Origin of the sequence: Streptomyces sp. NPDC051940, assembly GCF_040680895.1 — a bacterium.
Taxonomy (GTDB): Bacteria; Actinomycetota; Actinomycetes; order Streptomycetales; family Streptomycetaceae; genus Streptomyces.
Map to the genome: position 1 here is coordinate 1 of NZ_JBFAXR010000024.1, position 56,981 is coordinate 56,981.

Consider the following 56,981-nt stretch of genomic DNA (forward strand, 5'->3'; position numbering starts at 1 on the left):
CGAGGGCGATGATCGTGGAGGCGCCGGGGGAGAGGCTGAGCGGAACGCTCACCCGGCCGGAGCCCCCGCCGCCCCGCCCGCCCCCTCGGCGCCCGCGGCCCCCGCGCCGGCCGCCCCGGCCACCGGCAAGATCAACCTCGACAAGGGCCGCGTCAGCCTCCAGAAGAACCAGACCGTCTCCCTCGTCAAGGGCGGCCGCCCGCTGCTCTCCTCGGTGAAGATGGGCCTCGGCTGGGAGCCCGCCTTCGGCTCCGGCCGCCGGGCGAAGTCCATCGACCTCGACGCCTCGGTCATCGCGTACGGCCCGCAGCGCAACCACGTCGACTCGTGCTTCTTCGGCAAGCTGCAGATCCTGAACGGCGCGGTCCAGCACTCCGGCGACAACCTCACCGGCGAGGGCGCCGGCGACGACGAGGTCATCACCGTCCATCTCGGCGGCCTCCCGCCGGAGGTCACGGGCCTGGTCTTCACCGTGAACTCCTTCTCCGGCCAGAAGTTCACCGACGTGGCCAAGGCGTACTGCCGACTGCTGGACGCCCAGACCGGCGAGGAGCTGGTCCGCTTCGACCTGACGTCCTCCGAGCCGCGCACGGGCGTGATGATGGCGAAGCTGATCCGCCAGTACAGCGGCGAGTGGGAGATGACCGCCATGGGCGACTACGTCGACTCCCGCACCGTCCGCGGCATGATCAAGCCCGCCGGCTCCGCCCTCTGACGCGCCCGGGCGTGGCGGCTCCCCCCTGCCGCCACGCCCGCGGGCCCGGGCTCCTACACCTCCTCCCGAACCGCCTCCCGCCCCGGTTCGCCGACGGGCGACGGCGCCACGGCGCCCCGCCGCGGGAAGCCCACCGCCGCTGTCACCGCGCCCAGCGCCGCGACCGCGCACACCACCCAGAACGCCGCGCGGAAGGCGTCCACCGCACCGTCCGCGGCGCCGAGCCGCGAGACGAGCACCGTCGACACCGCCGCCACGCCCACCGCCGCCCCGATCTCGCGGAACGTCTCCACGAGCCCGGACGCCAGCCCCGTCATCGCGTCCGCGACCCCGGACAGCGCCCCGATCTGCGCGGCCGGAGCCGCCAGCCCGCCGGCGATCCCGGCCAGCGCCAGCGCCGGCAGCAGATCGGTGGCGTAGTGCGCGTCGGCCGGCACCCGCGTCAGCAGCAGCATCGCGACCGCCAGCAGCGCCTGCCCCGCGACGAGCAGTCGCCGTACCCCGAACACCGCCGCGAGCCTGCCGCCGGTGGCCGCCGCCGCGACGAACGACGTCGCCGACGTCGCCAGCCACGCCACCCCCGTACGCGTCGGGGAGTACCCCAGCCCCTGCTGCATCAGCAGCGTGCCGAGGAAGATGAACGAGAAGAACGCGCCGAAGGTGAAGAACGCCGACAGGTTCGCCGCGACCAGCGTGCGGTTGCGCACCGCGGCGCCGGGCACCAGCGGTGAGCGGGAGCGCGTCTCGATCCGGGCGAACGCCGCCAGCAGCATGGCCGCGCCCGCGAACAGCCCGAGCGCCGCCGCCGAGCCCCAGCCGTCGTCCGCCCCGCGGTTGAGGGCGTAGACGAGCAGCAGCAGGCCCCCGGTGACGGTGACCGCCCCGGCGACGTCGAAGCGTTCCGTGCGTTCGCCCCGCGCGTCGGCCGGCAGCACGAACGCCGCCAGCGCGATCAGCACGGCGCCGACGGGGACGTTGATCAGGAACACCCAGCGCCAGCCCGGACCGTCCGTCAGCAGCCCGCTGGCGATCACCCCGACCGACGCCGAGATCCCCGCCGTTGCGCCGTACAGCCCGAGCGCCCGGTTGCGCGCGCCGCCTTCCGCGAAGGTCACCGCGAGGATCGACAGCGCGGCCGGCGGGATCAGCGCCGCCCCGAAGCCCTGCAGCGCCCGGGCGGCGATCAGCAGCTCCGCGGACTGCGCCACGCCCGCGACGAGCGAGGCCAGCGAGAACAGCGCCAGCCCGGTCAGCAGCACCCGGCGCCGCCCCAGCAGATCGGCCAGCCTGCCCCCGAGCAGCAGGAAACCGCCGAGCATCAGCCCGTAGGCGACGACCACCCACTGCAGCGAGCCCTGCCCCATGGCGAGATCCCGCTGGATCGACGGCAGGGCGACGTTCACGATGGCGATGTCGAGTACGACCATGAACTGCGCCGCGCAGGCCAGCAGCAGGACCATGCCGCTGCCCGCGGCGCGTGTGGCTTCCCTGTGCGCAGTCATGTCAGTCGTCCAGACTTCCGAGCGTCAGATTGACGGTCGTGCCCGTCAGCCCGCTGGCCCGGTCCGAGGCCAGGAAGGCGGCCACCTCCGCCATCTCGGCGGGCGTCATCAGCCGGTGCGGATGGGTGCGGGACGCGAGCGTCTCCTGCCACTGCTCCCACGTCACCCCCATGGCCTCGGCGCGCGGTTCGAACGCCTCCCGGATCGTGGCGGTCTCCGGCATCGCCTGCGGGCGCACGCCGACGACCCGTACGCCGTACGGGGCGAGTTCCGCGGAGAGGCTGCGGGTCAGCGACTCCTTCGCGGCCATCGCCGGTCCGTACCCGCCGACATGCGGGACGCCCGTCCGGCCGAGCAGCGCGGTGCACGTCATGATCACGCCCGAGCCCTGGGCGGTCATCCGCCGGGCCGCCAGACGGGCGGTCAGGAAGTACGACGTGGTGTACGCCGCGATCGGCCCGGCGAACCGCTCCGCGTCCAGCTCGGTCAGCGGGACGCCCACGACCCCGGTGTTCCGGATGCCGATCGCGTTGAACGACACGTCGATCCGGCCCGCCTCCCCGGTCACGGCCCGCAGATGGCGGTCCACGGCCTCCTCGTCGAGCGCGTCCACCTCCGCCGCGGTGGCCGAGCCCCCGTCGGCCTCGATCTCCTTGGCGAGGGCCGCGACGGGATCGAGCCGGCGCCCGGTGACGTACACCCGGGCCCCCTCCCGCGCGAAGGCCCGCGCCACCGCCCCGCCGACCGCGCCCCCGGCCCCGTAGACCACGGCGACCTTGTCCTTGAGCAGCATGTCCGTATCCCTCCATCGGCCCGGCGGCCGCTCCGCCGGTGCTGTCGGAGATCGAGACACCGCGGTCCGTACGGAATGGGCGCGGGCCCAGGGCCTGTCTTTCGGGTCTTGCCGCCTGTGACTGGGTGGTGTGGTGCGGGGTGGCCGATCGGCACAGGTCAGGCAGGGCGCGCCCGCCGCGCAGCGGAGTTGAGAGCGTGGGGGAGCGCGTGCCGGGCGGCGCGCACCCCGGCAAGATCCGAAAGACAGGCCCTTCGGGCGCCCAGTTCGGGTGCCGGGCGGTGTCGGTACATGAGGGAGACGATGGAGCGGGACGGAAAGAGGTGACGCCACGGTGGACACGGTGACGGCCGGCCTCCTCGGCAGGGCGAGGGCCGGCGACGGTGAGGCGTTCCGGCAGCTGACCGAGCCGTACCGGCGGGAGCTGCACGTGCACTGCTACCGGATGCTCGGCTCGCTGCAGGACGCCGAGGACGTGCTGCAGGACACCCTGCTGGCCGCCTGGCAGGGGCTCGGCGGCTTCGAGGGGCGCAGCTCGCTGCGCCGCTGGCTCTACAAGATCGCGACCAACCGCTGCCTCAACGCCCGCCGCGCGGCCGCCCGGCGCCCGGTCAAGGAGTGGGAGATGCCGAACGTCGATCCGCCCGAGCCGACCCGGCTGGGGGAGGTGCTCTGGCTCGAGCCCTATCCGGACACGCTCCTGGCGGGAGCGCTCGACGTGCCGCTGGGGCCCGAGGCCCGCTACGAGCAGGCCGAGTCGATCTCGCTGGCCTTCGTCACCGCGCTGCAGCTGCTGCCGCCCCGCCAGCTGGCCGTGCTGATCCTGCGCGACGTCCTCGGCTACCACGCCGCCGAGGTGGCGGACATGCTCGACTCGACCGTCGACTCGGTCAACAGCGCCCTGAAACGCGCCCGGGCGGGCCTGGCACGCCGGCTGCCGCCGGCCGGCGGCGGCGGACCGGCGCCCGAACCCGGCTCACCCGAGGAGGAGGAGCTGGTGGGGGCGTTCGCCTCCGCCTACGCGGCCGGGGACCTCGAGGCCGTACTCGCCCTGCTCACCGACGACATCTTCCTGTCCATGCCGCCGATCCCCCTGGAGTACCAGGGCCGCGAGGTGGTGGCGCGCTTCCTCGGACGGGTCTTCGGCTCCGGGCGGCGGGTGGAACTGCTGCCGACGCGGGCCAACGGGCAGCCGGCGTTCGGGGTCTATCTGCACACGCCGAGCGGCGTCCGGCACGGCTCGGGCCTGTTCGTGCTCACCCTCGCCGGCGACCGGATCCGCGCCTTCACCCGCTTCGAGAGCGCGGTACTGCCGTGGTTCGGCCTGCCGAGGTCGCTGCCCCGGTAGGCCCCGGCACGGCCGTCAGAGCCGGCGCGTCGCCAGCGTCAGCCGGTCGCGGGCGTCGAAGAGGGCGTCGCGGATCATCTGCTCGTGCGCCGGGGTCAGCCGGGCCACCGGCACCGAGCAGCTGATCGCGTCGCGGGCCGGGGTGCGGTACGGGATGGCGACGCCGAAGCAGCGCAGGCCCAGGGTGTTCTCCTCGCGGTCCACGGCGTAGCCCTGCTCGCGCACGGCGTGCAGCTCCTCGATGAGCTGCTCGCGGTCGGTGATGGTGTGCTCGGTCAGCGACTGCAGCGTCCCGGGGAGCAGCTTGCGCACCTGCTCGTCCGTGTACGTCGCCAGGATCGCCTTCCCCAGCGAGGTGGAGTGCGCGGGCAGCCGGCGGCCGACCCGGGTGAACGGGCGCAGATAGTGCTGGGACTGGCGGGTCGCCAGATAGACGACGTTGGTGCCGTCCAGGCGCGCCAGGTGGATGGTCTCCGTCGTGTCGTCCGACAGCCGGTCCAGCGTCGCGCGGGCCGCCGCGACCACCTCGTCGCCATCGATGTACGAGGTGCCGACCAGCAGCGCCCGTACGCCGATGCCGTACCGTGTGCCCGTCGCGTCCGTCTCCACCCAGCCCAGCTCGGTGAGGGTGCGCAGCAGCATGTAGAGGCTGGACTTGGGGTAGCCGACGGCCAGCTGGACGTCTGCGAGAGAATGCATCCCGGGGCGGCCCGCGAAGTACTCGAGCAGCTCCACGGTGCGGACCGCCGACTTGACCTGGCCGCCGCCGGCGGCTGTGCTCTCACCAGCGCTCATGTCTGCAGTCGGCATCGCGCTTGACCCCTCACTCGGTTGATGAAGACAGTAGGCCCGCAATACAGTCCCGGTATTCACGGATGAGGACTGTGTTCAGCATATCGAACGCCTGAGGAACGCGCCCTGTTCGTGAGGCAAGCAGAACTGGAGGGAAACCGCGTGACCGCACCAGTGTGGAGTGTCGACCCCCGGACCGGGAAGAACCGGGAGCATGTGGCCGACGAGGCCGGAGCCGAGGAGGTCGACCACGTCGTGCGCGCCGCGCACGCCGTCCGCGGCGCGCTCGCGGACCGCACGCTGCGCTCGGCGCTGCTGCGCGCCGCGGCCGACCTCCTCGACGAGCACGCCGAGCACGTCGTCGAGGCCGCCGACGCGGAGACCGCGCTCGGCCCCGGCCGGCTCTCCGGCGAGCTGGCCCGTACGACGTACCAGCTGCGCGCCTTCGCCAAGGCCGTGGACGAGGGCGGGTTCCTCGACATCCGGATCGACCACGCGGACGCGGGCCTGACCCCGCCGCGGCCCGATCTGCGCCGCTGGAAGGTGCCGCTGGGCGTCGTCGCCGTCTACTCGGCCAGCAACTTCCCGCTGGCCTTCTCCGTGCCCGGCGGCGACACCGCCAGCGCGCTCGCCGCCGGCTGCCCGGTCGTCGTCAAGGCCCACCCCGACCACCCGGCCACCTCCGAGCTGTGCGCCGCGCTGCTGCGCCGCGCCGCCGCCGAGACGGGGCTGCCGGAGGAGGTCGTGGCCGTGGTGCACGGCTTCGACGCGGGCGTGGAGCTGGTGCGCCACCCGCTGGTCGCGGCGGCCGGCTTCACCGGGTCGATACGGGGCGGGCGCGCGCTCTTCGACGCGGCGGCGGCGCGGCCGAAGCCGATCCCCTTCCACGGCGAGCTGGGCTCGCTCAACCCGGTCCTGGTCACCGAGGCCGCGGCCGCCGAGCGCGCCGAGGCGATCGGCGCCGGGCTGGCCGGCTCCCTGACGATGGGGGTGGGGCAGTTCTGCACCAAGCCGGGCCTGGTGCTGGTGCCGGAGGGCGAGCCGGGGGAGCGGCTGCTGAAGTCGCTGACCGCCGCCGTCTCCGACACCGAGCCGGGCGTGATGCTCGACGCGCGCATGCGGGACGCGTTCGTCGCGGGCGTCGCCGCGCGGGCGCAGCTGCCGGGCGTCGACTCGCCGGTGACGGCGGGCGCGGGCAGCGAGCACACCGTGAGCGCGGGCTATGTCACCGTCCCCGCCGCCGGGTTCGGCGACGACCACGGGCTGCTGCTCGAGGAGTGCTTCGGCCCGGTCACCGTCGTCGTGCGGTACACCGACGCCGCCGAGGCCCTGGACGTGCTGGGCCGGCTCGAGGGCAACCTCACGGCCACCCTGCACCTGGCCGAGTCCGAACGCGGCGCGGACGCCGCCGCGTTGCTCGCCGAGCTGACGCCGCTGGCCGGCCGCGTCCTCGTGGACGGCTGGCCGACCGGGGTGGCGGTCGCCCCCGCACAGCACCACGGCGGCCCCTACCCGGCGACGACGTCCACCTCGACGTCCGTCGGCGGTACGGCGGTCGAGCGCTGGCTGCGCCCCGTCGCGTACCAGAACGCGCCCCAGGAACTGCTCCCGGAGGAGCTGCGCGACGCCAACCCGCACGGCGTGCCGCGCCTGGTCGACGGCGTACGGGAGGGCTGAGCGCGATGCGGATACCCGAGCTCCCCTTCGACCTCGCCCCCGAGGGCCCCGCGGCCGACTGGTCGTACGACGGCGGTGTGCTGCACGCCGCCGCGGGGCCGCTGCAGGACCGCTTCGCCCCGCCGAGCGGTGAGGACCTCGCGAAGGACGCCCCGCGGCTGCTCGGCCGCCCGCCGGCCGGCGACTTCCAGCTGTCGGCCCGCGTACGGGTCGGCTTCGCCGGCGACTTCGACGCGGGCGTGCTCTATCTGGCGGTGGCGGGCGACCAGTGGGCGAAGCTCTGCTTCGAGCGCTCCCCGCACCGGCCGTGGGTCTGCACGGTGGTCACCCGCGGCGTGTCCGACGACGCCAACGCCTTCGAGGTGGACGGCGACACGTGCTGGCTGCGCCTCAGCCGGACCGGCCGCGCCTTCGCCTGCCACGCGTCGGCGGACGGCGAACGGTGGACGTTCGTCCGCCACTTCGCCCTGGGTACGGAGGAGGAGGCCGCGGCGGCGTTCGTGGGCTTCCTCGTGCAGTCCCCGACGGGTGAGGGCTGCGAGGTGTCCTTCGACCGGATCGCGTTCCGGACGGAGCCGCTGAAGGACCTGAGGGACGGTTCGTAACCCATGACCGGCCGTGTCACGGCGGACGACGTCGCCCACGCCGTCCGCCTCGCCGTCGAAGCCCTGCGGGCGGTGCCCGAGCCCGACTGGGCGGCCCCGGCGGGCTCCCTGGAGTGGGACTGCTGGGAGACCGCCGAGCATCTGGCGGACGACCTGTTCTCGTACGCCCTCCAGCTCGGCCCCGCCCGGCCGCCGCAGGACACGCACGTCCCGGTCGCCTGGCGCCGCGAGCGGCCCGGCGGGCCGGCGAGCGTCGTCTTCGTGGACCGCGAGGCGGGAACGGACGGGCTGCTGCAGGTCATCGAGGCCTGCGGCGCCCTGCTGACCGGTGTCGTGGCCACCGTGCCGTCCCTCGTTCGAGCGCACCACGTCTGGGGCGCCTCCGATCCCGAGGGCTTCGCCGCCATGGGCGTCACCGAGACCTTGGTGCACGCCCACGACATCACGCAGGGGCTCGGCGGCGGCTGGTCACCCGACCCGAGCCTGTGCGCCAAGGTGCTGGGCCGGCTCTTCCCGGACGTCCCGCTCGGCGCCGAGCCGTGGCCCACGCTCCTCTGGGCCACCGGCCGCGGTGATCTTCCAGGTCGGGAGCGGCGTACGCGTTGGCGCTGGTACGGCGCCCCGTAAGCGATTTCGGGGCCGCCCCGGAGGCTGATTCGAACGGGAGATCTTCACCCCACTCGATCGTGTAGCGGGCCCCCCATAAACCCCATTCGTCCCACAGGATGTGTCCGCAAGAGGGCCCGGGGTGGGCCCGGACTCCCGTGGGAGGACATCACCATGAGCCGGTTCCGGCGGGTGGCCGCGGCAGGTGCGGCGGCCGTTTCCATCACCTTCGCCCTGCCGAGTAGCGGCAGCGGTGCGGAGACCGCGCCCCGCGTGGATCTCCGGCTGCTCGTCGTCGATGACGGCGGGCCCGCCGTCGGAGCCATCGCTGACGAGCTGAAGAGCGCCGGCACGCCGTACACGGCCGTGCGGCTGGACGACGCGGGCCGCCCCCGCATCGACGCGGCGTTCCTCAGCGACACCGTCGACGGACGCAAGCGCGCCAAGTACCAGGCCGTGGTGCTGCCCAACGACAACCCCTTCGGCGCCGGTTCGAGCGAGATGGACGCGCTCGCGTCGTACGAGAAGACCTTCGGGATCCGGCAGATCGACGCGTACACCTACGCCCGCCCCGAGGTGGGCCTGCAGGCGCCGGCGTACAGCGGCAGCCTCGACGGCGTCACCGCCCAGCTCACCGCCGCCGCGAAGAGCGGGCCCTTCGGCTATCTGCGGGGCGCCGTGCCCTTCGAGGACAACGACCCGCAGATCGGCGAGAGCTACGGCTACGCCGCCCAGCCCGCCGGACCGGAGTTCACGCCGTACGTCGAAGTCCCCGGGCAGGGCAGCATCGTCGGCGAGTACGTCCACGACGGGCGCCGCGAGCTGGTCGTCACCTTCGTCTACAACCAGTACCAGCAGCAGTTCCGGCTGCTCGCCCGCGGCATGGTCGAGTGGGCCACCCAGGGCATCCACCTCGGCGCCGACCGCAACTACTTCGCCGTCCACGTCGACGACGTGTTCGGCGCCGACGACCGGTGGAACACGGAGTACAACTGCACCCCGGGCGATGTCGACTGCTCGACCCCCGGCCTGCCGCAGAACCCGATCCGGATGACCAAGGCCGACGCCCAGTACGCCAAGTCCTGGTCCGCGGCCGCCGGCTTGACCCTGGACATGGTCTACAACGGCGGTGGCAGCGAGGTCTTCAAGGCCGCCAACGGCGGCGCCGACCCGCTCACCGACCAGCTCGTCGCGGACCGCGCCGCCTACCGCTGGACCAACCACACCCTGGACCACACCTACCTCGGCTGCGTCCAGGACGTCAGCGTCGTCCCCTGGCGCTGCGCGACGGACACCGCCGGCAACACCCAGTGGGTCACCCGCGACCACATCACCCAGCAGATCGCCGACAACCGCGCCTGGGGCCAGCGCAAGAGCCTGCCCCTGGTCACCGGCGAACTCGTCACCGGCGAGCACTCGGGCCTGAAGACCCTGCCCCAGCAGCCCACCGACAACCCCAACCTCGGCCCCGCGCTCAACCTCACCGGCATCACGTCGCTCGCCAGCGACAACTCCCGCGAGTCCGGGCAGCGGCAGATCGCCGGCGCCCGCACCGTGCCGCGGTTCCCGATGAACGTCTTCTACAACGCCGGACGCGCCGCCGAGCAGGCCGACGAGTACAACTGGATCTACGCCCGCCGGGCCGACGGCGGCAGCGGCATCTGCGAGGACAACCCGCTGACCACCACCTGTCTGCCCGCCCCACTCGACACCGCCACCGGCTACCAGTCGTACATCGTGCCGATCGAGACCCGGATCGCGCTGGGCCACGTCACCGCCAACAACCCGCGGCCGCACTTCATCCACCAGTCCAACCTCGCCGAGGACCGCATCGCCTACCCGGTGCTCGACGCCGTCCTCGCCCGCTACCGCGCCCTGTTCGCCGACAACACGCCGGTCGTCAACGACCGCCAGCGCGATCTGGGCACCGAGCTGACGCGCCGCGCCGACTGGGCGGCGGCGGTCGCGGCCGGCAAGGTCACCGCGTACCGCGTCGGCGACACCGTCACGATCAAGGCGCCCGCCGGGGTGAAGGCCACCGCCACCATGCCGCCCGGCACCCGGCAGACCGCGCTGCTCTACTCCGCCCCCTTCGGCGCCGCGTACGCCGGGCTGACCTCCGGCTGGGTCGCGCCGACGCTGCTGTCCGACACCGTCACCCTCAAACTGGCCGCCGCTCCCGCCACGACCAGCGGCGCCACCTCGCTCACGGCCGGCACCGAGGCCCCGGCCGGCGCCCCGATGCCGACCCCCGCGGGCGTCAGCGAACCGGTCCCCGCCGGACCCGGCGACGAGACCCGCGGCTGAGGAAGGGCACGGACAGCACGGAAACGGCACCATGTTCACTTCGCTCGAGGCCCTGCGCCACTGCGCCGACCGCATCACCCTGCTCACCGAGGGCACCTACCCGCACAGCCAGGGCGGCGTCAGCGTCTGGTGCGACCAACTGGTCCGGGCCATGCCGGAGTTCGACTTCCGGATCCTCGCCCTCACCGGCACCGGCCGCGAGCCGCGCAGCTGGCAGCCGCCCGCCACCCTCGGCGAGGTCACCACCCTGCCCCTGTGGGGCCCGCCGCCCGCGGGCCGGGCCCCCCGGGGCCGGGAGCGGCGGGAGTTCCTGGCGGACTACGAGGGCTTCCTGACGGCCCTCACCGACCCCTGGGAGGAGGAGCGCTTCGCACCCGGCCTGTACGCCCTGGCCGAGTGGGGCCGGCGGGGGCGGCTCTCCGCCGCCCTGCGCTCGGAGCCGGCGGTGCGGCTGCTGCACCGCGTGTGGACCGCGCCCGGGTTACCCACGGCGGCCGCGGGGCCCAGCCTGCACGACGCGCTCCAGGCCGCCGACCTGCTCGAACACGCCCTGCGCCCGCTGCACGCCCCGCTGCCCCGCACCGGGCTCACCCACGCGGTGAGCGGCGGCCTCGCGGCGCTCCCCGGGCTCGCCGCCCGCGCCTTCCACGACGTGCCGCTGCTGCTCACCGAGCACGGGCTGTATCTGCGCGAGCGCTATCTCGGCTACCGCGCCGGGACCTACCGCTGGCCGGTCAAGGCGCTGCTGCTCGGCTTCTTCCGGCTGCTCACCCGCGAGACCTACCGGGCGGCCGCCCTGGTCACCCCCGGCAGCGACTACAACCGGCGCTGGGAGGAGCACGGCGGCGCCGCGCGGATCAGGACCGTCTACAACGGCGTGGACCCGCAGGCGTTCCCGTTCGCCGGCCCGGAGCCCGCGGAGCCGACCCTCGTCTGGGCCGGGCGGATCGACCCGATCAAGGACCTCGAGACGCTCATCCGCGCCTTCGCCCTGGTGCGCGCGGAGATCCCCGAGGCCCGGCTGCGGGTGTTCGGAGGCACCGCCGCGGACGCCGCCGGCTATCGCCGGCGGTGCGTCGGGCTGGCCGCCGAACTGTGCGGTGAGGAAGGGGATCCGGTCGTCTTCGAGGGCCGCGTCCCCGACATCCGCGACGCGTACGCGGCGGGGAACGTCGTGATGCTCTCCAGCATCAGCGAGGGCTTCCCCTTCACCCTCATCGAGGCCATGTCCTGCGGCCGGGCGACGGTCTCGACGGACGTCGGCGGGGTGCGGGAGGCCGCGGGCGACGCGGGTCTCGTCGTACAGCCGCGGGCGCCGCAGGCGATGGCGCGGGCCGCGCTGGAGCTGCTGCGCGATCCGGACCGGCGGGCGGCGATGGGGGAGGCGGCGCGGCTGCGGGTCATCGACCAGTTCACGCTGCGGCAGACGATCGACACCTTCCGCGGGATCTACCTCGAACTCCTCGACCTGAAGCGGACGCACGACGCCATGCCGGCGCCGGACGGGAAGGGGGGCGCTGTCATGACGTCCGTTCAGGGAGGCCGGCGGTGAGCGGCCCCCTCTGGCTCGTACCGAACGGGCAGGCCGAGCCGCTGCCCACGCTCGCCGGGCGGCTCATGGAGGTGTGCGGGGCCGCCGTGCACCCCGACGAGATCGCCGCCGTGCTGGAGTCCGAGGGACTGACCGACGACCAGGTGCGGGAGCGCTACGGGCGCCGCTCGGTCTTCGATCTGGCCGCCGAGCTGTACGAACGCGCCCCCCGGCGCTACCCCGAACCGGAGCCCGCCCCCGACCCGTGGCAGACGGATCCCTGGCGGTGCGTGCTGCGCGGCGTACTGTTCGCGCTGCCCGGCCTCGGCTACGTGCTGGGCGCCCGGCTGCTGCCCGGCGGCGAGCCCGACGTCCTCGGCCTGCCCGCGGGCGGCGCCGTCCTCGCCGTGTCCGTCCTCTTCGGCTGGGCCTGGAACCAGGCCCTCGCGCACCGCGCCTACCTCCTCATCGCCTCCGGCGACGGAGGGCGCGCGGCCGCGGCCCGCTGCCTGCTCATCGGGGCGCCGCTGGGCGCGCTGGCCGTCGGCATCCCCGCGCTGGTCCTGCCGGACGACGCGGCGGCGGGGGTGTTCGCAGCCGGGCAGTCCTGCTATCTGGGCGCGGCCACCGTGCTGCTGGTCCTCGGCGGGGAGCGGCTGCTGCTCGCGGCGCTCAGCCCGACCGTGCTGGGGGCGGGCATCGTGGCCGTGGGTGGCCTGGCGGACGGCGTCGCGGTCATCCTGCTCGCGGCGACCGTCGCCCTGGCCGTGGTGGCCGCCGCCGGGGTGGCGGGCCGGGCCGTGCTGGAGGAGTGGGCGGCCCGCCCGTCCGGCGCCGAGAAACCCGTACGCGACCAGCTGAGCCCGCCGCTGCCCGCCGCCGCCTCACTCCCGTACGGCCTCTTCGGCCTCGCGGCCGGACTGCTCACCCTCACCACCGCCCTCGGCGGTGTCCTGCGCTACGGCGCCGGCACCCCGCTCGCGGGCACCGCCACCCTCGCCCTCACCCTCAGCATGGGCGGCGCCGAATGGCTGATGTACCGCGTACGCGGCAACAGCCTCGCCGCCCTGCGCCGCGGCCGCACCGTCGCCGGCTTCCACGCGGGCGTGGGCGGCGTGCTGCTCACCGCGCTCGCCGCACAACTCGCTCTGCTGCTGGGCCTGGGCCTCGCCCTGCAGCGCTCGTCCGGACCCGCCCTGGCCTCACTCGCGGCCCTGGGCACCGTCCTGTGGCTGGCCCTGCTGCTGCAGGCGTTCGGTACCGCCTGGCCGCCGGCGCTGATCTGCGCCGCTGCGGCCGTCACCGAACTCGCCCTGCTCGGCAACCACGCCGCCACCCCCGCCACCGCCCAGCTCGCCGTCGCGGGCTGTGCGGCGGGCGCCCTGCTCGCCCTGGCGGCAGGCGTCCTCGGGCGCGCCACCTCGCACCGCTGAGCGTGGGAACAACCGCACCATGTAAGGAGACCCGTCCCATGACCACCGCTCTCGCCGCTGTCACCGGCGCCGAAGGCTTCATCGGCTCACACCTCGTCGAGGCGCTCGTCACCTCCGGCCACCGGGTGCGCGCCATGGCGCAGTACAACTCGTGGGGCTCCCACGGCTGGCTGGAGGCCCTGCACCCGGACGTCCTCGGCCAGGTCGAGGTCGTCCTCGGCGACGTCCGCGACCCCGGCTCCGTCCAGGACCTGGTGGAGGGCGCCGACTGCGTCTACCACCTCGCCGCGCTGATCGCGATCCCGTACTCCTACCGGGCCCCGCACTCGTACGTCGAGACCAACGTGCTGGGCACCCTCAACGTCCTGCAGGCCGTCCGCCAGGCCGCCGTCCCGCGCCTGGTGCACACCTCCACCAGCGAGACGTACGGCACCGCGCAGACCGTGCCCATCACCGAGGACCACCCGGTCAACTGCCAGTCCCCGTACGCCGCCTCCAAGGCCGGCGCCGACCAGCTCGTCGCCTCGTACGTGGCGAGCTTCGCCACCCCGGCGGTCACCCTGCGCCCGTTCAACACCTTCGGCCCGCGCCAGTCGATGCGCGCCGTCATCCCGTCCGTGATCGGCCAGCTGGCCGCCGGGGCCGAGGTGCTGAGGCTCGGCGATCTGCGGCCCACCCGCGACTTCATGTACGTCCGCGACACCGCGGGCGCCTTCGTCGCCGTGGGCACCGCCCCGCACGCCGACGTCGCCGGGCGCGTCTTCAACGCCGGCACCGGCAGCGAGGTCTCGGTCGGCGAGGCGGTCCGCCTCATCGCCCAGCTGATGGACAGCGGCGCCGTGGTGGAGGAGGACCAGCAGCGGCTGCGGCCCGCGAACTCCGAGGTGATGCGGCTGCTGTGCGACGCCTCCCGGCTGCGCGACGCCACCGGATGGAAGCCCGAGCACTCCCTGGAGTCGGGCCTCGAGCACACCATCCGCTTCTTCCGAGATCCGGCGAACCTCGCCCGCTACAAGACGTCCGCCTACGCCATCTGACCCGCACGAACACGGGGGAACCCCACCATGCACGCAGTCATCCTCGCCGGCGGCAAGGGCATCCGCCTGCGCCCGTACACCACCGCGCTCCCCAAGCCGCTCGTCCCCATCGGCGACGAGCACCCGATCCTGGAGATCGTGCTGCGCCAGCTCGCGCGCTCCGGCTTCACCAGCGCGACACTCGCCATCGGCCATCTCGGCCAGATCATCCGCGCCTACGTCGGCGACGGCTCCCAGTGGGGGCTGCGGATCGAGTACGCCATGGAGGAGAACCCGCTGGGCACCATGGGCCCGCTGCTGCCCCTGCTCGACCGGCTGCCCGAGCACTTCGTCGTGATGAACGGCGACATCCTCACCGACCTCGACTACGGCGACCTGCTGCGCACCCACCAGGACGCCGGCGCGCCCCTGACCATCGCCACCTACCTGCGCCAGGTGCACATCGACTTCGGCGTGCTGACCACCGACGACAGAAGCGTCGTCGGGTTCACCGAGAAGCCCAGCCTGGACTACCGCGTCTCCATGGGGGTGTACGGCGTCAGCCGCCGCACCCTCGCCGGATACACACCCGGCCTGCCGCTGGGCTTCGACGAGCTCGTCCTCGATCTGCTGAACGGTCAACGCGCGCCACACTCGTACGAATTCGACGGCTATTGGCTGGATATCGGGCGACCCGACGACTATGACCGCGCCAACGCGGAGTTCACGGCGTACCGTGAGCTGCTGCTGAAAGGTGCGTGAGATCCCTTATGCGAGTGATGGTGCTGGGGAGTACGGGGTGGCTCGGCCGGTACGCGACCGCCGAACTCCGCTCCGGGTGCGAGGTGGCCGGACCGCCCCGGTCGGCCCTCGACCTGGGCACCGCGAGCGTCGGCGAGACGGCCGGCGTCCTCGCGGCGTTCGCCCCCGACGCGGTGGTGAACTGCGCGGGGCGCGTCGACGGCGACCCCCTCGGCCTGGCGGCCGTCAACGCCCGCGGCCCGGCGGTGCTCTGCGCCGCGATGGCCACCGCCGTACCGCGGGCGCGGCTGGTGCACCTCGGCTCGGCGGCGGAGTACGGGGCGGTGCCCGCCGGCGAGCCCGTCACCGAGGGGACGGCGACAAGCCCGCAGGGCCTGTACGGGGCGAGCAAGCTCACCGGCACGCTGGCCGTCGCCGGCGCGGGGCTCGACGCCGTGGTGCTGCGGGTGTTCAACGTCGTCGGGCCGGGCGCGCCCGCCACGTCCCTGCCCGGCACGCTGGCCGCGAAGCTGCGGGCCGCCGCGCCCGGCGGTGTGGTGCGCACCGGCCCGCTGACGGCGTCGCGCGACTACGTCGACCCGCGGGACGTGGCCCGGGCGGTGGCCCTCGCGGTGACCGCGCCGCGGGTGCCGCCGGTGCTCAACATCGCGGGCGGGCGGGCCACTCCGGTGCGCGTGCTGGCCGGCGGGCTCGCCGACGCGGCGGGCTTCCGCGGCCGGATCGAGGAGGTCGCGGACGCCGGTTCGCGGCGCTCGGGGTACGTCCCCTGGCAGCAGGCGGACATCGCGCTCGCGGCCGCCGCCCTCGGCTGGCGGCCGGAGATCCCCCTCGCCCAGTCCGTCAAGGACCTGTGGGCGGAGGGGTGAGGCGTCCGCGCGTGCCCGCGCTCTCGGAGTTCACCCGCCCGCCGCAGCCGCGCCCGGCCTCCGCCCCGGCGCTCCGCCCGCAGCCAGGCCGCCGCCGCGCCCTCGCGGGTGTCGGCCCGGCGCCGCGCTCCCTGCTGGTGCCGCTGTACGTCCACCCCGCCGTGGACCCCCGCCCCTGGCGGCGCCTCGCGGCGCTCGCGCCCAGCCTGTACGGCACCGTGCTGAACGCCGCCGACGGTCCCGGCGACGCCCCGGACGCCGCCTACGCGGACGCCTGCGCGGCGCTGCGGTCGGCGGGGGTCCGCGTGCTGGGCTACGTCGACCTCGCCTACGGCGACCGCCCCGCCGCCGAGGTCGCCAAGGACGTGTTACGGCACCGCGAGTGGTACGGCGTGGAGGGAACGTTCCTCGACCGGGCGCCCGCCGGCGCCGACCGTCTGCCCGGAGTGCGCGCCGTCGTCCGCGCCGCCCGCTCCGAGGGCGCCCGCACCGTGGTGCTGAACCCGGGCGTGCACCCCGACCCGGACTACGCGGCCGTGGCGGACCTGCTCGTCACGTTCGAGGGCTCCTGGCAGGCGTACACCCAGACCCCGGTCCCCGCCTGGACCCGCCGCCACCGGGCGGAACGCTTCTGCCATCTCGTCCACGGCGTCCCCGACGGACTGCAGGACCTCGTCGTCCGGCTGGCCCGCCAGCGCGGCGCCGGCGTGCACTGCGCCGTACCGGGGGGCGGTCCCAACCCCTGGGTGACGGTGCCGGGGTGAGGCGGCTCACGTCCGCCCTGCTCGCCCTGCTCGCGGGATGCTCCGCGCTCGCCCCGGACGACGACCGGCCGCCGGACCACTGGCGGCCCACGGCCGGACTGCCGTGGCAGTGGCAACTGAGCGGCCGCGTCGACACCTCCGTCGACGTCCCGGTGTACGACATCGACGGCTTCGAGAACGACGAGGCGGTGGTCCGCGAACTCCACGCGGCCGGCCGCAAGGTGATCTGCTACGTCAACGCCGGCGCCTGGGAGTCCTTCCGCCCCGACGCCGACGCCTTCCCCCGCGAGGTGCGCGGCCGGGGCAACGGCTGGCCGGGGGAGCGCTGGCTGGACATCCGCCGCCGCGACGTGCTGCGCCCGCTGATGGCCGCCCGCTTCGAGATGTGCGCGGCGAAGGGCTTCGACGGCGTGGAACCGGACCTGATGGACGCCTACACCAACGACACCGGCTTCCCGCTGACGGCCGCCGACCAGCTGGCGTACAACCGCATGCTCGCCGGCCTCGCCCACGAACGCGGCCTGGCGGTGGGCCTGAAGAACGACCTCGAGCAGATCCCGGAGCTGCACGGGGACTTCGACTTCGCGGTGAACGAGGAGTGCGCGCAGTTCGAGGAGTGCGAGGCGCTGACGCCGTTCGTACGGGACGGGAAGCCCGTCTTCCACGTGGAGTACGAGCTGGACACCGACGAGTTCTGCGCGGCCACCGGCGCCCTCGGGCTGTCGTCGATGCGCAAGAGGCTGGAGCTCGGGGCGTGGCGGGAGGAATGTCCGCGGGCAGCGGAGTGAGGGCGTTTGTCCGGTCACGGACGTGCGACAACTGGCTTTACAGCTGTCGAAGTTGAGTCACACGCGCCACGTGATGCTCATATGATGTTGCATCCTGGTCGTTGAACCGCCCCTGCTTTCAGAGGTTCGAAACTATGTCCTTCAAACCGGCCACCCGCGCCGCCGTGCCGCCCCTGGTGATCGCCACGCTCCTCGCGCTCACCGCGTGCGGCGGCGACAGCGACGACGGCAAGCCCACGGACGCCTCGTCGTCCCCGGCCGCCCAGGCCGACACGGCGGTCGACCTCAGCGGCGTGTGCCCGGCGACCGTGGTGGTGCAGGCGTCGTGGATGCCCAACACCACCTCCGAGGGCGCGCTGTACACCCTGCTCGGCGACAACCCGCAGATCGACGCGGGCAAGAAGCGCGTCACCGCGCCGCTGATGTCCGGCGGCAAGGACACCGGCGTCAAGCTGGAGATCCGCGCGGGCGGCCCCGCCATCGGCTTCACGCCCACCACCGTGCAGCTGTACACCGACGACAGCATCAACCTGGGCGTGCTGACCGTGGACGAGTCGGTCCAGATGTCCGCCAAGATGCCGACTACCGCGGTCACGGCGCTGCTGGAGAAGGACCCGCAGATGGTCTTCTGGGACCCGGCCACGCACCCGGACTTCAAGACGATCGCCGACATCGGCAAGACCGACACCAAGGTGCTGTACTTCGACGGCGACACCTACATGGAGTACCTGACCGGCTCGGGCATCCTGAAGAAGAGCCAGGTCGACGGCTCCTTCGACGGCTCGCCCAGCCGCTTCGTCGCCGCGGAGGGCAAGGTGGCCTCCGCCGGCTACGCGGTCGAGAGCCCGTACACGTACGAGCACGACGTGAAGCAGTGGGGCAAGCCGGTCGCCTTCCAGCTGCTGTACGACGCCGGCTACCCCAACTACGGCAACAACCTGGTGGTCCGCGCCGGCGACAAGGACAAGCTCGCCCCCTGTCTGAAGAAGCTGGTGCCCGTCGTCCAGCAGGCGCAGGTCGACTTCCTGGCGGACCCGGCGCCCGCGATCGACAAGGCCGTCGCGGCCAACGACGCCTACAAGGGCGGCTTCGTGTTCACCAAGGGGGCCGGTGAGTTCGCCGCCGAGCAGCTGGCGAAGCTCGGCATCGCGGCCAACGACGCCGAGGGCAAGGACACCACGGCCGGCAACTTCGACACCGCGCGGATCCAGAAGATGATCGACATCACCACGCCCATCTTCACCCAGCAGAAGAAGGCGCCCAAGGACGGTCTGACGCCCGACGACCTGGTGACCAACGAGTTCATCGACCCGAAGATCGGCTACCCGAATGCAGGCTGACGACCCCGGCAGCGACGTGCCCGCCCCGCCGCGGATCCCCGACGGGCGGCGCACCCACGCCTCCCGCGTCTACGACTACCTGCTCGGCGGCAAGGACAACCTGGAGGTCGACCGCGCCCAGGTGGAGCGGAACCTCGAGGTCAACCCGTACGCGAAGATCCGCGTCCGGGCCAGCCGGCTCTTCCTGGAGCGGGGGCTGCGGTACATGGTCGCCGAGGCCGGGATGCGGCAGATCCTCGACATCGGCAGCGGGATGCCGCTGCCCACGTACAACACCGTGCACGAGATCGCGCACTCGATCGCGCCCGACACGCGGGTGGTGTACGTGGACAGCAACCCCGTGGTCGTCGCGCACATGGGCGCGCTGCAGACCGACGGCGAGCGGACCACGGCCGTCGTCGGCGATCTGCGCTTCCCGCGCCGCATCCTCGACGACCCGGACGTCCGTGAGTTCCTCGACCTCAGTGAGCCGGTGGGCGTCATGCTCGGCGGGATCGTCCACTTCCTCGGCCACGGTGACGACGCGGCCGGGGTGCTGGCCGCGCTGCGCACGGGGACGGCGCCGGGCAGCCACGTCGTCCTGAACCACATCTCCGCCGACCTCGACCACCGGGTGCACGACGTGGTCGCCCTGTTCGACGGCTCCGAGACGCCGATGATCACCCGTACCCACGCGGAGATCGCGGAGCTGCTCGCGGGGTACGAGGTGCTGGAGCCGGGGATCGTGCCGGTGCACGAATGGCGGCCGGACGGACCGGTGGACGCGGAGGGGAACGGGTTCGGGATGGTGGTGCGGTCGCCGGTCTAGTCGACCACCCGCGTGAGGGCCGCCGCCAGGCGATCCGTCGTACGGCGGTCGCGGACGGCCAGCCGGAGCCAGTCCCCGTCCAGGCCCGGGAACGTGTCGCCCCGGCGTACCGCGAAGCCCCGTTCGCGCAGACGCAGCCGGAGCCCCGCCGCGTCCGGCGTACGGACGAGGACGAACGGGCCGCTCGCCGGGGTGACCGGGCGCAGGGCGGGGAACTCCGCGAGCCGGGCGAGGAGATGGGAGCGGTCCGCGGCGGTCTCGTGGGCCGCCTTCTCCGCCTCGGCCAGCGCCTGCGGCGTACTGCACGCCTCCGCCGCCGTCAGCGCGGGCGCCGAGACCGGCCACAGCGGCTGGGCGCGGGCCAGCGGCTCCAGCGTCGCCGGGGCGGCGAGGACGTAGCCGATCCGCAGACCGGCCAGCCCCCAGGTCTTGGTGAGGCTGCGCAGGACGATCAGCCCCGGGAGCCGGCCGACGGCGGCTGCCAGGGACTGCTGTTCGCCCGGTACGGCGTCCATGAACGCCTCGTCGACCACCAGCGTGCGCCCGGGTCGGGCCAGGGAGGCGATCGCACCGGCCGGGTGCAGGACGGAGGTGGGGTTGGTCGGGTTGCCGATCACCACCAGATCCGCCTCACCGGGGACGGCCTCGGGCGTCAGCCGGAAGCCGTCGTCCGGCGTCAGCAGCAGCCGGCGCACGGCGTGGCCCGCGTCCGCCAGCGCCGCCTCCGGCTCCGTGAACTGCGGGTGCACCACCAGCGGACAACGGGCGCGGGTGGCGCGGGCGATCAGTACGAACGCCTCCGCCGCGCCCGCCGTCAGCAGGACGTGGTCCTCCGGTACGCCGTGCCGGGCCGCGACCGCGCGGCGCGCCCGGGTGCCGTCCGGATACGCCGCGAGGTCCTCGAGGGAGGCCGCCAGCCTCGCCTTCAGCCAGCCGGGAGGGGTGTGGGCGCGGACGTTGACCGCCAGGTCGGTGAGGCCGGCGTCGCGGACCTCGGCGTCGCCGTGGTGGCGGAGGTCGTGCGGGGTCGCCCCGGCGTCGCGGTGGTGGGGCGGGTCGTGCCGCGTCGCCTCAGTGCGCATGGGCGTGACCGCCGTGGTGGTGGCTGTCGTGGTGGTGGTGGCCGTCGTCGTCCGGGTGGAAGTGCGGCTGCTGCGGGGCGCCCACCTTCTCCTCGAAGCCCGGCAGGGCGATCCGGTACACGCACGAGTCGCAGTTCATCCGCAGATCCCCGGCCAGCGCCTCCCGGTAGCGCTCCATCACCAGGTCCGCCAGCTCCGGCTCCGGACCGATCACGTCGGCCGTACGCACATCGACGCCCGGATGCGCCGCCGCCCAGTTCTGCGCCTGGGAGCGGACGCGGTCCGGGAGGATCCCCGTGAAGAGGAAGTACGGCAGGACGACGATCCGTTGCGCGCCGAGGCGGCGGCAGCGCTCCAGCCCCGCCGGGACGTCGGGCGCGGCGAGCGAGACGAACGCCGTCTCCACACCGGCGTAGCGCCGCCCCTCCCACAGCAGCCGTGCCGCCTTGAAGACCTCGGCGTTCGCGTCCGGGTCGGTGGAGCCGCGGCCCACGAGGAGGACGGTGACCGAGGCGCGGTCGGCGCCCTGGAGGACCTCGTCGACCCGCCGCTCCAGCACCCTGAGCAGCGCCGGGTGCGGGCCCAGCGGGCGGCCGTAGGAGTACGTGATACCCGGGTGGCGGTCCTTCTCCCGGGCCAGGGCGGCGGGGATGTCGCCCTTCGCGTGGCCCGCCGAGACCAGCATCAGCGGCACCGTCGCGAACCGGCGTACGCCCTGGCCGACCAGACCCGCCACCGCCTCGCCCAGCGGCGGCGGGGACAGCTCGATGAACCCGCCGGCCACGGGGAGTTCGGGATGGCGGGCGCCGAGCGCGGCGACGAACGCGCGGAACGCCTCCGCCCCGGCCTCGTCGCGGGTGCCGTGGCCGGCGATGAGCAGCGCGGGGGGGTTGGTCACGGGGTCTCCTGGGTGTTCGTGGGGGTGTCCGGGGCGGGGATGCCCGGGGCGGCGGTGTCCGGTGCGGCGGTGTAGAGCAGGGCGTTGAGGGCCGCGGCCGCGACCGCGGAGCCGCCCTTCTCCGAGATGTTGCTGACCGCTGGCAGACCGCTGTCGCGCAGCGCCTGCTTGCTCTCCGCGGCGCCGACGAAGCCCACCGGCAGGCCGATGACCAGCGCGGGGGCCGCGTCGAGGGCGATTAGCTCCTCCAGCGCGGTGGGCGCGCAGCCGATGACCCAGACCGCGCCCGGGCCGACCTCGTCGTAGGCGAGACGGACGGCGTGCGCTGAACGGGTCAGGCCGGCGGACGACTTCGCGTCCCGGAGCCGGCAGACCGTCGTGCGGGCCGTGATGCCGGCGGCGACCATCTCGACGTCGGTGACGACGGGCGCGCCGCGGTGCAGGGCGCGGTGCGCCGCTTCGAGCACGGCCTCGTCGCAGACCAGGTCGTCGGCGTACGCCAGATCGGCGCTGGAGTGGATGACGCGTTCCACCACCGCCCGGGTCAGGGGCGGGAAGCGGGACGTGTCCAGGCGGGCGCGCAGGCGGCGGAACGACTCCTGCTCGATGGGGTGGACGGTGGTCCTCATCGGGGGCTCACCTCGGTCGGGTCGTGGGGTCGGTTGATCGCGTCGAACCCGGCGTTCTCGTCGATCGCGTCCACCGGGCAGACGTCGACGCACTCCAGGCAGCCCGTGCAGAGGGCGGCGCGGACCAGCAGCGTGCCGCCGTGCGGGCGGATGGCGTGGGTGGGGCAGGTGAGGAGGCACGCGCCGCAGCCGGCGCACCGGGCGGTGACCGTGACGGGTGCCGGCCCGTCGGGCGGCGTCACCGCTGCCACCGGTAGCCGCGCGGCGTCACCATCCGGCCCGCGACCAGCCGCGTGGCCGTGTTGCCGACCGTGACCACCGTCATCATGTCCACCGTCGCCGGGTCCAGGGCGGCGAGTGTCGTCACCCGCACCGACTCGTCGGGGCGGGAGGCGTTGCGGACGACGCCGACGGGAGTCGTCGGGGCGCGGTGCTCCGACAGGAGCTTCAGGGCCGACGGGAGCTGCCAGTCGCGGCCCCGGCTGCGGGGGTTGTAGAACGTCACCACCAGATCCGCCGACGCGGCCGCCCGTACCCGGCGCTCGATCACCTCCCACGGCGTGTGCAGGTCCGAGAGGCTGACCGAGACATGGTCGTGGCCCAGGGGCGCGCCCAGCAGGGCGGCCGCCGCGAGGGCCGCCGTCACGCCCGGGACGCCCACCACGTCGATGTCCGCCGACGCCGCGGCCAGCGCCGGGGAGGCCATGGCGTACACGCCCGCGTCGCCGCTGCCGATCAGCGCCACCGCGTGGCCCGCGCGGGCCTCGGCGACCGCCGTACGCGCGCGCTCCTCCTCGGCGCCCAGGCCCGATTCGAGGACGCGCGTGCCGGGTCGGAGCAGATCGCGGATCTGGTCGACGTACTGGTCCAGGCCCACGACCACCGAGGCGCGCCGCAGTTCGGCGCGGGCGCGCGGAGTGAGCAGATCGCGGGCGCCCGGGCCGAGGCCGACGACCGCGAGCCGGCCGCGCGGGCGGCGGCGGGCCACGGCGCACGTCGCCATCGCGGGGCGCCCGGCGGGGGCGGACTTGCGCTTGGGGACCACGAGTTCGGCACCCGGACCCGCCTCGGCGAGGGCGGCGGCCTCCGCCACGCTCGGCGTGCCGACGGCGGCCAGCGGGGCGTCGGAGGGGTTCGGTACGGCGATCGCGGCGAGGCTGCCGGAGGGATGGGTGCGCAGCGGTACGCCCAGCCGCGCCGCCGCCTCCAGCAGACCCGGCTCCCCGGCCTTGGCCTCGACGGTCGCGAGGGCCGTGACGGACCGCGGGTCGAGGCGCGCCTGTGCGAGGGTCTCCTCGATGAGGGTGAGGATCTCCTGCGCGGGCGCACCCCGGCTGGCTCCCACCCCGACGGTGAGGGACGGGGTGTGGACGACGGCGGTGTCGGTGTCGCGCCGGGGTATGTCGCGGTCGGTGAACCACAGGACGGGGTTGCCGTCGGCGGGTCCGTCCTCGGGCGCCTTCTCGAACGCCACGTTCTCCGGGAACGCGGGCAGCGGCCACACCGCGTCCGTGTACGCCGTCACCGGACGGCCGTCCAGGACGGCGCGGCTCACGGCCGCCACATCGCCCGTGGCCGGCCAGCCCAGGGTGTCCAGTCCGGGCACGTCCGCCGCGTCGGTGGCCGTCGTGATGACCGGCGTACACCCGGGGAGGGCGTCCGCCACCCGCGCGGCGAGGTCGTTCGCGCCGCCCGCGTGGCCGCCGAGGAGGGCCACGGCATGGCGGTGCGCCTCGTCCACGCAGACGATCCCCGGGTCCTGCGCCTTGTCCCGCAGCAGCGGGGCGACGAGGCGGACCACGGCGCCCGTCGCGAGGAAGCAGACCAGCCGGTCGCACTCGGCGAACGCCCGCTGCAGGGACTCCCGTACCGGCCCGTCGTAGACGCGTACCCGCTCCTGCGGCCAGGCGGCGGCCAGCCGCCGGCAGCCGGTGGCGCCGGCGTCGGTGGCGGCGATGAGGCCGATCATGTTGGTGCTCCTTGGTGGGGTGGTGGTGCGGTCGGGCCTGCGCCCGGGGAGTGCGGGGTGAAGTCGTCGGGATCGCGTACGCCCCACAGCACGAACACCGGGTTCGTCGCCGCGAGTCGGGTCACCCCGCCCGGCAGCGGGGCGAGCCGCGAGGACTGCAGCTGGACGCCGTCCACCGCGAGCCCGCCCGCCGCGAGGGCTTCGCGGACCGCGGGGACCCGGTCGAGCGCGGCCAGCGTCACCACGACGGCGCGGCGGGCGCGGCGGGCGGCGACCGCGGTGATCGCGGGCAGGTCCGCACCGCCGCCGCCGACGAACACCGCGTCCGGGTCCGGGAGTACGGCGAGGGCGTCCGGGGCGCGGCCCGTCACGGCCTCCACGTCGACGCCGTGGGCCGTGGCGTTGCGGCGTACCAGGTCGGCGCCGGCGGGGGACTGCTCCAGCGCGATGACCGCCGCGCCCAGGCGGGCGCACTCCACGGCCACCGAACCGGAGCCGGCGCCGACGTCCCAGACGAGGTCGCCGGGTCCGGGCGCGAGCCGGGCCAGGGCCAGGGCACGCACCTCGAACTTCGTGATCATGCTGTCGCGGTGGGCGAACGCGTCCTCGGGCAGCGCCCATTGTCTCGGCCGCTCGGGGCGGCCGGCGATCGTCCGGGGGGCGGGGGAGAGGGAGCGCGCTTCGTCGAGGCACAGGACGACGTTCACGGGGCCGGCCGACCAGTCGCGGGCGGCGGCCTCGGCGGGGGTCAGCCGGTGCAGCCGCTCCGCGGGGGTGCCGAGGGCCTCGGCGACGACGAGGGTGCGGTTCGTACGGGCGAGCGCGGCGCCGAGCTCCGCCGGGCCCGCGCCGGGGCCGGTGAGGACGGCGGTCTTGGGGTGTGCGCGGCAGACGTTGACGGCGGTACGCAGATCGCGGCCGTGCGCGCTGACGACCAGGGCGTCGTCCCAGGGCAGCCCGGCACGGGCGAACGCGACGGCCACGGACGGGGCGGCCGGCCGGATGTCGAGCGCACCGGACCCGAACCGCTCGGCGAGCACGCGGACGATCCCGAAGAACCCGGGGTCGCCGGAGGCGAGGACGACGATGCCGCCGGCCCCTGTGGCCTGTGGACAACCTGCCGGGGTGTCGGTGTCGGGCGATAGCCTAGAAGGGGCTCGGCCCCCGGGAGGGCGGGGTATGTCACCAAGGGGGCTGCCACCTCGGCTCACCTCCCCCGCGCAATGCGCCGCGATCCGCTCCAACGCCGGCTCCAGCGCCCCCAGCACCACCCGCTCCGCCCCCGGCGGTACCGCGACCGCCGCCAGGTGCCGCTCCGCGCCCACCACCAGCGCCGCCTCGCCGATGTGCGGCGCGGGCAGCCCCGTACCCATGCCTATGACCCTGATCACGGCAGCAGCCCTCCGCCCGCCAACGTGCCCATATCCACGCCCATGTCCCTGATCACGGCAGCAGCCCCCCGCCCGCCGACGCCACGACCGTCCCGCCCGTGAAGTCCACCATCGCCGCCTCCGCCGTCACCCGGTGGTCCGTGAAGCGCTCCATCACGTCCACCACCCGGCGGCACAGCTCCAGCCCGGCCGTCGGCAGCAGCCCCGCCGCCTCCCACAACTCGTACGCGTGGCGCGCCGTGTTGGCGCCCGCCACCTCGTCCGCCACCGATGCCGGGCCGCCCACCGCGCGCGTGATGTCGGCGAGCACCGTCGTGTCGACCTTCGAGCGCGTGTAGTGCGTCATCAGCACCCCCGACGCCAGCTTCGTCAGCTTGCCGACCATCCCGACGAACACCACCCGCCCCACCCCGTGCTCCACCGCGCGGCGCAGCGCGGCGCCCGTGAAGTCGCCCACCTCGATGAAGCAGACGGACGGCAGTTGCGGCATCAGCGCCATCGCACCCCGCTCCGTGCGGCCGCCGGTGCACAGCACGACCGCCTGCTCGCCCTGCGCCGCCGCCACGGCCACCGCCTGCTCGACGCTCGCGCGCCACGACGCCGTGGAGAAGGGGCGCACGATTCCCGTCGTACCGAGGATGGAGATCCCGCCCAGGATGCCGAGCTTGGCGTTCGTGGTCTTACGCGCCCGCTGTTCGCCGTCCGGGACGCTGATCGTGACGTCCACTCCGCGCGACGAGAGGTCGACGACCTCCGCCACCGCCTGCGTGATCATCTTGCGCGGTACGGGGTTGATCGCCGGACCGCCGAGCTCCAGGCCCAGGCCGGGCCTCGTGACCACGCCGACGCCGACGCCCCCGTGCAGGACGATGCCCGGCGCCGCAGACCAGCTGACCGTCGCGGTCAGCTGGGCGCCGTGCGTGACGTCCGGGTCGTCGCCCGCGTCCTTCACCACCACCGCCTCCGTACGCCCCGGCCGCAGCTCCTCGGCCCGCTCCACCGCGAACGTCACCCGGCGCCCCGACGGCAGCCCGACCTCCACCCACGACTGCGGCTCGCCGGTGGCGAGGTGCAGCGCGGCGGCGCGGGCCGCCGCCGAGGCGCAGGTGCCGGTCGTCCAGCCGGTGCGCAGGGCTTTGGGCCGGACCTTCGCCGTACGCGGCAGGTCCGGCTCGCGGAGCTCGGGGCCTTCGGAGGTCACGGTCGGGCGGCCTCCTCGGCGGTACGCCGGGACTCGCGCAGCGCCCTGCGGGCGGCGGGCTCGGCCCGGCGGTGGCCGTGGAAGTGGCCCGGGTGGTACAGGTGCGAGCGGGTGCCGGACGCGGACAGCGCGGGGCCGACGAGGAACAGCGTGTGCTTCCAGAGCCTGTGCTCCTTGACCGTCGCCTCCAGCGTCCCCACCGTGCAGCGGACGACCAGCTCCTCCGGCCAGGTGGCCTGGTACGCCACGACGACCGGCGTCCCCGGGTCGTAACCGCCCGCCAGCAGCTCGGCCGCGAGCTGGCCGGAGCGCGCGGCGGACAGGAACAGCGCCATCGTCGTGCCGTGCCGGGCGAACTCGCGCACCTCCTCGCCGGGCGGCATCGGCGTCTTGCCGCCGCCGAGCCGGGTGAGGATCACCGACTGCGCGACCTCCGGGATCGTCAGCTCCCGGCCGGCGAGCGCGGCCACCGCGGAGAACGCGGAGACGCCGGGGACGATCTCGGTGGCGATGCCCAGTTCGGCGCACCGGTCCACCTGCTCCTGGGTGCCGCCCCACAGGGCGGGGTCCCCGGAGTGGATGCGGGCGACGCGCAGCCCGTCCCGGACGGCGCGCTCGTACACCGCGATCACGTCCTCCAGCGACATCGCCGCCGAGTCGAGGATCTCGGCGTCCGCGCGGGCGTGTTGCAGGACCTCCGCCTGGACGAGGCTGGCCGCCCAGATCACGACGTCCGCCTCGGCGATCGCGCGGGCGGCGCGGAAGGTCAGCAGGTCGGCGGCGCCGGGGCCGGCGCCGACGATGGTCACCTTGGGCTGCGCTTGAGTGCCGGTCACAGCTTCCCTCCTCGTTCCGCGCGCCGCGCCGGGGCGATGAGGGTCGACAGGTACGGCAGCGGGCCGGCGTCCGCCAGGTCCGCGGCCGGGCGGATCGACTCCTCCGGCAGGCCCAGCGACGAGCCCCAGACCGCGTCCGACAGCCGGCCGGTCGCCCGCAGCGCGGCCGCCACCTCGGCGGCCTGGCGGCCGAACTTGTACGCGACGACCGTCCCCGGCCCTTCGAGGGCCTCACGCAGCACGCCGGAACCCGCCGTCACCGGCACGAGGGTCAGCGGCTCGCGCCCCTCGGTCAGCACCGCGCCGCTGCGCGCCGCGAGGTCCTGCATCGCCGTGATGCCCGGGACCGTCGCCACCGTCACGTCCGGGACGAGGGCGGTCACGGTCTGCGCGAGATACGTGAACGTCGAGTAGACGTTGGGGTCGCCGATGGTCGCGAAGGCCACCGTGCCGTGTTCGCGGACCAGCGCCGCGACCCGCTCGCCCGCCGCGTCCCAGGCCGACTCGCGGCGGGTGCGGTCGCTGCGCTCGTTCAGGGCGAAGACGATCCGGACGATCTTCGCGGCGTCGACGTGGTGCAGCACGGTCGCCTCCGCGCGGCCTGTGCCGCCGTCCTCCATCACCGGGACGACGACGACCGCGGCCGCGCGCAGGGCGGACACGCCCTTGACGGTGATCAGTTCGGGGTCGCCCGGGCCGACCCCGACTCCGGTCAGACGGGGGGTCATACGCGGCACCTTTCGACGAGGCGGGCGGCGGTGAAGGGGGTCGCCGCCCAGTGGGTGTGCAGATAGGCGGCGTGTACGCCGCCCTTGACGAAGCCTTCTTTACGGCGGGGGGCGGGGTGTGCGATGCCCCAGGCGGGGGTGGTGCCCGCCTGGGGCTCGACCGTGGTGCGGTGGAACTCGTGGCCCCTCACGCGGGTGCCTGCGGCGGCCAGGGGGTTGTCCGTGAGTGCCACGGCCTCGCGGTAGCCGAGGGTGAGGTGGTCCGTCATCGTCGCGTCGGCGTCCAGGACGCCGCACATCGGCTCGCCGTCCAGGGAGCGGCACAGGTAGAGCAGGCCGGCGCACTCGGCGGCGATCGGGGCGCCTCTCGCGGCCAGGGCCGCGACTGCTGTGCGGAGGGGTTTGTTGGCGCTCAGTGCCTGGGCGTGCATTTCGGGGAAGCCGCCGCCGATGATCAGGCCGGTGGTTCCCTCCGGGAGGGATTCGTCGTTCAGTGGGTCGAAGACGGTTACGTCTGCGCCGGCTGCGGTGAGGAGTTCTTCGTGTTCGGCGTAGGAGAAGGTGAAGGCGGGGCCTCCGGCCAGGGCGATTCGCGGTCGGCTGGTCGCGTCGCGCTGCGGGGGCTCCGCCCCCGGGCCCCCGAATCGGCGCTCCGCGCCTCTGGCCTCAAACGCCGGCCGGGCTTGATTGGCGCTTCGCGCCTCGGCCTCAGACGCCGGCCGGGCTGTGTCGGCGCTTCGCGCCTCGGCCTCAGACGCCGGCCGGGCTTGGATGGCGCTTCGCGCCTCAGCGTCCGGCGCCGGTTGGGAGGTGTCTGCGCCTCGCGCCCCCAGTGCCGCCTGTGGTGACCACGGTTCGGCGCTCAGTGGTGGTGCCGAGTGGGCCGTCGACAGCAGTGCCTGTAGGTCGCAGGCGTCGCGGATCTGGGCTGCCAGGGCCTTCACCGACGCGCGGGCCTCCGCGCTGCGTTCCGCTGCCGGGATCAGGCCCAGGTGGCGGGACGGGGTTTCCGCGTGGGGGGTGCGGCGGAGGGTGCCCAGGACCGGGACGCCTGACTCCGTCAGGGCCTCGTGGAGCAGCTCCTCGTGGCGGGCCGAGGCGACCTTGTTCAGGATCACTCCGGCGAGGCGGACCTCCGGGTCCCAGGACGCGAAGCCGTGTACCAGCGCCGCCACCGAGCGGGACTGCGACGACGCGTCCACCACCAGTACCACCGGCGCCCGCAGCAGCTTCGCGACGTGCGCCGTCGACCCCAGTTCGCCGTGGCCGGCGGCGCCGTCGTACAGGCCCATCACGCCCTCCACCAGCGCCAGATCCGCGCCCGCCGCGCCGTGCAGGAAGAGCGGGGCGATCAGTTCGGGGCCGCACATGTACGCGTCGAGGTTGCGGCCCGGGCGTACCCCCTTCGGGGAGGACACCGCGAGGGTGTGGTAGCCGGGGTCGATGTAGTCCGGGCCCACCTTGTGCGGGGACACCGTGAGGCCCGCCTCCGTGAACGCCGCCATCAGGCCCGTCGCCACGGTCGTCTTGCCGCTGCCCGAGGCGGGGGCGGCGATGACCAGGCGGGGGATCGTCGTACTCACCATTCGATGCCCCGCTGGCCCTTCTGACCCGCGTCCATGGGGTGCTTCACCTTCGACATGTCGGTGACGAGGTCCGCGAGGCCGACCAGCTCCGCGGGCGCGTTACGGCCGGTGATCACGACGTGCTGCGTGCCGGGGCGGTCGCGCAGCACCTCGACCACCTCGGCCGGGTCCACCCAGCCCCACGCCATCGGGTACGCGAACTCGTCCAGTACGTACAGCCGGTACGTCTCCGCCGCCAGGTCGCGCTTGACCTGCTCCCAGCCCTCGCGGGCCTTGTCCTCGTTCGAGAGCTCGCCGTCCTTCGGGTCGCGCTGGATCCACGACCAGCCCTCGCCCATCTTGTGCCAGGCGACCGTGCCGCCCTCGCCGGAGTCGCCGAGCACCCGCAGCGCGCGCTCCTCGCCGACCCGCCACTTCGCCGACTTGACGAACTGGAACACCCCGATCGGCCAGCCCTGGTTCCAGGCGCGCAGCGCCAGGCCGAACGCGGCCGTGGACTTCCCCTTGCCGACGCCCGTGTGGACGACGACCAGCGGGCGGTTGCGCCGCTGGCGCGTGGTCAGGCCGTCGTCGGGGACGGCGGCTGGTTGCCCCTGCGGCATCAGGCGGCCCTCCTTGCCTCGTGTACGAGCGCGGTCACCGCGTCCGCGCGCAGCCCGTCCAGCGTCACCGCCGGCCCCGCGCCGAGGTCGGCCGCGAGTTCGGCCGCCAGGCCGAGCCGTACGGGGCCGCTCTCGCAGTCGACGACTACCGACGCGACCCCCTCGGCCGCCAGGAGGCGCGCTGCGCCGCGCGCCCGAAGGAGTGGCTCGGGGCCGCCGGTCGCCCGGCCGTCCGTGACGGTGACCAGGAGAGGGCGGCGGGCGGGATCGCGCATCCGTTCGATCCGCAGGACGTCGTGCGCCTTCAGCAGGCCCGCGGCCAGCGGGGTGCGGCCGCCTGTCGGCAGCTGCTTCAGCCGGGCCGCGGCGGCGTCCACCGACGACGTGGGCGGCAGGGTGAGTTCGGCCTCCCGGCCGCGGAACGTGATCAGCCCCACCTTGTCGCGGCGCTGGTACGCGTCGAGGAGGAGGGAGAGGACGGCTCCCTTCACCGCGCTCATGCGCTGGCGCGCGGCCATCGAGCCGCTCGCGTCCACGAGGAAGAGGACGAGGTTCGACTCCCGTCCCTCGCGGACCGCCTCGCGGAGGTCGTCGCGGCGGATGACCAGGCCCCGGCCGTGGCGGCCGCGGGCCCGCTGGTGCGGGGCGGCGGCGTGGACGGTCGCCGCCAGGTGCAGTTTGCCCTTCGGGCCGTTGTGGGGGCGCTGGGCTCCCGTGGTGCGGCCGGTTGTCGTGCGGGCCCGGGATCGTCGCCCTGCGGCGCCCTCGCCCACGCCTGGGACGGTCAGCGGCTTCGTGCGGAACGGCTCCGCCGGGGTTGCCGGTTGCGCGTCCGTTTCGCTGGGGGCGCCTTCGCCTGGCGGGTGCGGTTCGGCTGCGCCCGTCCGTTCCGCCCCTCGGGCGGCCCGACCGCCCGCAGCCTGCGGCTCCTCGCCGGACGCGGCCTGCGACTCGGGGTCGGATGCGGCCTGCGACGCCGGGTCGGACGCGGGCTGCGACGTCGTGTCGCCCCGAGGACCAGCGTCCGTCCTGTCGCGGCCCCGCCACTGGTCGTCCGACGCCTCCCCGCCCGCTGGGCTCCCCCCGCCGGGGCCGCCGTCCGGGTCCGGGTCGTCGTCGTCCGGGCCGAACTCGCGCAGCGTTTCGGCCAGCTTCTGCTCGTCCAGGCCCGGGGCGTCGAACGGGTTCCGCCGCCGCCGGTGCGGCAGCGCCAGCAGCGCCGCCTGGCGGACGTCCTCCGCGAGGACCGCCGTACGGCCCGACCACGCCGCCAGGGCCGTCGCCGTACGGGCCATCACGATGTCCGCCCGCATGCCGTCCACCTCGAACGCCGCGCACGTCGCGGCGATCTGGCGGAGCGGGCCGTCGCCCAGGACGACGGACGGCAGCAGGGCGCGCGCCGCCACGATGCGGGCGCGCAGCGCCTCCTCCTCCGCCGCCCAGCGGGCCGCGAAGCCGGCGGGATCCGCGTCGTACGCCAGCCGGCGCCGTACCACCTCCACCCGCTCGTCCGGCTCGCGCGAGGCGGCGACCTCCACGGTCAGGCCGAAGCGGTCGAGGAGTTGCGGGCGCAGCTCGCCCTCCTCCGGGTTCATCGTGCCGACGAGCAGGAAGCGGGCCGCGTGGCGCACGGAGACGCCCTCGCGTTCGACGTACGAGGAGCCCATCGCGGCGGCGTCCAGCAGCAGGTCGACGAGGTGGTCGTGGAGGAGGTTGACCTCGTCCACGTACAGCACGCCGCGGTGCGCGTCCGCCAGGAGACCCGGCTCGAACGCCTTCACGCCCTCCGCCAGCGCGCGTTCGATGTCGAGCGCGCCGACCAGCCGGTCCTCGGAGGCGCCCACGGGCAGCTCCACCATCCGCGCGGGGCGCGCGGACGCGCCCGCGCGGTCGTGCGGGCCGTCGGGGCACGCCGGGTCGGGCGCGACGGGGTCGCACGAGAAGCGGCAGCCGGGGACGACGTCGAGGGCGGGGAGGAGGGTGGCGAGCGCGCGTACCGCCGTGGACTTGGCGGTGCCCTTCTCGCCGCGCACGAGGACGCCGCCGACCTGCGGGGACACCGCGTTGAGGAGGAGCGCCAGCCGCAGCTCGGACATGCCGACGACGGCTGCGAACGGGTAGGGGGTGCTCACGGGCACGTCCTTCCTTCGAGTGACGTGAAAGGCGTTTGAAGAACGCTGGTCAGGCCGTGCGGCAGACTGGATTCATCCGGAAAGACGATCATCTATTCCTCCCCCTCCAGATCTCCCTCGAGCTCGAGGTAGATCTCGCGGAGCCGGGTCAGCGCCGCCTGATCCGGCTCCGCCCACAGTCCCCGCTCCGCCGCCTCGAGCAGCCGCTCGGTGATCCCGCGCAGCGCCCACGGGTTCGAGCGCCGCATGAACTCCTGGTTCTCCGGGGCGAAGACGTACTCCGACGCCAGCCGTTCGTACATCCAGTCGTCCACGACCCCGGCCGTCGCGTCGTAGCCGAAGAGGTAGTCCACGGTCGCCGCCATCTCGAAGGCGCCCTTGTAGCCGTGCCGCCGCATCGCCGCCATCCAGCGCGGGTTGACCACCCGCGCCCGGAACACGCGGTGCGTCTCCTCGCCCAGCGTGCGCGTCTTCACCTGGTCCGGCACGGCGCTGTCGCCGATGTACGCCTCGGGGTTGGCGCCCGTCAGATGGCGGACCATCGCCACCATGCCGCCCTGGTACTGGAAGTAGTCGTCGGCGTCGACCAGGTCGTGCTCGCGGGTGTCGACGTTCTTCGCCGCCACCTGGATGCGCCGGAACGCCGCCTCCATGTCGCCGCGCGCCGGCCGCCCGTCCAGCCCCCGCCCGTACGCGTAGCCGCCCCACACGGCGTACACCTCCGCGAGGTCCGCGTCGGAGCGCCAGTTGCGGGCGTCGATCAGCGGCAGCAGGCCCGCGCCGTAGGCGCCCGGCTTCGAGCCGAAGATCCGGGCCGTGGCGCGCCGGCGGTCGCCGTGGACGGCGGTGTCCTCGTCGGCGTGCGCCCGCACGTAGTTGGCGTCCGCCGGCTCGTCCAGCTCCGCCACCGCCCGTACCGCGTCGTCCAGCAGCCCCACCACGTGCGGGAACGCGTCCCGGAAGAAGCCGGAGATGCGGACCGTCACGTCGATGCGGGGCCGGCCGAGCTCGGCGGGCGGCACGATCTCGAAGCCCGTCACCCGCCGCGAGGCGTCGTCCCACACGGGACGGCAGCCCAGCAGCGCCAGGATCTCGGCGATGTCGTCGCCCTGCGTGCGCATGCAGGAGGTGCCCCACACGGTGAGCCCGACGGAGCGCGGATAGGCGCCGTTGTCGGCGAGATGGCGGCTGAGGAGGGAGTCGGCGAGCGCCGAGCCGACGTCCCACGAGAGCCGTGAGGGGATGGCCTTCGGGTCGACGGAGTAGAAGTTGCGGCCGGTCGGCAGGACGTTGACCAGCCCACGGGTGGGGGAGCCGGACGGCCCCGCCGGTACGTAACCGCCGTCGAGGGCGTGCAGGATGTGCGTGATCTCGTCGGTGGTACGGGCCAGCCTGGGCACCACCTCGGTGCAGGCGAACTCCAGCACCCGCACGGCGTCGGTGACGTCCGCGCCGAGCACCTCGCCGACCACCGGCCGCACCGCCTCGCGCGCCCAGCCCCGCTCCTCCAGGGCCTCCGCGAGCCGCCGCGCCACCTGCTCCAGCAGGTCCACGGCGTCGGAGGCCGTCCGCGCCGGGCCGTCGGCCAGCTCCGTCAGCTCCTTCGGTACGGCGATCCGCGCACCCGGCTCCGCCAGCAGCTCCGCCTCGACCAGGCCCACGTGCGCGGCCAGCGCGGCCCGCAGCCCGGGCAGCGCGCCGCCCACACCGCCCCACACCTGCGCCGAACGCAGCACGGCCAGCGCCAGGTTGACGCGGGCCTCGCCGGCCGGGCCGGCGCCCAGGACGTGCAGGCCGTCGCGGATCTGCACGTCCTTGATCTCGCACAGCCAGCCGTCGACGTGCATGACGAACTCGTCGAAGTCGCCGTCGTCGGGCTGCTCGTCGACGTGCAGGTCGTGGTGGAGCTCGGCGGCCCGGACGAGTGTCCAGATCTGCGAGCGGACGGCCGGGGCCTTGGCCGGGTCGAGGTCGGAGACGAGCGCGTACTCGTCCAGCAGCTGCTCCAGCTTCGCCAGATCGCCGTAGGAGTCGGCGCGGGCCATCGGCGGGACCAGGTGGTCCACGACGGTGGCGTGGCCCCGGCGCTTGGCCTGGGTGCCCTCGCCGGGGTCGTTGACGATGAAGGGGTAGACGAGCGGGAGTTCGCCGAGGACGGCGTCCGGCGCGCAGCCGCGCGACAGGCCGAGGCCCTTGCCCGGCAGCCACTCCAGCGTGCCGTGCTTGCCCATGTGCACGACCCCGTCCGCGCCGAAGGTGTGCTCCAGCCAGCGGTAGGCGGCCAGATAGTGGTGCGAGGGCGGCATGTCGGGGTCGTGGTAGATGGCGATGGGGTTCTCGCCGAAGCCGCGCGGCGGCTGGATCATCACGACCACGTTCCCGAACTGCAGCGACGCCAACACGATGTCGTCGCCGTCGACGTAGAGCGACCCCGGCGGCTCACCCCAGTGCTGGAGCATCCCGGCGCGCAGGTCCTCGTCCAGCGTCGCGAACCACGCCTGGTAGTCCTTCAGCGGGACGCGGGCCGGGGCGGCGGCGAGCTGCTCCTCCGTCAGCCACTCCACGTCGTGCCCGCCGGCGGCGATAAGTCGATGAATCAGCTCGTCACCGTTGTCCGGGTGCCCGTCGACTCCGTACCCCGCGTCCCGCAGCGCGTCCAGCACGCGTACGGCGGAGGCGGGGGTGTCCAGACCCACCGCGTTGCCGACGCGGGAGTGCTTTGTCGGATACGCCGTGAAGACCAGCCCGATCCGCTTGTCGGCGTTCGGCTTGTGGGCCAGGCGCGCGTGCCGTACGGCGATCCCGGCGACCCGGCGCGCCCGCTCCTCGTCGGCGACGTACACCGGTACGCCGTCCGGGCCGTCCTCCTTGAAGGAGAACGGGACGGTGATCAGCCGCCCGTCGAACTCCGGGATCGCCACCTGCATCGCGGCGTCCATCGGCGACAGCGCCGCGTCGGACTCCTCCCACGCGCCCTTGCCCGACGTCAGACACAACCCCTGCAGCACGGGCACGTCCAGCGCCGCCAGCGCGCCCACGTCCCACGCCTCGTCGTCCCCGCCGGCGGACGCGTCGCTCGCCCGGGTGCCGCCGGAGGCCAGCACGGTCGCGACCAGCGCGTCGGCCTGCCCCAGCAGCTCGTACAGCGCGGGGTCGGCGTCGCGCAGGGACGCGCAGTACACGGGCAGCGCGTTGGCGCCCGCGCCCTCTATCGCATCGCACAGGGTGTCCACGAAGCCGGTGTTCCCGGCGAGCTCGTGCGCCCGGTAGAACAGCACCCCCACGGTCGGCCGCCCCGCGCGCCGCTCCCGCCGCCCGCGCACGCCGTACGCGGGCATCCGCTGCGGCTCGGCGAACCCGTGCCCGGTGAGCAGCACGGTGTCGGACAGGAACCGCGCCAGCTCGACGAGGTTCCCGGGCCCGCCCTCGACGAGGTACCTCAGCGCCTCGGCGACGACCCCGGCGGGCGCGCTGGACTCGGCCATCAACTCGGCGTCGGGCGTAGCCTCCCCCCCGAGCAACACGGTGGGAACCCCGGCCCCCTTCAGCACCGCAAGCCCGTCCTCCCAGGCCCGCTTACCCCCGAGCAGCCGCACGACGGCGACATCGGCACGCTCGATCAGCCCGGGCAGCTCACCGTCCACGTCCACCCGGGTGGGATTACCGATGAGGTAGGGCGCCCCGGACGCCCGTGCGGCGAGCAGATCGGTGTCCGAGGTGGAGAGCAACAACACGGTGCTCATACGACTCCTGAAGTACGAAGCGTGAACGTACGCAAAACCAGCCCGCCGCAGATATGCGACGCGGACCGCAACACCAGCCCCGGGCAGATACGCGGTGCGGGCCGCAAAACCAGCCCGTCCGGCGTTTGAGGACGAGCGCCGTCCAGGCGCGACGCGGCCGCAGGCCGCAAGGGGGTCCGGGGGCGAAGCCCCCGCAGCGCGAGGCGACCCGCGCTCACGGCGCACCCGGCGGCACGAACGGGAGCCCCGAGGGCGCCCCGCCCTCGATGAGCCGCATCAGCGCACCCGTATCCGCATGCGCCTCGATCAGATCGCCCAGCCGATCCAACTGCGCCTCCCGCAGCGCCGCGAACGACGTAGAAGGCGCGGGCACAAACGCCCGCCCCGCATCCGCCGCCACCCGCCGCAGAAACGCCCGCCGGAACCCGTCGGACTCCAGCGACCCGTGCCAGTGCGTCCCCCACACCGACCCCACCCGGCACCCGTCGAGGAACGGCTCACCACCGGAGACGGACGCCACCCCGTGATGGATCTCGTACCCCTCCACCGACTCGCCGAGCGCCGAACCGGAAGGCCGCGCCAGGGTCTTCTCCACCGCGAAGCGAAACGAGACGGGCAGCAGCCCGAGCCCCTCGACGGAACCGGCCCGCGACTCGACGTCGTCGACGATCCGCGCCCCCAGCACCTGGAACCCCCCGCACACCCCGAGCACCGGCCGCCCCTCCGCCGCCCGCCGGCGAACCGCGGCCGCGAGCCCGCGCTCGTGCAGCCACCGCAGCGCACCGACCGTCCCCCGCGTACCGGGGATGACGACGAGGTCCGCGTCCGCCAGCTCCTCAGGACGGTCCACGAAGCGGACGACGACGCCGGGCTCCGCGGCGAGCGCGTCGACGTCCGTGAAGTTCGACATCAGCGGGACGGCCAGGACCGCCACCCGCAGCACGTCCGCCCCGTACGGCGGCGCGACGACCGACTCGCGGACCGCGCCCCGCAGGGACACCCGCAGCCCGTCCTCCTCGTCGATGCCGAGGCCGTGTGCGAACGGCAGCACCCCCAGCACCCGCCGCCCCGTCAGCCCGTACAACTGCTCGAGGCCGGGCTCCAGCAGCGTGACGTCGCCCCGGAACTTGTTCACCAGATAGCCGGACACCAGCGCCTGGTCCTCGCGCGCGAGCAGCGCCGTCGTACCGAAGAAGGACGCGAAGACACCGCCGCGGTCGATGTCGCCGACCACGACCACCGGCAGGCCCGCGGCCCGCGCCAGCCCCATGTTCACGATGTCCGACCGGCGCAGGTTGATCTCGGCGGGCGAGCCCGCCCCCTCGCAGATCACCGCGTCGTGCGTACGCCGCAGCTCGGCGAGGCACTCCACCACGGTGTCCAGCAGCGTCTCCTGCCGCCCCGCGTGGTAGCCGCGCGCCGACATCTCGCCCACCGGCCTGCCCATCAGCACGACCTGGCTGGACCGGTCCGAACCCGGCTTCAGCAGCACCGGGTTCATCAGCGCGGACGGCTCCACCCGGGCGGCCGCCGCCTGCATCGCCTGGGCGCGGCCGATCTCCGCGCCCTCACGGGTGACGAAGGAGTTCAGCGACATGTTCTGCGCCTTGAACGGCGCGACCTTCACACCCTTGCGCGCCAGCCAGCGGCAGATGCCCGCCGTCACGACGCTCTTGCCCGCGTCGGACGTCGTCCCCGCGACCAGCAGCCCTCCGGCCAGCCCGGTCATCTCCTCGTGCTCCTTCCGGCGACGAGCCGCACTCCCACGGCCGTCGCGAGGGCCAGCGCGCCCACCCTGCGGGACAGGCGCGCGGCCCGGTGTATGTCGGCCGGGGCGACCGCCCTGGCCATGGTGTTGAGTTCCGGCCGGTGCTCCACGCGCCCGCCGTACGACAGCTTTCCGCCGAGCCGTACCCCGAGCGCCCCGGCGAAGGACGCCTCCACCGGGCCCGCGTTGGGGCTCGGATGGCGGTGCCCGTCGCGCCGCCAGGCCCGCCAGGCGCCCGCCGGATCGGGCGCGGCCAGCACCGTCAGCGCGGCGGTGAGCCGCGAGCCGGGCCGGCCCGCCGCGTCGTCCAGCCGGGCCGCCGCCCAGCCGAAGCGCCGGTAGCGGGGCGAGCGGTGACCGACCATCGCGTCGAGCGTGTTGACGGCCCGGAAGCCCGCCAGCCCCGGCAGCCCGCCGAGGGCACCCCACACGAGGGCGCCGACGACCGCGTCCGAGGTGTTCTCGGCGACGGACTCCACGACCGCCCGTGCGATCTGCGGCCCGTCCAGTGCGAGCGGATCGCGCCCGCACAGGCCGGGCAGCCGGTGCCGGGCCTCGGCGAGGTCACCGGCCTCGAGCGCGCCGCCGATCGCCCGCGCCTCGCGGACCAGGGACGTCCCGCCGAGCACCGTCCAGGCGGTCGCGGCGGTGAGCCCGGCCCGTACCAGCGGCCGGTCCCGTACGGCGCGTTCGGCGGCGGCCGCCACCGCGACCGCGCCGCCCGCGCACAGCGCCGTGTGCAGGGCGCCCCAGCCGCGGTGGTCGTGCCACAGCCGCCGCTCCAGCGCGCTGGCCAGCCGGCCGAAACCGGCGACCGGATGACCGCGCCGGGGGTCGCCGGCGATCAGATCGGCCGTGTAGCCGAGCACGACGCCGCAGACGGACGCGACATGCCCGGCACGGACATGCCCGAGGCTCAAGGTGCTCCTCAGACGAGGTCGGCGGGCCGCAGCGCGGACGGCCGTACGGCCGCCGGCCGCGGCACCAGCAGCCGCTCCGCGAGCCATCCGAAGACGATCCCGAACGACACCCACAGCGTGACGTGCACCGCGAGCGCCGAGAGCCGGAACCGCCACAGCAGCTGCGCCGGGAAGTCCCCGGGCACCTCGCTGACGGACGGCAGGAAGGCGTACGCCAGACCGATCGCGGCGACGAAGCCCGCGCCGGCCGCGACCGTCGCGTTCCAGTTGCCGAACCTGCCCGCGAGCCGTCGGCCTGCGATGACGGCGAGCAGTGCCAGCAGCACGCTCAGCGCCAGCAGCAGGAAGTACAGCTGCGTCCGCCGGTCGATGGTGCCCGGGTCGCCGACCCCCGGCGGGTTGGCGGGGTACTTCAGGAACGGCACGACGTACACCGAGACGAGCGCGGCGCCCGCGATCAGCAGGCTGGTCGCACGGGGGCCGAAGCGGCCGACGCGGCCCAGCGCGTACGCGACGGCCAGCGCCGCGATCCCGCCGGCGGCGACGCCGAACACGACGATCCCGGTGGCCAGTCCGGCGGTGGACTGCAGGGTCCGGCTGACGAGCGGTTCTTCGGAGTGGCTGTGCGCGGCGGAGCCGTGGTCGTGGTCCGCGGCGCCGTGCTCCTCGTACGCGATGGCCGCGTCGAGATGCTGTTCACCCAGGAAGTACGCGACGCACAGGGCGAGGCAGCCCGCGAGAAGACCCGCGAGCATGCCACGCACCAGTAGGCCCCGTACGGATACGGAGGTCATGAGAGTGGAGGTCTCCCCGTGCTCAGTGGCAGGGGAAGCCGAGCAGATGCCGGCCGTCGTGCAGGAACTCGTGCAGCTGGGCGCTCTGTTCCGCGCCGACGAAGAAGAGGGCCACCGACGAAAGGACGACGGTGAACAGTGCCCAGGGGGCTAGGGTCTTCAGCGAGACCGGGGTGAGGACGGGTGCCTCGACGGCGGAAGCGGCGTCGGGCACGGCAGCGGTGTGAGCCATGATGAAACCTCCCTGGGATCACGCGTCCCATTCGGTGGAGCTGTCGACGACGGAGCGGGTCTGACTCACCGGGAGGACGGGCCTCCCGGGCTCACAGTGGCGCGGCCGTGCCGGAGTTACACCGGGCTTCCTGCGCCGTCGTATGCAAAGGACGAGCAGACGATACCGGGGCGGTGGGGGAGCGGGATAGGGCGCCGCCGCGACATCGTGGGCGAAACGGCGTGATTTCGCCCGCGCGTGGCCGGTGGCGTGACGCGACTCACGGTCACCGCTCACGTGCTCACAGCACCAGCCACCCCCCGTCCACCGCCAGCTGCGCCGCGTTCACCGAGCGGTTGCGCAGCAGGAAGTCGACGGCGTCCACGACGTCCGCCATCACCGCCAGCCGGCCCGTCGGCGTACGGGAGCGGAACCCCTCCAGGACCTCCGCGGGCTTGTCCCGCCAGAACGGGCTGTCGGAGACGATGCCGGGATGGATCGCGTTGATCCGGACGGGAGCCAGCTCGATCGCCAGATCGCGGACGAGGCCCATGACGCCCGCGTTCACCGTGGCGACGGTCGTCGCGCCCGGATAGGGGCGCTCCTTCGCCTGTCCGCCGAAGACGACGATCGAGGTGTCGGGGGTGAACGCGGGGATCAGCGCGTGCACCGCCTCCGTGTAGCCGACGAGCTTCAGCGTCACCAGGCGCAGCGCCGCGTCGATGTCGTACGACCCGATGGGGTTGTGGTCGCGGGCGATCGCCGCGAGCACCAGATGGTCGACGCGGTCCAGTCCGGCCAGCGCGCCGGCGATCTCCTTCGGCCGGGACAGGTCCACGGCCAGCCCGCGCGTGCGGCCGCCGACCTCCTTGGCGACGGTGTCCGCGCGGTGGGCGTCGCGGCCGGTGAGCACCACGTCGTCGCCGAGGCCGGCGCGGTGGCGGGCGAACTCGCGGCCGATACCGGAGGTGCCGCCGATGACCAGCACGTTCATGGTTTCTCCTTCAGAGCCTCACGCAGATACTCCCAGTCCCGGGTGAACCGGTACGAATGACGCGACGGCGGCTGCGGCGCCTGTGTCTCCAGCCACCGCAGCGGCCCGTCGCCCGCGTTGCGGAAGCCGTGCACGCAACCCGCCGCCGCCCAGGCCGCGTCGCCCGGGCCCAGCAGCCGGTGCTCGCCGTCGAACCGGGCGTCGACCGTGCCCTCCAGGAACAGGTACGTCTCCTCGAACGGGTGGTCGTGCGTACCGGCGACACCGTCCGGCGCGTACTGGACCATGAACATCGTCGAGGCCACCGCGCCCAGATCCGGGTCGACCATCATCTTCACCGTGATACCGCTGTAGACGAGCAGCGCCGTGCGCATGCTCGCGGAGACGGCGAGCAGGTCCTGCGACTGCCTGCCCGGGTCCATCTGTTCCGGCTCGAAGTGCCCGTACGAGCGGGTGCGCGGATCGCGTACGTCGATCCGCCGCGGCTCGCGCGGGGGCAGCGCGGGTACGGGCTGCGTGTCGTGGCCGTAGCGGGCGCGCGGCACGGGGGCCAGCATGTCCGCCCAGCGCGCGGGCGCGCCGCCGGTGCCGCGCCAGGCGTGCGGGACGCCGGTGGGCAGCAGGCCGTAGTCGCCCTCCACCAGCAGCCGGGTGCCCTCCGGGGTGTCGAGCAGCACGGCGCCGGACAGGACGTGGAAGGACTCCTCGTACGCGTGGACATGCGCGCCCACCACGCCGTCCGGCGCCAGTTCGCACACGCCGAAGCCGGTGTGCACCGCGCCGTCCTCCTCGCCGACGACCTGCCACCGCCGCAGTCCGTGCGAGCCCGGCGGGGCGCCGGGCGGGACGGCGAACACCGCGTCCGCCGCCCGCCGTACCGCGAAGGCCGTCATGCCTGCTGCCGCCTGCGCGCCTCCGCCGCCGCGATGAGCCGGTCGCGCGACTCCTCCACCAGCCGGCGGGCGCGGGCGGTGTCGGCCAGCAGGGTGCCGTGGCGCTTGCGCACCACACCGTCGACGAGGACGGTGTCGACGTTCGAGGTGTCCGCGCCCAGCGTCACCGCCGCCACCGGGTCGATGAGCGGCGCCGTGTTGAGCCGGGTGGCGTCGATCGCGACGATGTCGGCCCGCTTGCCGGGGGTGAGGGTGCCGGTGCGCTTCTCCAGCCCGGCGGTGTGGGCGCCGTTCACGGTGGCGAACCGCAGCAGGTCGCGGGCGGTCAGCATGGTGTCGGGGACGGGGGTGTCCTGCTGCCAGCACTCGGCGTTGACGCGCGCCCGGTCGGCGCCGAACGCGGCGCGCATCTGGGTGAACATGTCGCCCGGGACCGTCGTCACCACGTCGATGGAGAGCGAGGGGCGCAGCCCGTACTCCTCGGCCTTCATCACCGGCGGCCAGCCGTGGCCCATCTGCAGCTCCACCTGCGGGGCGATGGAGATCCGGCCGCCGCTGTCGGCGACCATCCGCCACTCGTCCTCGCCGAAGTAGCAGCAGTGGATGTACGTCGTGCCCGGAGTGAGCAGCCCCAGCGCGTTCAGCTGCCGGATCATCCCGAAGCGGCCCGCCAGCCGCCCCATCGCCACGTGCACGGTGACCGGCAGGTCCAGCTCGCCGGCCAGCCGCCACTCCGACTCCACGACCTCGTTGGTGCAGAAGCCGGGGCCGCGGGTGGCCAGCGCCATCGTGAGCAGCCCGCCGTCGGAGGAGAAGTACCGCTCGCGGACGCGTCGTACGTCGGCGCCCGGGATCGCGATCTTGCTCTCGAACCAGTAGTCGGCGAGCGAGGTGTTGGCGCTGCCGTACGCGTACTGGGCGCGGATGCCCGTCTCCGTCAGGGCCTCGATCGCGGCGTCCGGGTGCTCGGGGGTGTTGTTGATGTGCGACCAGTCCACCAGCGTCGTGATGCCGGCGTCCAGGCACTCCAGGGCGCCGGCGAGGTTCGCCGCGTACACGTCCTCCGGGGTGTAGACGGGGGCGAAGTGGTCGAGGACGCCGGTGAAGTAGTCGTCCAGCGTGTAGTCCGGGGCGCAGCCGCGGATCGACGCCTCCCAGGTGTGCCGGTGGCTGTCGACGAACCCGGGGACGACGATCCGCCCGGTCAGGTCGAGCACCTCCGCGTCCCCGGCGGGGAGATCCCGCTCGATTGCCGCGATCTTCCCGTCCTCGATCAGGATGTCCCCCCGCTGCAGGTCCCCGATCGCCGGGTCCATCGTGACCACATGGCCGTTGCGCAGGAGCTTGCGACTGGTCATCGCCGTGACTTGCCTTCCTGGATGTGCCGTGCTCAGTAGTTGACGACGTCGCGGACCGTCGCCGCGACCCTGTCGACGGTGGGGATCACCCGCTCCTCCAGCACGTCGGCGAACGGCAGCGGTACGCACTCCGCCGCCACCCGGCGTACCGGGGCGTCCAGCAGGTCGAATCCCTCATCGGCGACGACCGATACGAGCGTTGCACCCCAACCGCCCTGGTAGGGGTTCTCCTCCACGGTCACCAGCCGGGAGGTGCGCGCGAGCGAGGTCAGCACCGTGGTGGTGTCCAGCGGGATCAGCGAGCGCAGGTCGATCACCTCGGCCGACACCCCGTCCGCCGCGAGCCGTTCGGCGGCGGCGAGGGCCACGGGCACCATCGCGGCCAGGGCGACGAGGGTGACGTCCGCACCGGGGCGGACGACCGCGGCCCGGCCCAGCTCGACGACGTGGTCCGGCGGCGCGGGGGCGCCCCTGCTCGCCAGCAGCCCCTTGTGCTCGAAGAACACCACCGGGTCGTCGCTGCGCACGGCCGCGGCCATCATGCCGACCACGTCGGCGGGCGTGGCCGGTGCGGCGATCTTCAGGCCGGGGACGGTCAGCGCCCAGTTCTCGGTGGACTGCGAGTGCTGCGCACCGAAGCCGAGCCCGCCGCCGTTCGCGGTCCGTACGACGAGCGGCACGGTCAGCTGGCCGCCCGTCATGTAGCGGACCTTGGGGATCTCGTTGGCGAGGTAGTCCCAGCAGCAGGCCAGGAAGTCGGAGAACATGATCTCGGCGACGGGCCGCATACCGGTCATCGCGGCACCCATCGCCGCGCCCACGATGGCCTGTTCGGAGATGGGCGTGTCCCAGACCCGCGCCGGCCCGAACTCCTCCCGCAGCCCGGCGGTCGTCTTGAACACCCCGCCGGCCGCCCCGATGTCCTCGCCCAGGCACACCACCGACGGATCGCGCCGCATCTCCCGCGCGATGCCCTCGGCCACCGACTCCCGGTACGTCACGTCCGCCACGCCGCACCTCCGTCGGCCCATACGTCGGTCAGCGCGGTGGCCGGGTCGGGGCCGGGCGCCGCCTTCGCCGCGTCCACGGCGTCCGCCACGGTGCGCGCGGCCCGCTCGTCGGCCGCCATGACCAGGTCCGGGGCGACGCCCAGATCGTGCAGCCGGCCGCGCGCCAGGTCGAGCGGGTCGTGCTTGAGCCAGTGCTCCAGCTCCCCGTCCGGACGGTAGGCGGCGGGGTCGGCGCGGCTGTGCCCGTAGTGCCGGTACGTCTCGCACTCCAGCAGTCCGGGACCCTCACCCGCGCGGGCCCGCCCGGCGAGGAGGGCGACGGCGTCGCGGACGGTCTCCACGTCGTTGCCGTCGACCACCCGGGCCGGGATGCCGTGTGCCGAGGCCCGATCGGCCGCGGGCCGGTACGTCGTGGTCAACGGCTCGGACGGCAAGCAGTACATCGGCGACTTCGAGATGCACCGCGGCGCCAAATCCGCTACCGCCGCCGCCCGGAGCTGCGTGGCCGCACCGGCGGCCCCATTCGCCGGCCGGCCACGTCGCTGCCCAGGAAGCGACACCTCCCGAGGCGCCCGCCCGGAGCCCGCCCGCCCCGCGGCAGCGGGATGCTCGGCGACACCCGAAACCCCCGCCCCGGCGACGGAGATCTGCACACCCTGGTCCGCGAGCGCCTGCAGCTCCGTGGCCGCACGCTCCTCACCCGCCGGCGGCTCGTCCGTCACCAGCCGCGTGATCACATCGCTGGGCACCGTCTGGAACATCGTGTCCGTACCGAGCTTCGAGTGATCGGCGAGGACCACGACCTCCGCGGCCGCCTGCACCAGCGCCCGGTCCACGCTCGCGGAGAGCATGTTGGACGTGGACAGCCCGCGTTCGGCGGTGAGCCCGCTGCCGGACAGGAACGCCCGCGACACCCGCAGCCCCTGCAGGGACTGCTCCGCGCCGCTGCCGACGAGCGCATAGTTCGAGCCACGCAGCGTGCCGCCGGTCATGACGACCTCGACCCGGTTCGCGTGCGCCAGCGCCTGCGCGACGAGCAGCGAGTTCGTGACCACGGTGAGCCCCGGCACCCGCGCGAGCCGGCGCGCCAGCTCCTGCGTCGTCGTACCGGCGCCGACCACGATGGCCTCGCCCTCTTCGACGAAACCGGCGGCGAGATCGGCGATGGCCGTCTTCTCCGCGGTCGCTAGATGGGATTTCTGCGGGAAGCCGGACTCCCGTGTGAAGCCGCCCGGCAGCACCGCACCGCCATGCCGGCGGTCGAGGAGTCCCTCGGCCTCGAGAGCCCGTACGTCCCGACGTACGGTCACCTCGGAGGTCTGGACCACACGCGCGAGCTCACGGAGCGATACGGCCCCGTTGGCTCGCACCATTTCCAGGATCAACTGACGACGTTCTGCAGCGAACACGAAACTGACAGTAACGCCAACGACCGACTGGTTTCAGCTCTTTGCGCCGATTAACGGAAGCTGTTCGTACCACTCGCCGGATGATGGTATACGCGGACGCACCCCTGTTCGGAGTGCCCGCGAAGGACGTCCGAACAGGTCTGACGGAGCCTCAGAGCTCCGACGCCGTCTTTCGTCCGTGCAGCTGACGTGCCACCTCGGCGATCGAACCCGACAGAGACGGATAGACCGTAAAGGCATTTGCGATCTGTTCGACGGTCAGATTGTTGTCGACCGCGATCGAGATGGGATGGATCAGCTCACTGGCCCGCGGCGCGACGACGACACCTCCGACGACGATTCCCGTACCGGGCCTGCAGAACAGCTTCACGAAACCGTCGCGAATCCCCTGCATCTTCGCCCGGGGGTTGCGCAGAAGTGGAAGCTTCATCGCCCGTGCGTCAATGCGCCCCTCGTCGATGTCGGCCTGCTGGTAACCCACCGTGGCGATCTCCGGGTCGGTGAAGACATTCCCGGACACCACCTTGAGATTGAGCGGCGCGACGGCGTCGCCGAGGAAGTGGTACATGGCGATACGACCCTGCATCGCGGCGACGGACGCGAGCGCGAAGACGCCCGTGACGTCACCGGCGGCGTAGATGCCGGGCGCGGAGGTCCGCGAGACCTTGTCCGTCCAGATGTGGCCGGAATCCTTCAGTCGTACGCCGGCCTCCTCCAGACCGATGCCCGCGCTGTTGGGGATCGCGCCGACGGCCATCAGGCAGTGCGTGCCGGAGATGACGCGCCCGTCGGCGAGGGTGACCTCCACCCGGTCCCCCACCCGCTTGGCGGAGGCGGCCCGGGAGCGGGCCATGACGTTCATGCCGCGCCGCCGGAAGACGTCCTCGAGGACGGCGGCGGCGTCGGGGTCCTCGCCGGGCAGCACGCGGTCGCGGCTCGACACGAGGGTGACCTTCGACCCCAGCGCCTGGTAGGCGCCGGCGAACTCGGCGCCGGTGACACCGGACCCGACCACGATGAGCTCCTCGGGGAGCTCCTCCAGGTCGTACACCTGCTTCCAGTTGAGGATGCGCTCGCCGTCCGGCAGGGCGTCCGGCAGCTCGCGGGGGGTCCCGCCGGTGGCGATGAGCACCGCGTCGGCGGTGAGCTCCTGCGTCGAGCCGTCGGCGGCGGTGACCGTGACCTGCCGCGACCCGTCCGGCGCCTGGCTCGCCCCGATGCTGCCGCGCCCGCGCATCACCCGGCCGCCGGCGCGGGTGACGGAGGCGGTGATGTCGTGCGACTGGGCGAGCGCGAGGCGCTTCACCCTGCGGTTGACCTTGCCGAGGTCCACGCCCACGACGCGGGCGGCCTGCTCCATCGGCGGGGTGTCGTCCGCGACGATGATGCCCAGCTCCTCGTAGGAGGAGTCGAAGTTCGTCATGACCTCGGCGGTGGCGATGAGCGTCTTCGACGGCACGCAGTCGGTGAGCACCGACGCGCCGCCGAGGCCGTCGCAGTCGACGACGGTCACCTCCGCGCCGAGCTGCGCGGCTACGAGGGCGGCTTCGTAGCCGCCGGGTCCACCACCGATGATCACGATCCTGGTCACCAGGCCATTGTCCCTCACGCCGGGCGCGCGGGGGTGGTGGGGGTCGCCCCGCCACGCCCCCGGCCTCTCGGCCGGCTCCCCCGGTCGGGCGCGGGTCCGCGCTGCCGCCTGCGGCGCGCCTCGGTGCGGTCCCGCACCCCCCGCGGGGGTCGGCGCTGCGCGCCTCAGTCCTCAAACGCCAGACGGGCTGGATGGGGTGCCAGTCACGCTGGAAGCGTCCGGTCACGCTGGCGCCTGCGGCGCGATTCGGCGCTCCGCGCCTCAGTCCTCAAACGCCGGACCGGCTGGGGTGGTGCTGCGGTCCCGCCGGAAGCGTCCAGTCCCGCCGGCGCCTGCGGCGCACTTCGGCGCTCCGCGCCTCAGTCCTCAAACGCCGGACCGGCTGGGGTGGTGCTGCGGTCCCGCCGGAAGCGTCCGGTGCCGCCGGCGCCTGCGGCGCGATTCGGCGCTGCGCGCCTCAGTCCTCAAACGCCGGACGGGCTGAGATGGGGTCCGGTCACATCGGAAGCGTCCAGTCACGCCGGCGCCTGCGGCGCGATTCGGCGCTGCGCGCCTCAGTCCTCAAACGCCGGACGGGCTGAGGGGGTGCTGCGGTCACGCTGGGAGGGAGCCGGGCGGGCTGAGCGGGTGCTTTTGCTGGCGGAGCGCAGCGGAGTCGGTTCACCCGCGCCGGGTCACCGTCGGCATACCTCGGCGGAGCGCCAGCGGAGCCGTTCGCTTCGCATCCGGACGGCGGAGCGCAGCGGAGCCGGCGCAGCCTCACCGGGTCACCGGGCGGCACACCCCGGCGCAGCGTCAGCGGAGCCGATCACTGGGCGGCGCCATGGCGCCGTCCCCCCGCGCTCCGCCCGGCAAGGCCCCTTGGGGCCGCAGAATCGCTCCGATCCACAACGACACCCGCCCACGAACCCCCACACCAGGGTCACCGGACACAACCGTCCCCGCCCCGGGTAACCGCCCACCCGAGGGCGCGCCCACACCTCGGAGGCGCCGACGGTGAGCGACCAGTGCGGGGGCGGGTGGCCAAGGGGGTTGGAGGCTCAGGTCGGGGGGCGGGGCTGGGGGCGGGCTGGTGGCGGAGCTGGTGGCGGGGCCCTGCACCCCCAACCACCCGACCACAATCGCCCACCCCGACCACGACGAGCCCGCACCCCCCCCAGGCGCCGACGTCAGGCAAGACGACCCGTAACGGGTGGCGTGTGGGTGGGGGCAACCCCGCGCCGAAGGCGCGGGCGGCGCCGGACACCCGACGCGCACCGGACACCCCCACAGGCGCCGGGCCACCGGACACGAACCCGACACCCACGCAGGCGCCAGGCCACCCGACACGAACCCGACACCCCCACAGACGCCAGGCCACCGGACGCGAACCCGCCCCCCACCCCCCGCCACCAGCCCACCGGACCGCAACCGCCCGCCCCAAGACAAACCCGCCGGTGGGCGCTGGGGGGCTTACCAGCCCCCCAGACCCCCCGTCCCGCGGCACGCGCGCCCCCCGCGAGCGAGGGGGTTCGGGCGCAACGGGCTTCTACGCGCGTAGGATCGACCGCGTGAACGCATCAGTTTCCTCGGATCCCCAGGCCGCGGCCAACGCCGCCGCGGACGCCCTGCGCCGCATCACCGGCGCCGAAACCCACGACGTCGCGCTCGTCATGGGCTCCGGCTGGGTGCCGGCCGCTGAGGCGCTCGGCGCGCCGGAGGCGGACTTCCCGGTCACCGACCTTCCCGGCTTCCCGGCGCCGGCGGTGGCGGGACACGCGGGCCGGGTCCGCTCGTACGTCGTCGGTGACAAGCGGGCGCTGGTCTTTCTGGGCCGCACCCACTACTACGAGTCCCGTGACGTCGCCGGCGTCGCGCACGGCGTACGGACCGCCGCGGCCGCCGGCTGCAAGACGGTCGTCCTCACCAACGGCTGCGGCGGTCTGCGCGAGGGCATGCGCCCGGGCCAGCCCGTACTGATCAGCGATCACATCAATCTGACGGCGGCGTCCCCCATCGTCGGCGCGAACTTCGTCGATCTCACCGACCTGTACTCCCCGCGGCTGCGCGCGCTGTGCAAGGAGGTGGACGCGTCCCTGGAGGAGGGGGTGTACGTCCAGTTCCCCGGCCCGCACTACGAGACCCCGGCCGAGATCGAGATGATCCGCCGCCTCGGCGCGGACCTGGTCGGCATGTCGACCACCCTGGAGGCCATCGCGGCCCGCGAGGCCGGCGCCGAGGTCCTCGGCATCTCCCTGGTCACCAACCTCGCCGCGGGCATGACCGGCGAGCCGCTGAACCACGAGGAGGTCCTCCAGGCCGGCAAGGACTCCGCCGCGCGCATGGGCACCCTGCTCGCGGACGTACTGCCGCGCCTCTGACGGCCGACCGACGGCCGACCGGCCCCCGCACGCCCCTGCCCGGGGTACCCGTTCCCCATGCCCCGCCCCACCACGCCCCACCCCCGGAGAACACCGCACCGGAAAGGACCACCCCCGTGGCACACGAAGACCTCAAGGCGCGCGCAGCGGCGTGGCTCGCGGAGGACCCGGACCCGGACACCCGGGCGGAGCTGGAGAAGCTGATCGAGGCCGGTGACACGGACGCGCTGGCGGAGCGGTTCGCCGGGATGCTGCAGTTCGGTACGGCCGGACTGCGCGGTGAGCTGGGCGCGGGCCCGATGCGGATGAACCGCGGGGTCGTCATCCGCGCGGCCGCGGGCCTGGCGGCGTATCTGAAGAAGCAGGGCCACACCGACGGCCTCGTGGTCGTCGGCTACGACGCCCGCCACAAGAGCATCGACTTCGCCCGCGACACCGCCGCCGTCATGGTGGGCGCGGGGCTGCGCGCCGCGCTGCTCCCCCGGCCGCTGCCGACGCCCGTGCTCGCGTTCGCGATCCGGCACCTGGGCGCCGTCGCCGGCGTCACCGTCACCGCCAGCCACAACCCGCCGCAGGACAACGGCTACAAGGTCTACCTCGGCGACGGCTCGCAGATCGTCCCGCCCGCCGACGCGGACATCGCGGCGGAGATCGAGGCCGTGGCGTCGCTGGAGTCGGTGCCGCGCGCCGTCGGCGGCTGGGACATCCTGGGCGAGGACGTCGTCGACGCGTACCTCGACCGCGCAGCCCACGTGGCCACCCCCGGCGGACCGCGCGACCTGCGCGTCGTCCACACCGCGCTGCACGGCGTGGGCGGGGTGACGCTGCGCGAGGCGTTCGTACGGGCGGGCTTCGCGGCGCCGCTGCCGGTCGACGAGCAGTTCGCGCCCGACCCCGACTTCCCCACGGTCTCCTTCCCGAACCCGGAGGAGCCGGGCGCCATGGACCTCGCCTTCGCCAGGGCGCGGGCCGAGGGCCCCGACATCATCCTGGCCAACGACCCCGACGCGGACCGCTGCGCGGTGGCCGTCCCGGCCCCGGGTACGGACGAGGGCTGGCGGATGCTGCGCGGCGACGAGGTCGGCGCGCTGCTCGCGACGCACCTGGTCCACAAGCGGGCCACCGGCACCTTCGCGACGTCCATCGTCTCGTCCTCGCTCCTCGGCCGGATCGCGGCGGCGGCAGGCCTTCCGTACGAGGAGACGCTGACCGGGTTCAAGTGGCTCTCGCGCGTCGAGGGCCTGCGCTTCGGTTACGAGGAGGCGCTCGGCTACTGCGTGGACCCCGAGGGCGTACGCGACAAGGACGGCATCACGGCGTCGCTCCTCGTGGCCGAACTGGCCGCGGAGCTCAAGGCGTCGGGCCGCACGCTCGACGATCTGCTGGACGACATCGCCGTCGAGTACGGACTGCACGCCACGGACCAGCTCTCGGTCCGGGTCGAGGACCTCGGCCTCATCGCGGCGGCGATGGAACGCCTGCGCGCGCAGCCCCCGTCGTCCCTCGCCGGGCTGCCGATCGCCTCGGCGGAGGACCTCACGAAGGGCTCCGCGGCGCTGCCTCCCACGGACGGCCTGCGCTACCACCTCGCGGGTGACCCCGCCCGGGGCATCGAGGCCGCGCGGGTGATCGTCCGCCCGAGCGGCACGGAGCCGAAGCTCAAGTGCTACCTGGAGGTCGTGATCCCGGTCGCCTCGGCGGACCGCCTCGCCGCGGCCCGCGCCCTGGCGTCGTCGACGCTGGCGTCGCTGAAGGCGGATCTGGGGTCGGCGGCGGGCATCTGACGGCTCACCCGGCGTGAGGCGGGTACCCGGCCGGTGAACCGCGGAGCCGCCGGCCGTCGGCGGCTCCGCCCGTCCACGGATCGGAGACTCCCCATGCTGGCTTTCGCAGCCTTCGTGCTCTTCGGGATCGCCTGGATCCTCCACATCACCGAAACCACGGTGGACGCGGAGATCTTCAGCACCTGGAGCGTCGTCTTCCTCGGCCTGGCCCTCCTCGCGCTGCACCTCGGCGGGGTCGGCACCACGTGGTCCGGCCGCCGCTGGAGTCGCCGCCGCTGACCCGCTCCGCGGGATCCCGGCCTCGGACTGCCGCGCCCCCGGACCGGGCACGGCCTAGTGATAGGCGGCGGAACCGAACCCCGCGGCCAGGGGCATGCGCAGCCCCAGCGGCGGCGGCGCCGCGAACGCGTCCGCGAGGGACCGCGCGTAGTCCCGCTCGAAGAGCGAGCCCAGGACGAAGTCCGCGGTGAGCGCCCCGACTTCCGCCCGGTGGCCGCTGAGCGTGTGCCCGTCGGTGTGGACCTCGAAGCGGCACACGTCCCGGTTGGCCTTCTTCACCCGCTCCGCGAGCCGGTACGACGACTCGGGCTCCGTCCGCGCGTCGTCCGTGCCGTGCACGATCAGCACGCGCCGCCCCGCGAGCTGCTTCACCGGCTCGTCCGCCACGCTGTCCGCGGGCAGCCAGGGCGCCAGCGCCGCCACCGACCCCACCGCGTCGTGCCCCGCCGCCCGCAGCGCGGCCCGCCCGCCCATGTCGACGCCGATGAGGGCGACCGGTACGTCCCCGTACCGGCGTACGACCTCGTCGACCGCCCACATCGCGTCCCGCACGGGATCCGCCGCGTCCCCGTTCCAGCCGCGCACGCGGTACTGCACGACGTGCGCCGCCAGCCCGTCCCGCCGCCCCGCGCGGGCCAGTGCGCGCGCGAGCTGGCGCACCGCGGCGGACGACAGCCGCGTGGGGCGGCCGGTACCCTCCGGCGGGCCCGCCGGGAGCAGCAGAGCGACGCCCTGCGGGGTGCCGGCGGGACCGAGGGACCGGCCGAGGGCTGCTTCACGGGTACGGGCGGCGTTGGCCGGACGCGTCAGCATGCCGCCACCTTCGCAGATGGGGCCGCCACGGCGATAGCCGTTCACCAACTCCCGTTCCGGTACCGGCCCCACGGGGCCCCGGCCGAGGTCACCGCCGCGGCCGGTGGGGCGCCAACACCCCGCGGACGCCCAGCCTCTACGCGCGTAGCCGCCGAGGGGCTATTGTGCGGGAATGAACAGCGACACCCCGGGGACTCCCACCCCCGACCAGATCAAACGGGCCCCGAAGGTCCTGCTGCACGACCACCTGGACGGCGGCCTGCGTCCCGCCACGATCATCGAGCTGGCCCGTGACTGCGGTTACGGCGACCTGCCCGAGACCGACCCGGAGAAGCTCGGCGTCTGGTTCCGCGAGGCCGCGGACTCCGGGTCGCTGGAACGGTATCTGGAGACCTTCGCCCACACCTGCGCCGTGATGCAGACGCGGGAGGCGCTCACCCGGGTGGCCGCCGAGTGCGCCGAGGACCTGGCGGCGGACGGCGTGGTGTACGCCGAGGTCCGCTATGCCCCCGAGCAGCATCTGACGGCCGGGCTGACCCTGGAGCAGGTCGTGGAGGCCGTCAACGAGGGCTTCCGCGAGGGCGAGCGGCGCGCGCTGGCGGCCGGCCACCGCATCCGCGTGGGCGCGCTGCTGACCGCGATGCGGCACGCCGCCCGCGCGCTGGAGATCGCCGAACTCGCCAACCGCTACCGCGACAACGGCGTGGTGGGCTTCGACATCGCGGGCGCCGAGGCGGGCCACCCGCCGACCCGCCACCTCGACGCGTTCGAGTTCCTGAAGCGGGAGAACAACCACTTCACCATCCACGCCGGCGAGGCGTTCGGCCTGCCCTCCATCTGGCAGGCGCTGCAGTGGTGCGGCGCCGACCGGCTGGGCCACGGCGTGCGGATCATCGACGACATCGAGGTGGCCGACGACGGAGGCGTGAAGCTGGGCCGGCTCGCGGCGTACGTCCGCGACAAGCGGATCCCGCTGGAGATGTGCCCGTCGTCCAATCTGCAGACGGGCGCGGCCACGTCGTACGCGGAGCACCCGATCGGCCTGCTGCGGCGGCTCCACTTCCGTACGACGGTGAACACGGACAACCGGCTGATGAGCGGTACGAGCATGAGCCGGGAGTTCGAGGAGCTGGTGAAGGCGTTCCACTACACGCTGGACGACATGCAGTGGTTCACCGTCAATGCCATGAAATCCGCTTTCATTCCTTTCGATGAACGTCTCGCGATGATCAACGAGGTCATCAAGCCCGGCTACGCCGAGCTGAAGTCGGAGTGGCTGTTCTCCAGCGGCGGCCTGAACGGCTGAGCCGACGTCCTGGCGCCCCGCCTCTCAGCTCCCGGCCTCTCCAGGGCCCCGGGAGCCGGGGCGCCGCAGCAGACGGGTGAGCGGCGAGGCCCGGCCTTCCCGGGCGCGCCGGTACCGCTCCAGGGTCTCGGGCGTTGCCGTACGCACCCACAGCGGGGCCCCGATCAGGACCCGGTGGTACCCCTCCGACCGGAACATCTCCGGCAGCACGACATCGCAGTAGATCTCGGCGAACCACTCGCACTCCGGCCCCTGTTCCAGGTGCATGCTGGAGACGTAGAGGCGCTCGCGCTCGGCGAGGGGCCGCTCGTAGTGCGCCGCCAGCCGCACCGCCGCCCACGCCAGCTGCGGATGGACGGGCAGCCGCAGATGCTCTCCCTCCCGCAGCCGGTCGTCGAAGTTCGTGATCAGCTGCGTCGCGGTTCCGAGGCCGGAGCCGACGTCCTGCCGCTCGTACATCTCGGTCATCCGGAACGGCCGCGTGTGCTCCCGGCTTCCGAACAGGCACAGGTCGACCTGCCGGCCCTGCGGGTCGGCCGTACGGACGTGGAGTACGACCGCCTCCGTCTCGTGCTGCCCATGCACCTCGGAGAAGTGCACGGTCCCCGCCCCCTCGGCCCACTCCACGGCCGGTAGGCGGGCGAAGGTCACCTCGGCCTGGTCGCCGATGACGCGCTCGACGGCGTCCGCCAGCTCGGTGCGCTGCTTGATCTGCCCGGCGGGCTCCTGGACCTGGGCCTGGAACACCCCGAGGTTCACCCCCAGGGAGGCGGTCGCCGCCGGTCCCGGCCGGATCCCGTTGTCCTCCGCGACGAGCAGTACGCGGCGGTTCGACCAGTACTTGTACTTCATCAGACCTCCGGCGATCCCCCGTGCCCGCACCCAGTGTGGCGCTCCGTGGGCCGGGGCACGTCAATTCCATGAAATCCGCTTTCATTCCTTTCGATGAACGTCTCGCGGTGATCGACGAGGCCGCCGGGTCCGGCCACGGCGGGACGAAGTCCGGGCGGCTGTTCAGGCAAACGTCGGTGACCAGCGGTTCTGTGGAATACGGGAGCTGATCCGATCAGCATGCGATGGGGCCGTACGGGTCAATATCCCGGCGGCCCCGTCGTGGTTGGCCAGTCCGCGGACCGCTGGCTAGCGTGAAAACGCCTTTCAGCCGACGAGGACGAGGACTCGAATTCCATGAAGACCCGCAAGATTCTGGGTGCGACGCTGCTCGGTGCCGCCTTTGTCGCCGGTGCGGCCGGTTCGGCCAACGCCGCGGACGAGCCGGGCGGCCTGCCCCCCGTCGACGGCCTGACCGGGCTCGGCTCCGGGGTGAGCGTCCCCGACGGCCTGCTGAACCAGACCGGCAAGCTGAACGGCGTCGGCCACGGCACCGTCGGCAACGTCGCCGGCACCGACCTCGGCGGGCTGACCTCGCTGGGCGGCTCCGCCGTCGGCGACGGCAGCGTCGGCAAGCCGAGCCTCGCGGTCGACGGCGTGACCGAGCAGCTGGGCGGCCTCGCGGGCTGAGCACCCCGGGACGTACGCAAGGGCCGTGCCCACCCCCAGGCCGGGGGTGGGCACGGCCCTGCGCCGCGTCCGCGGGTCCGCCGGGTCAGCTCACCACGCGGCGGCCCGGCCGTGCGCCTTGTCCTCGCTCGGGAGCACCAGCCACAGCGCCAGATAGATCAGGAACTGCGGGCCGGGAAGCAGGCAGGAAACGAGGAAGATGACCCGCATCGTGTTCGCGGAAATACCGAAACGGCGCGCCAGTCCCGCGCAGACTCCGGCAATCATCCTTCCGTCCGTGGGGCGGGTCAGTGCGGCCATGACGGCGACTCCTTCGATCGGCGTTGTTCCGTCTTTCCGACGGTAATTCCACCGTAGGCGCCGGCCGGCCGGAGAACGTCGGACTAGGGTGCGATACCGACCCTGGAGAATCTCGGGGTCTTACCCTGAGAAACGCCGCCACCGGGGGTTACGACGGCCGGCGGGCCGTCGATCCGCCGCCGCAGGGCGCCGCGCACGGCGGGGACGACCGCCAGATGCAGGACCGCGATGCCCGTGGTGTTGAGCAGGACGGCGTCCACGTTTCCCACCTGGCCGGGGATTCCGCTCTTCAGCAGCTCGATGCCCAGGGAGAGCATCAGGCCGGCGAAGGCGGTGCGGACGAGGGAGCCGACGGTGGAGACGTACAGCCGCCCGCCCGCGAGGGGCAGCAGCACGCCGAGGGGTGCCAGCAGCAGGAACGGTCCTCCGATGCCGCGCACGGCGGCCCAGCCGCCCTCCGCGACCTTGTCCCGGATCGTCGCGAGGGGTTCGAGGTTCGTCCCGTCCACCCAGGGGACGGAGGCGGGTCGCAACGTCAGCCACCAGACGATCGCGAAGTGCGCCAGCAAGAGCAGAACCCCTGCCGCACGAATCCCCATGGGTGCCCGCCGCGCGGGCGCATGACGCTGCACGATCCGGAAGACGCGGCTCGACGCCCGTACGGTTCCGGACAACTCGCACGTGTGGGACGCGCCACGGCTGATTGCGTACGGCGCCATCTTGAGCACGTTCAGTATCTCTGTCACCGTCGCGTCCGACGGCCGCTCCGCGGGGTCGCTCGTCGGGGACGTGCCCGGGGGGCGAGCTGTTCGGAGCAGTGCGGTGGCCGGCCTTGGGGGGTTGGTGGGTGCAATGAGCTGGACCCAGACCGAGGAATCCGAGTACGGACCGGAGCGACCGCCGGCGTGGCGGGACAATCTGCGGTATTCGGCCGCGCTGTGGGCCGCGGCCGCCATGTTCTACGCGGAGTCGGCCTTCACCGTCGCCCTCGGCAATGCCGTCATCCCCCAGGGGGATCCCGACACCCCCCTCAGCGGTGCCTTCTACCTGGTCGTCGGTCCCGTGCTCTCGATCGTCGCGGCGATGTGCCTGGCGCTGCCGACCGTGCTGTTCTCCCGGTGGTCCGCGAGCCGTGCCGGGCGGCCCGAGACGTGGTGGTGGTGTGCCGCGTCGTGCGCGGCGGCCATGCTGGCCCTGGTGGTGATACTGCCCGTGATGGC

The 56,981-nt window shown here is 73.9% G+C and carries 51 protein-coding genes and 2 pseudogenes (1 of these 53 running past the window's edge); 22 read left to right on the forward strand and 31 right to left on the reverse strand.

The annotated features are described in order from the left end of the window. The coding region (locus AB0M28_RS12520) for a TerD family protein (RefSeq protein ID WP_365402110.1) at positions 1 to 715 on the forward strand (715 nt) is incomplete at its 5' end. A 53-nt stretch (positions 716 to 768) separates the two neighbouring features. Here AB0M28_RS12520 and AB0M28_RS12525 read toward each other — a convergent pair. After that, positions 769 to 2,217 (reverse strand): MFS transporter, encoded by a 1,449-nt coding sequence (locus tag AB0M28_RS12525; protein WP_365402113.1) that lies wholly within the window; start codon positions 2,215 to 2,217, stop codon positions 769 to 771. Position 2,218: 1 nt separating this feature from the next. Continuing rightward, the gene (locus tag AB0M28_RS12530; protein WP_365402116.1) at positions 2,219 to 3,010 is read right to left on the reverse strand and encodes an SDR family oxidoreductase; all 792 of its coding nucleotides are present in this window, start codon (positions 3,008 to 3,010) and stop codon (positions 2,219 to 2,221) included. 334 nt (positions 3,011 to 3,344) lie between these two features. Here AB0M28_RS12530 and AB0M28_RS12535 point away from each other — a divergent pair, with 334 nt between their 5' ends. Then, on the forward strand, positions 3,345 to 4,358 hold the full coding sequence (locus AB0M28_RS12535; RefSeq protein WP_365402119.1) for an RNA polymerase subunit sigma-70: 1,014 nt from the start codon (positions 3,345 to 3,347) through the stop codon (positions 4,356 to 4,358). A 15-nt stretch (positions 4,359 to 4,373) separates the two neighbouring features. On the opposite strand, the gene AB0M28_RS12540 is transcribed toward AB0M28_RS12535, so the two are convergent. Beyond that, positions 4,374 to 5,153: an IclR family transcriptional regulator gene (locus AB0M28_RS12540; RefSeq protein WP_365402300.1), complete on the reverse strand. Its 780-nt coding sequence runs from the start codon at positions 5,151 to 5,153 to the stop codon at positions 4,374 to 4,376. A 159-nt stretch (positions 5,154 to 5,312) separates the two neighbouring features. On the opposite strand from AB0M28_RS12540, the gene AB0M28_RS12545 reads away from it, so the two are divergent. From AB0M28_RS12545 to AB0M28_RS12605, 13 genes are all read left to right on the forward strand, one after another. Next, complete coding sequence (locus AB0M28_RS12545; protein WP_365402121.1) at positions 5,313 to 6,827, forward strand: aldehyde dehydrogenase (NADP(+)); 1,515 nt, start codon at positions 5,313 to 5,315, stop codon at positions 6,825 to 6,827. 5 nt (positions 6,828 to 6,832) lie between these two features. Then, entirely contained in the window at positions 6,833 to 7,432 is a 600-nt protein-coding gene (locus tag AB0M28_RS12550; RefSeq protein ID WP_365402124.1) for a DUF1349 domain-containing protein, read from the forward strand. A gap of 3 nt (positions 7,433 to 7,435) precedes the next feature. Further along, complete coding sequence (locus tag AB0M28_RS12555; protein ID WP_365402127.1) at positions 7,436 to 8,059, forward strand: hypothetical protein; 624 nt, start codon at positions 7,436 to 7,438, stop codon at positions 8,057 to 8,059. A 153-nt stretch (positions 8,060 to 8,212) separates the two neighbouring features. Next, on the forward strand, positions 8,213 to 10,345 hold the full coding sequence (locus tag AB0M28_RS12560; protein ID WP_365402130.1) for a hypothetical protein: 2,133 nt from the start codon (positions 8,213 to 8,215) through the stop codon (positions 10,343 to 10,345). A gap of 31 nt (positions 10,346 to 10,376) precedes the next feature. Next, positions 10,377 to 11,897: a GT4 family glycosyltransferase PelF gene (gene pelF / locus AB0M28_RS12565; RefSeq protein WP_365402133.1), complete on the forward strand. Its 1,521-nt coding sequence runs from the start codon at positions 10,377 to 10,379 to the stop codon at positions 11,895 to 11,897. After that, the gene (locus tag AB0M28_RS12570) at positions 11,894 to 13,309 is read left to right on the forward strand and encodes a hypothetical protein (protein ID WP_365402136.1); all 1,416 of its coding nucleotides are present in this window, start codon (positions 11,894 to 11,896) and stop codon (positions 13,307 to 13,309) included. Before pelF ends, AB0M28_RS12570 begins: the two co-directional genes overlap by 4 nt. A 38-nt stretch (positions 13,310 to 13,347) precedes the next feature. Continuing rightward, positions 13,348 to 14,346, forward strand: a complete 999-nt coding sequence (locus tag AB0M28_RS12575) for an SDR family NAD(P)-dependent oxidoreductase (RefSeq protein WP_365402139.1) — start codon at positions 13,348 to 13,350, stop codon at positions 14,344 to 14,346. Between the two features lie 27 nt (positions 14,347 to 14,373). Beyond that, a complete protein-coding gene (locus tag AB0M28_RS12580; RefSeq protein WP_365402142.1) occupies positions 14,374 to 15,087 on the forward strand; it encodes a sugar phosphate nucleotidyltransferase in 714 nt (237 codons plus the stop codon). Between the two features lie 8 nt (positions 15,088 to 15,095). Continuing rightward, the gene (locus AB0M28_RS12585; RefSeq protein WP_365402145.1) at positions 15,096 to 15,953 is read left to right on the forward strand and encodes an NAD(P)-dependent oxidoreductase; all 858 of its coding nucleotides are present in this window, start codon (positions 15,096 to 15,098) and stop codon (positions 15,951 to 15,953) included. Between the two features lie 131 nt (positions 15,954 to 16,084). Then, on the forward strand, positions 16,085 to 16,717 hold the full coding sequence (locus tag AB0M28_RS12590) for a spherulation-specific family 4 protein (protein ID WP_365402303.1): 633 nt from the start codon (positions 16,085 to 16,087) through the stop codon (positions 16,715 to 16,717). After that, on the forward strand, positions 16,714 to 17,505 hold the full coding sequence (locus AB0M28_RS12595) for an endo alpha-1,4 polygalactosaminidase (protein WP_365402148.1): 792 nt from the start codon (positions 16,714 to 16,716) through the stop codon (positions 17,503 to 17,505). Before AB0M28_RS12590 ends, AB0M28_RS12595 begins: the two co-directional genes overlap by 4 nt. A gap of 134 nt (positions 17,506 to 17,639) precedes the next feature. Continuing rightward, positions 17,640 to 18,845: a hypothetical protein gene (locus AB0M28_RS12600; protein WP_365402151.1), complete on the forward strand. Its 1,206-nt coding sequence runs from the start codon at positions 17,640 to 17,642 to the stop codon at positions 18,843 to 18,845. Next, positions 18,835 to 19,653, forward strand: a complete 819-nt coding sequence (locus AB0M28_RS12605; RefSeq protein ID WP_365402154.1) for an SAM-dependent methyltransferase — start codon at positions 18,835 to 18,837, stop codon at positions 19,651 to 19,653. The genes AB0M28_RS12600 and AB0M28_RS12605 overlap by 11 nt, the downstream gene beginning before the upstream one ends. Here the strand turns inward: AB0M28_RS12605 and cobC are convergent. From cobC to AB0M28_RS12725, 24 genes and pseudogenes are all read right to left on the reverse strand, one after another. Then, positions 19,650 to 20,735 (reverse strand): Rv2231c family pyridoxal phosphate-dependent protein CobC, encoded by a 1,086-nt coding sequence (gene cobC, locus AB0M28_RS12610; protein WP_365402157.1) that lies wholly within the window; start codon positions 20,733 to 20,735, stop codon positions 19,650 to 19,652. The genes AB0M28_RS12605 and cobC overlap by 4 nt on opposite strands. Then, the gene (locus AB0M28_RS12615) at positions 20,725 to 21,633 is read right to left on the reverse strand and encodes a sirohydrochlorin chelatase (RefSeq protein WP_365402160.1); all 909 of its coding nucleotides are present in this window, start codon (positions 21,631 to 21,633) and stop codon (positions 20,725 to 20,727) included. The genes cobC and AB0M28_RS12615 overlap by 11 nt, the downstream gene beginning before the upstream one ends. Then, positions 21,630 to 22,262: a precorrin-8X methylmutase gene (locus AB0M28_RS12620; RefSeq protein ID WP_365402163.1), complete on the reverse strand. Its 633-nt coding sequence runs from the start codon at positions 22,260 to 22,262 to the stop codon at positions 21,630 to 21,632. Before AB0M28_RS12620 ends, AB0M28_RS12615 begins: the two co-directional genes overlap by 4 nt. After that, positions 22,259 to 22,504: a 4Fe-4S binding protein gene (locus AB0M28_RS12625; protein ID WP_365402166.1), complete on the reverse strand. Its 246-nt coding sequence runs from the start codon at positions 22,502 to 22,504 to the stop codon at positions 22,259 to 22,261. Before AB0M28_RS12625 ends, AB0M28_RS12620 begins: the two co-directional genes overlap by 4 nt. Beyond that, complete coding sequence (gene cobJ / locus AB0M28_RS12630) at positions 22,501 to 24,231, reverse strand: precorrin-3B C(17)-methyltransferase (RefSeq protein ID WP_365402169.1); 1,731 nt, start codon at positions 24,229 to 24,231, stop codon at positions 22,501 to 22,503. The genes AB0M28_RS12625 and cobJ overlap by 4 nt, the downstream gene beginning before the upstream one ends. Beyond that, the gene (cbiE, locus tag AB0M28_RS12635) at positions 24,228 to 25,622 is read right to left on the reverse strand and encodes a precorrin-6y C5,15-methyltransferase (decarboxylating) subunit CbiE (protein WP_365402172.1); all 1,395 of its coding nucleotides are present in this window, start codon (positions 25,620 to 25,622) and stop codon (positions 24,228 to 24,230) included. Before cbiE ends, cobJ begins: the two co-directional genes overlap by 4 nt. A 52-nt stretch (positions 25,623 to 25,674) precedes the next feature. Then, complete coding sequence (locus AB0M28_RS12640) at positions 25,675 to 26,823, reverse strand: cobalt-precorrin-5B (C(1))-methyltransferase (RefSeq protein ID WP_365402174.1); 1,149 nt, start codon at positions 26,821 to 26,823, stop codon at positions 25,675 to 25,677. After that, complete coding sequence (gene cobM / locus AB0M28_RS12645) at positions 26,820 to 27,659, reverse strand: precorrin-4 C(11)-methyltransferase (RefSeq protein WP_365402177.1); 840 nt, start codon at positions 27,657 to 27,659, stop codon at positions 26,820 to 26,822. The genes AB0M28_RS12640 and cobM overlap by 4 nt, the downstream gene beginning before the upstream one ends. After that, complete coding sequence (cobI, locus tag AB0M28_RS12650) at positions 27,656 to 28,387, reverse strand: precorrin-2 C(20)-methyltransferase (protein WP_365402179.1); 732 nt, start codon at positions 28,385 to 28,387, stop codon at positions 27,656 to 27,658. Before cobI ends, cobM begins: the two co-directional genes overlap by 4 nt. Further along, positions 28,384 to 29,973 (reverse strand): cobyrinate a,c-diamide synthase, encoded by a 1,590-nt coding sequence (locus tag AB0M28_RS12655; RefSeq protein WP_365402182.1) that lies wholly within the window; start codon positions 29,971 to 29,973, stop codon positions 28,384 to 28,386. Before AB0M28_RS12655 ends, cobI begins: the two co-directional genes overlap by 4 nt. Then, positions 29,967 to 30,575, reverse strand: a complete 609-nt coding sequence (gene cobO / locus AB0M28_RS12660) for a cob(I)yrinic acid a,c-diamide adenosyltransferase (protein ID WP_365402185.1) — start codon at positions 30,573 to 30,575, stop codon at positions 29,967 to 29,969. Before cobO ends, AB0M28_RS12655 begins: the two co-directional genes overlap by 7 nt. Next, entirely contained in the window at positions 30,575 to 32,707 is a 2,133-nt protein-coding gene (locus AB0M28_RS12665) for a putative cobaltochelatase (RefSeq protein WP_365402188.1), read from the reverse strand. The genes cobO and AB0M28_RS12665 overlap by 1 nt, the downstream gene beginning before the upstream one ends. A gap of 92 nt (positions 32,708 to 32,799) precedes the next feature. After that, a complete protein-coding gene (cobN, locus tag AB0M28_RS12670; protein WP_365402191.1) occupies positions 32,800 to 36,450 on the reverse strand; it encodes a cobaltochelatase subunit CobN in 3,651 nt (1,216 codons plus the stop codon). A 214-nt stretch (positions 36,451 to 36,664) separates the two neighbouring features. Beyond that, on the reverse strand, positions 36,665 to 38,179 hold the full coding sequence (locus AB0M28_RS12675; RefSeq protein ID WP_365402194.1) for a cobyric acid synthase: 1,515 nt from the start codon (positions 38,177 to 38,179) through the stop codon (positions 36,665 to 36,667). After that, positions 38,176 to 39,138 carry a cobalamin biosynthesis protein gene (locus tag AB0M28_RS12680; RefSeq protein WP_365402197.1) on the reverse strand — a complete coding sequence of 321 codons (963 nt, stop codon included), beginning with the start codon at positions 39,136 to 39,138 and terminating at the stop codon, positions 38,176 to 38,178. Before AB0M28_RS12680 ends, AB0M28_RS12675 begins: the two co-directional genes overlap by 4 nt. Positions 39,139 to 39,146: 8 nt before the next feature. Beyond that, positions 39,147 to 39,932 (reverse strand): CbtA family protein, encoded by a 786-nt coding sequence (locus tag AB0M28_RS12685; RefSeq protein WP_365402200.1) that lies wholly within the window; start codon positions 39,930 to 39,932, stop codon positions 39,147 to 39,149. Positions 39,933 to 39,954: 22 nt separating this feature from the next. After that, positions 39,955 to 40,164: a CbtB-domain containing protein gene (locus tag AB0M28_RS12690; RefSeq protein ID WP_365402203.1), complete on the reverse strand. Its 210-nt coding sequence runs from the start codon at positions 40,162 to 40,164 to the stop codon at positions 39,955 to 39,957. Between the two features lie 280 nt (positions 40,165 to 40,444). Then, positions 40,445 to 41,137 carry an SDR family oxidoreductase gene (locus tag AB0M28_RS12695; RefSeq protein ID WP_365402206.1) on the reverse strand — a complete coding sequence of 231 codons (693 nt, stop codon included), beginning with the start codon at positions 41,135 to 41,137 and terminating at the stop codon, positions 40,445 to 40,447. Further along, positions 41,134 to 42,030 carry a cupin domain-containing protein gene (locus tag AB0M28_RS12700; protein WP_365402209.1) on the reverse strand — a complete coding sequence of 299 codons (897 nt, stop codon included), beginning with the start codon at positions 42,028 to 42,030 and terminating at the stop codon, positions 41,134 to 41,136. The genes AB0M28_RS12695 and AB0M28_RS12700 overlap by 4 nt, the downstream gene beginning before the upstream one ends. Beyond that, positions 42,027 to 43,388 carry an amidohydrolase family protein gene (locus AB0M28_RS12705; RefSeq protein WP_365402212.1) on the reverse strand — a complete coding sequence of 454 codons (1,362 nt, stop codon included), beginning with the start codon at positions 43,386 to 43,388 and terminating at the stop codon, positions 42,027 to 42,029. Before AB0M28_RS12705 ends, AB0M28_RS12700 begins: the two co-directional genes overlap by 4 nt. Before the next feature lie 32 nt (positions 43,389 to 43,420). Beyond that, entirely contained in the window at positions 43,421 to 44,398 is a 978-nt protein-coding gene (locus AB0M28_RS12710) for a pyruvate dehydrogenase complex E1 component subunit beta (protein ID WP_365402215.1), read from the reverse strand. After that, positions 44,386 to 44,841, reverse strand: a complete 456-nt coding sequence (locus tag AB0M28_RS12715) for a thiamine pyrophosphate-dependent enzyme (protein WP_365402306.1) — start codon at positions 44,839 to 44,841, stop codon at positions 44,386 to 44,388. Before AB0M28_RS12715 ends, AB0M28_RS12710 begins: the two co-directional genes overlap by 13 nt. A 42-nt stretch (positions 44,842 to 44,883) precedes the next feature. Beyond that, a pseudogene (locus tag AB0M28_RS12720) lies at positions 44,884 to 45,807 on the reverse strand (DeoR/GlpR family DNA-binding transcription regulator); the annotation flags it as partial. 151 nt (positions 45,808 to 45,958) lie between these two features. Beyond that, on the reverse strand, positions 45,959 to 47,398 hold the full coding sequence (locus tag AB0M28_RS12725; protein WP_365402218.1) for an NAD(P)H-quinone dehydrogenase: 1,440 nt from the start codon (positions 47,396 to 47,398) through the stop codon (positions 45,959 to 45,961). Between the two features lie 1,550 nt (positions 47,399 to 48,948). Between AB0M28_RS12725 and AB0M28_RS12730 the strand changes: the two genes are divergently transcribed. From AB0M28_RS12730 to AB0M28_RS12740, 3 genes are all read left to right on the forward strand, one after another. Beyond that, on the forward strand, positions 48,949 to 49,758 hold the full coding sequence (locus AB0M28_RS12730) for a purine-nucleoside phosphorylase (RefSeq protein WP_365402221.1): 810 nt from the start codon (positions 48,949 to 48,951) through the stop codon (positions 49,756 to 49,758). Between the two features lie 116 nt (positions 49,759 to 49,874). Beyond that, positions 49,875 to 51,542, forward strand: coding sequence for a phospho-sugar mutase (locus AB0M28_RS12735; RefSeq protein ID WP_365402224.1), 1,668 nt, complete (start codon positions 49,875 to 49,877; stop codon positions 51,540 to 51,542). 93 nt (positions 51,543 to 51,635) lie between these two features. Beyond that, entirely contained in the window at positions 51,636 to 51,821 is a 186-nt protein-coding gene (locus tag AB0M28_RS12740; protein ID WP_365402227.1) for a hypothetical protein, read from the forward strand. Positions 51,822 to 51,875: 54 nt separating this feature from the next. On the opposite strand, the gene AB0M28_RS12745 is transcribed toward AB0M28_RS12740, so the two are convergent. Next, positions 51,876 to 52,634, reverse strand: coding sequence for an alpha/beta hydrolase (locus tag AB0M28_RS12745; protein ID WP_365402230.1), 759 nt, complete (start codon positions 52,632 to 52,634; stop codon positions 51,876 to 51,878). Between the two features lie 172 nt (positions 52,635 to 52,806). On the opposite strand from AB0M28_RS12745, the gene AB0M28_RS12750 reads away from it, so the two are divergent. Beyond that, the gene (locus AB0M28_RS12750) at positions 52,807 to 53,940 is read left to right on the forward strand and encodes an adenosine deaminase (protein WP_365402233.1); all 1,134 of its coding nucleotides are present in this window, start codon (positions 52,807 to 52,809) and stop codon (positions 53,938 to 53,940) included. Between the two features lie 24 nt (positions 53,941 to 53,964). Here the strand turns inward: AB0M28_RS12750 and AB0M28_RS12755 are convergent, their stop codons facing one another. After that, positions 53,965 to 54,792: a hypothetical protein gene (locus AB0M28_RS12755; RefSeq protein WP_365402236.1), complete on the reverse strand. Its 828-nt coding sequence runs from the start codon at positions 54,790 to 54,792 to the stop codon at positions 53,965 to 53,967. 59 nt (positions 54,793 to 54,851) lie between these two features. On the opposite strand from AB0M28_RS12755, the pseudogene AB0M28_RS12760 reads away from it, so the two are divergent. Then, positions 54,852 to 55,001, forward strand: a pseudogene (locus AB0M28_RS12760) (adenosine deaminase); the annotation flags it as partial. 127 nt (positions 55,002 to 55,128) lie between these two features. Continuing rightward, positions 55,129 to 55,461: a hypothetical protein gene (locus tag AB0M28_RS12765; protein WP_365402238.1), complete on the forward strand. Its 333-nt coding sequence runs from the start codon at positions 55,129 to 55,131 to the stop codon at positions 55,459 to 55,461. A gap of 90 nt (positions 55,462 to 55,551) precedes the next feature. Here the strand turns inward: AB0M28_RS12765 and AB0M28_RS12770 are convergent, their stop codons facing one another. Then, positions 55,552 to 55,761 (reverse strand): PspC domain-containing protein, encoded by a 210-nt coding sequence (locus AB0M28_RS12770; RefSeq protein WP_365402242.1) that lies wholly within the window; start codon positions 55,759 to 55,761, stop codon positions 55,552 to 55,554. Positions 55,762 to 55,844: 83 nt separating this feature from the next. Beyond that, entirely contained in the window at positions 55,845 to 56,360 is a 516-nt protein-coding gene (locus AB0M28_RS12775; protein ID WP_365402245.1) for a VanZ family protein, read from the reverse strand. 253 nt (positions 56,361 to 56,613) lie between these two features. Between AB0M28_RS12775 and AB0M28_RS12780 the strand changes: the two genes are divergently transcribed. Beyond that, positions 56,614 to 56,981: the 5' portion of a hypothetical protein gene (locus AB0M28_RS12780; protein ID WP_365402248.1), read on the forward strand. It continues 205 nt past the right edge of the window; only the first 368 of its 573 coding nucleotides appear in the window; it begins with the start codon at positions 56,614 to 56,616; the stop codon falls past the right edge of the window.

Bases quoted from the DNA above. Each gene is read 5' to 3' on its own strand.
- AB0M28_RS12525 (WP_365402113.1), bottom strand. From the start codon at position 2,217: ATGACTGCGCACAGGGAAGCCACACGCGCCGCGGGCAGCGGCATGGTC.
- AB0M28_RS12530 (WP_365402116.1), bottom strand. From the start codon at position 3,010: ATGCTGCTCAAGGACAAGGTCGCCGTGGTCTACGGGGCCGGGGGCGCG.
- AB0M28_RS12540 (WP_365402300.1), bottom strand. From the start codon at position 5,153: ATGAGCGCTGGTGAGAGCACAGCCGCCGGCGGCGGCCAGGTCAAGTCG.
- AB0M28_RS12550 (WP_365402124.1), top strand. From the start codon at position 6,833: ATGCGGATACCCGAGCTCCCCTTCGACCTCGCCCCCGAGGGCCCCGCG.
- AB0M28_RS12555 (WP_365402127.1), top strand. From the start codon at position 7,436: ATGACCGGCCGTGTCACGGCGGACGACGTCGCCCACGCCGTCCGCCTC.
- AB0M28_RS12560 (WP_365402130.1), top strand. From the start codon at position 8,213: ATGAGCCGGTTCCGGCGGGTGGCCGCGGCAGGTGCGGCGGCCGTTTCC.
- pelF (WP_365402133.1), top strand. From the start codon at position 10,377: ATGTTCACTTCGCTCGAGGCCCTGCGCCACTGCGCCGACCGCATCACC.
- AB0M28_RS12575 (WP_365402139.1), top strand. From the start codon at position 13,348: ATGACCACCGCTCTCGCCGCTGTCACCGGCGCCGAAGGCTTCATCGGC.
- AB0M28_RS12580 (WP_365402142.1), top strand. From the start codon at position 14,374: ATGCACGCAGTCATCCTCGCCGGCGGCAAGGGCATCCGCCTGCGCCCG.
- AB0M28_RS12585 (WP_365402145.1), top strand. From the start codon at position 15,096: ATGCGAGTGATGGTGCTGGGGAGTACGGGGTGGCTCGGCCGGTACGCG.
- AB0M28_RS12600 (WP_365402151.1), top strand. From the start codon at position 17,640: ATGTCCTTCAAACCGGCCACCCGCGCCGCCGTGCCGCCCCTGGTGATC.
- AB0M28_RS12605 (WP_365402154.1), top strand. From the start codon at position 18,835: ATGCAGGCTGACGACCCCGGCAGCGACGTGCCCGCCCCGCCGCGGATC.
- cobC (WP_365402157.1), bottom strand. From the start codon at position 20,735: ATGCGCACTGAGGCGACGCGGCACGACCCGCCCCACCACCGCGACGCC.
- AB0M28_RS12620 (WP_365402163.1), bottom strand. From the start codon at position 22,262: ATGAGGACCACCGTCCACCCCATCGAGCAGGAGTCGTTCCGCCGCCTG.
- cobJ (WP_365402169.1), bottom strand. From the start codon at position 24,231: ATGATCGGCCTCATCGCCGCCACCGACGCCGGCGCCACCGGCTGCCGG.
- cobI (WP_365402179.1), bottom strand. From the start codon at position 28,387: ATGACCCCCCGTCTGACCGGAGTCGGGGTCGGCCCGGGCGACCCCGAA.
- AB0M28_RS12655 (WP_365402182.1), bottom strand. From the start codon at position 29,973: ATGGTGAGTACGACGATCCCCCGCCTGGTCATCGCCGCCCCCGCCTCG.
- cobO (WP_365402185.1), bottom strand. From the start codon at position 30,575: ATGCCGCAGGGGCAACCAGCCGCCGTCCCCGACGACGGCCTGACCACG.
- cobN (WP_365402191.1), bottom strand. From the start codon at position 36,450: ATGAGCACCGTGTTGTTGCTCTCCACCTCGGACACCGATCTGCTCGCC.
- AB0M28_RS12675 (WP_365402194.1), bottom strand. From the start codon at position 38,179: ATGACCGGGCTGGCCGGAGGGCTGCTGGTCGCGGGGACGACGTCCGAC.
- AB0M28_RS12685 (WP_365402200.1), bottom strand. From the start codon at position 39,932: ATGACCTCCGTATCCGTACGGGGCCTACTGGTGCGTGGCATGCTCGCG.
- AB0M28_RS12690 (WP_365402203.1), bottom strand. From the start codon at position 40,164: ATGGCTCACACCGCTGCCGTGCCCGACGCCGCTTCCGCCGTCGAGGCA.
- AB0M28_RS12695 (WP_365402206.1), bottom strand. From the start codon at position 41,137: ATGAACGTGCTGGTCATCGGCGGCACCTCCGGTATCGGCCGCGAGTTC.
- AB0M28_RS12700 (WP_365402209.1), bottom strand. From the start codon at position 42,030: ATGACGGCCTTCGCGGTACGGCGGGCGGCGGACGCGGTGTTCGCCGTC.
- AB0M28_RS12705 (WP_365402212.1), bottom strand. From the start codon at position 43,388: ATGACCAGTCGCAAGCTCCTGCGCAACGGCCATGTGGTCACGATGGAC.
- AB0M28_RS12715 (WP_365402306.1), bottom strand. From the start codon at position 44,841: ATGTACTGCTTGCCGTCCGAGCCGTTGACCACGACGTACCGGCCCGCG.
- AB0M28_RS12740 (WP_365402227.1), top strand. From the start codon at position 51,636: ATGCTGGCTTTCGCAGCCTTCGTGCTCTTCGGGATCGCCTGGATCCTC.
- AB0M28_RS12745 (WP_365402230.1), bottom strand. From the start codon at position 52,634: ATGCTGACGCGTCCGGCCAACGCCGCCCGTACCCGTGAAGCAGCCCTC.
- AB0M28_RS12750 (WP_365402233.1), top strand. From the start codon at position 52,807: ATGAACAGCGACACCCCGGGGACTCCCACCCCCGACCAGATCAAACGG.
- AB0M28_RS12755 (WP_365402236.1), bottom strand. From the start codon at position 54,792: ATGAAGTACAAGTACTGGTCGAACCGCCGCGTACTGCTCGTCGCGGAG.
- AB0M28_RS12765 (WP_365402238.1), top strand. From the start codon at position 55,129: ATGAAGACCCGCAAGATTCTGGGTGCGACGCTGCTCGGTGCCGCCTTT.
- AB0M28_RS12770 (WP_365402242.1), bottom strand. From the start codon at position 55,761: ATGGCCGCACTGACCCGCCCCACGGACGGAAGGATGATTGCCGGAGTC.
- AB0M28_RS12775 (WP_365402245.1), bottom strand. From the start codon at position 56,360: ATGGGGATTCGTGCGGCAGGGGTTCTGCTCTTGCTGGCGCACTTCGCG.